The sequence below is a fragment of the Kitasatospora sp. NPDC097691 genome, assembly GCF_040302665.1.
GTDB lineage: Bacteria > Actinomycetota > Actinomycetes > Streptomycetales > Streptomycetaceae > Kitasatospora.
The window spans coordinates 1-56,555 of record NZ_JBEORY010000037.1 but is presented as its reverse complement, the minus strand read 5'-3'; the positions used below and the strand labels follow the sequence as shown (position 1 = coordinate 56,555).

Genomic DNA, 56,555 nt, shown 5'->3' with positions numbered 1-56,555 from the left:
GCGCGCGCCAGGACGTAGCCGCCCTGGACGACGGCGACCACGGCGGCGGCGGTGTCGGCCGGGTCGAGCCCGGGGGCGAACTCGCCGCCCGTCTGGCCTTCGGCCACCAGGTCGGCGATCCGGCCGCGCAGCCAGTCGAAGGTCTCCTCGACGGGGGCACGCAGCTGCGGGTCGGCGACCACGTCCGGGTCCTGGGCCATCCGGCCGATCCGGCAGCCACGCAGCACGTCGCGGTCGCGGCGCAGGTACGAGGCGATGCGGTCGTAGGCGCTGCCGGGGGCGGCGAGGTCGGCCTCGGCGATGCCCCGGATCTCCTCGGCACTGCGGCGCAGGGCTGCGGCGGCGAGGTCGGGCTTGCCGGTGAAATGGTGGTACATGCTGCCCTGGCCGACGCCGGAGCGCTGCTGGATGGCCTTCGGGCTCGTGCCGACGTAGCCGCGCTCCCAGAGGAGGGCCTGGGTGCTCTCGATGAGGCGGTCCTGGGTGCTCATGTGGATCACTGTACATACTGGTAGGTACAAGTGGCTAGTGTTCCTCCGAATCCGGCTTCCGAATCCGGCTTCCGACCCCGGCTTCCGATCCCGGCTTCCGGGACGAGCCTCCGGAGCGGATTCGGCCGAGCTCCATGACCGCTTCCAGGACGGTTTCCAGGACGGTTTCCAGGACCGCTTCCAGGAAGACTTCCGGAAGTCTCGCCGGCCACCGAACGATTGAGGGCCGTGCGCCGCCCCCCGGCGGCCACGGCCCCTCGACCGTTCGTCATCCCCCGCGCCACCGAACGGCATTCCGGCTCGATCGGTGGCGCGCGTCACGTCACGCACGGTTGTCGGTATCACGCCGCGTAGGGGGGTGCACGGCGCGCTGCGCGGGCGGACGGCGGAGCGTCGACCAGGGAGGTTCGCGCCGGATCGCGGGAGCCACCTCGCCTGCGATCGGCTCCAGTTGCTCGCGCCGCGCTCTTCTCGGCGCGCGCCCGCCCCGCGCACCGATGATCCCCCCCCACGCGAGGACGGACACCGGCCGGAATCGGGGCGAGGACTTGATCGGCCGGGGTCGGCTGGCAGGATGTCCGGCATGAACTACCTCGCCGCGGATGACCGCTATGCCTCGATGACCTACCGGAAGGCCGGACGAAGTGGCGTCCAGCTGCCCGCCGTCTCGCTCGGGCTCTGGCACAACTTCGGTGACACCCAACCGCTGGAGGTGCAGCGGGCCGTGCTGCGCCGGGCCTTCGACCGGGGCGTCACGCACTTCGACCTGGCGAACAACTACGGCCCGCCGTACGGCAGCGCCGAGCGCAACTTCGGCTACCTCTTCGCCCAGGACTTCCGGCCGTACCGTGACGAGCTGTTCATCGCGACCAAGGCCGGCTACGACATGTGGCCCGGCCCGTACGGCAACGGCGGCAGCCGCAAGTACCTGCTGGCCAGCCTCGACCAGTCGCTGGAGCGGATGGGGCTGGACTACGTCGACGTCTTCTACTCGCACCGCTACGACCCGGACACCCCGATCGAGGAGACGATGGGGGCGCTGGACAGCGCGGTGCGCTCGGGGAAGGCGCTGTACGCGGCGATCTCCAACTACCCGGCCGAGCAGCACCGGGAGGCGGTGGCGATCCTGCGGGAACTGGGGACGCCGGTGCTGATGAACCAGTCGGCGTACTCGATCCTCAACCGGTCCGTCGAGGAGGGCGGCGTGCTGGACGCGGTGGGCGACACGCAGACCAGCCTGATCGCCTACTCGCCGCTGGCCCAGGGGCTGCTGACCGACCGCTACCTCACCGGCGAGGTGCCGGCGGGCTCGCGGATGTCGGTCGGGAAGTTCCTGACCGAGGAGGCGCTGACCGGGCCGAAGCTGGAGCAGCTGCGGGCGCTGAACAAGATCGCCGAGGGGCGCGGGCAGTCGCTGGCGCAGCTGGCGCTGTGCTGGGTGCTGCGGGACCCGCGGGTGGTGTCGGTGATCATCGGCGCGAGCAGCGTGGCCCAGCTGGACCAGAACCTCGACGCACTGGCCGGTGGGCCGCTGACGGCGGAGGAGCTCGCGGAGATCGACCGACTGAGCCAGTGAGCCGCCCGGCCGCTGCGACGGCGGGGCGACAGGCGGGCGACAGATGACAGCTGACAGATTTCGAAATCTGTCAGCTGTCATCTGTCAGTTGCTACCTGTCATCTGTGCGTCGTGATCTGTGCGTCGTGATCTGTCCGTCGTGATCTGTCCGTCGTGATCTGTCGATCGATCTGTCAGCGGTGGCCGACACCCAGTGCAGGCAGAATCGTTTCTGCAACCCGGTGGGCCTCCTCCAGCAGCGGGTTGCCCGAGAGGATGAAGGTGTCGACACCCAGCTCCTCGAACTCCTGCAAGCGCTCGATCACCTGCGCGGTCGAGCCGACCACCGCCGTTCCCGGGCCGGGCCGGAACAGGCCCATCCCCGGCCAGAGGTTGGGATAGGCCTCCAGCTCCCGGGCCCGCGCCGGCACCCTGCCGCCGTGCTGACGGAACTGCCGCTGCCAGCCGACCCCGTCCTCCCCCTTCACGTCGCCCAGTTGGCGCGCGTACGTGGCCTCGCTCGTGACGTCCAGCAGCCGGTCGGCAGCGGCCCAGGCCTCCTCCTCGGTGTCGCGGACGATCAGGTGCAGCCGCAGTCCGATCCGCAGGCTCCGGCCGTGGGCGGCGGCGCGCTCGCGGACCAGGTCCAGCTTCTCCTTCAGCAGGTGCGGCGGCTCGCCCCAGGTCAGGTAGACGTCCACGTGCCGGGCCGCCATCTCGATGCCGGCCGCCGAACTGCCGCCGAACCAGAGCGGAATGCCACCGGGCTGCACCGGGGTGAGCTCGCGCAGACTCGCGCCCGCGTTCCTCAGGTCGTAGAACTCCCCCTTGTGGTCGAAGACTTCACCCGCCGTGAGGCGCTTGACGATCGACCAGTACTCACCGCTGAGCCGGTACCGGTCGTCGTGCCCGACGTCCAGGCCGAACTCGCGCAGCTGCGCGGTCGAGCCGTTGACCACGTTGAAGCGCAGCCGTCCGCCGTGCAGATGGTCGAAGCTGAGCGCCATCTTGGCCAGCAGGGTCGGCGACACCAGTCCGGGGTGGACGGCCAGCAGCGGTTTGAAGGCCGGGGTGGTGGCGGCCGCCAGCGCACTGCCGAGCGTCCAGACGTCGTAGAGGTCGGTCGCCAGCAGGGCACCGGTGTAGCCCAAACGCTCGACGCTTCCTGCGAGTTGCTGCAGGTAGCACAGGTCGACGGGGCGGCGGCCGGACGGCTCCCAGGGGTAGTGGCCCTCCCGCGGGATGATGTACCAGAGGACTTCGGAGGCCACGGCTCAGACCGCCTTCGCGAGAGCGGCGACGACCGGCGCCTCCAGGGCCGGCAGGTGGGCGTCGGCGAGGGTGAGCGGGCTGTCGATGAATCCCACCCCGTGGAGGATGTCCGCCGCCTCCTGCTGCTCGGCGACGAACTCGACGGTGGCGGGCTCCAGTCGCCACGGCAGCGCCGCCAGCGCGGTCTGCCAGTCGGCGGCCGCACCGCCCAGTTCCCCGGCCGCGATCGCGGCGGCCTCGACCGGGTTGGCGGCAACCCAGGCGTCCGCCCGGCGCAGCGCGGTGACGATCGCGGCAACCACCTCGGGGCGCTCGGTCGCGACGTCGCGACGGGTGAAGAACACCGAACGGTCGGTGATGACGTCGCCGGTGCGGACCGGCTCGCGGAACTCCCCGCTGCGGCGGGCGGCCGCGAGTTCGGCGCCCTGCGCGATCCAGCCGGCGATCTCGCCGGCGCGCAGCCGTCGGGCCTGGTCCTCCCCGGGCACTGGGCGGGCCGGGGTGACGTCCTCGCCGTACGTGAGCCCCTGTGCGTGCAGGGCCTTGGCGAGCAGGTGGGTCTGCCAGGAGCCGACCCCGAGGACGACGGTGCCGCCCTTGAGGTCCACGACCGTCCGGACCGGTCCGGAGTCGAGCACCAGCAGGGCGCCGTGGTCGGGGCGGGGCGCGGAGACCGCCGCGTAGACCAGGTCGTGGCCGGCAGCCTGGGCGGTGATCGGCGGGGTGGAGCCGGTCCCGCCGAAATCGATGGTGCCGTCGGCGAGCAGCGCGCCGGTGCGGGTGCCGTCGGCGTAGTGGTGGAAGGCGCCGGTCTCGCCGAGCGGGGCCAGTTCCTCGTCCAGATAGGGCAGTCGGGCGAGGTAGTACAGCGAGGGGTTGCCGGCGTGGACGCCGAGGGTGATGGTCATCTGTTCAACTCCGGTGGTACGGGGGTGGTTCGGCCGGGGAGGCCGCAGTGGATGGCGAAGACGAGGTGGACGGGGAGGACGGGGACGGCGTAAACGGCGGGGACGGCGCGGACGGCGGGTGGTCAGTGGACGCCGAGATCGGCGAGCAGGCGGCGGCGCAGTTCGGCGAAGGCCGGGTCGGCCGGATCGCGCGGGCGGTCGACCGCCACGGTCTCGTCGCGGGCGAGCAGGCCGTCGCGCAGGACCACGACGCGGTCGGCGAGCCGCACGGCCTCGTCCACGTCGTGGGTCACCAGCAGCACGGCCGGACGGTGGCGGCGGACCAGGTCACCGACGAGGTCCTGCATGCGCAGGCGGGTGAGCGCGTCCAGTGCGGCGAACGGCTCGTCGAGCAACAGGAGTCGGGGCTCGCGGACGAGCGCTCTGGCGAGTGCGACGCGCTGCGCCTCACCGCCCGAGAGGGTGGCCGGCCAGGCGCCGGCGTGACGTTCCAGGCCGACCTCGGCGAGCGCCTTCAGCCCGGTCGCCCGGGTCGCGGCGCCACGCGGCAGACCTATTGTGACATTGGCCAACACCCTTTTGGACGGGACGAGTCGGGGCTCCTGGAACACCACCGTGCGGGCCGGTGGGACGAGCACGGTGCCCTCGTCGGCGTGGTCGAGCGCGCCGAGAATGCGCAGCAGCGTGGTCTTGCCGGTGCCGCTGGCGCCCAGCAGCGCGACGAACTCGCCACGGCCGACGGAGAGGTCGACACCGTCGAGGACCGCCCGGCTGCCGAACACCCGGCGCAGGCCGCGCAGATGGACGGCCGGGACGGCATCCTCGCACGCGCCGACCGTGGGCGTGCTGCCGGGCGCCGTGATGGGTGTGCTGCCGCGCGTGGTGACGGGCACACTGCCGGGCGCGGCGACGGCTGCGGTCGTGGTCATCGGACTGCTCCCTGGACGGCCCGGCGCCACGGCATCAGCACGCGCTCCAGGATTCGGACGATGCCGTCGGCGGTGAGGCCGAGCAGCCCGTAGATCAGGATGCAGACGGCGAGCACGTCGGTACGCGAGTAGTTCTGCGCTTGGGCCATCAAGTACCCGATCCCCTCGGTGGAGTTGATCTCCTCGGCGGCGATCAGGGCGATCACGCTGAGCGTCATGGACAGGCGCAGCCCCGAGAGCAGGGACGGCAGCGCGCCCGGCAGCACGACCGTCCGCACGATCGCCCAGCGGCCGAGCCCGAAGCTGCGCATCGCCTCGACCAGCTTGCGGTCGGTGCTGCGGACCCCGCCGGAGGCGGACACGTACATCGGGAAGCTGGTGGCGACGGCGATCAGGGCGACCTTCGCGGTCTCGGTGATGCCGAACCACACCATGAACAGCGGGACGAGTGCCAGGAACGGGACGGTGCGCAGGACTTGGATCGCGGAGTCGAGCAACTCCTCGCCGAGTCGGGTGAATCCGGTGACGACACCGAGCACCAGGCCGGCAGTGGCACCGAGGAGCAGGCCGAGTCCGGCGCGGGTGAGAGAGACGGCCAAGGCGTCGGTCAGCTGTCCATTGCCCCACAACTCCCGCACCGCTTGCGCGACCTGGGTGGGCGAGGCGAGTACATCCTGGGTGAGCGCGCCGGTGGCGGAGGCGAGCGCCCAGCCTCCGAGCAGGGCCAGCGGACCGAGGGCGCGCAGGATCACGGCGAGCATGCGGGGGCGGGGACGGGTCCGGCTGGTGTGCGGGGTGACCAGGCCCACTTCGAGGGCGGACCGGGTGTCGTCGGGCACGCTCGTGGACGTGCGTCCGGGCGTGAGTTGCGGCGCGGCGGTGGTCACTCGGCACCGACCCCCAGCTTGTCGATGTCGATCAGGTACGGCTTCACGTCCACGAGCTGCTTGGTGACCTTCTGGTCGGCGAAGAACCGGGCGACCGTACCGAAGCGGGCGGTGTCCGCGTCGGAGATGGCGTCGGCCGGGGCGCCCTGCCTGGCGACGTTCACCGCGACGTCCCGCTCGGCGGGGGTGACGGCGGTCGGGCCGGAGTCGGTGAAGACGTTGAGGTAGGCGGCCGGATCCTCCTTCTCCTTCCGGCCGTTCTCGCGCAGGTAGGCGTAGAGGGCCTGGACCACCTCGGGGTGCTTGTCGGCGAAGCCGTTGCGGACCGCCCAGACGGCGTAGTTGTCGGAGCCCACCTCCTGGCCGTTGACCAGGAAGTGCGCGCCGGCGTTGGCGATGGCGGGCGTCGAGAAGGTGTTCCAGGTCGCCCAGGCGTCCACCTGACCGGAGTTGAAGACGCCGGCGGTCTGGTCGGCGCGCAGGTAGACCCGCTCCACCCGGTCCGCCGGGACGCCGTTCTCGGCCAACGCCTTGAGCAGCAGGTACTCGCTGGTGCCGCCCTGGGAGACGGCGACCTTCCGGCCCACCAGGTCCCGGACGGACGTGATGGGCGAGCCGTTCTTCACCAGGATGCCTTCGCCGACGGCGTCGGGAGCGGTTTGGGCGAACAGTTTGAAGCCGGGCTTCTGGGCCAGCGCGGCGACGGCCGAGGTGATCGAGCCCTGGGCGACGTCCAGTTGGTCGGCGGAGAGGGCCTGCGCGGCGGGGGCGAAGGGGCCGGCGCTGCCGGTCCAGGCGACCTTGGCGTGGACGGCCGCCAGGGCACGGTCCAGCGAGCCGTCCTTCTTGCCCCGGGCGAGGAACCCGTTGTTCCCGGGGTCGGGCAGGCGGAGCACCACGTCGGCCGTACCGCCCGCCCCGCCCGCCGCAGAGGCCTTGGCGCCGTCGGCGGACGAGCCGCAGGCGGCCAGGGCGGTGGAGGCGAGCAGCGCGGTGGCGGCGAGGACGAGGCGGGGTGTCTTCACGGGGTCTCCAAGGGGTGACGAATGACAGCTGACAACTTTCGAAATCTGTTCGCTGAAAGTTGAAGGCTGAACGCTGAAAGCTGAAAGCCGTTCGCGGCAGGCCGCCGACTGCGGCAAAGCCGTCGGCTGAGGTCTGTCGGTGGTGATCCGTCGGCCGGGCCGGGCCGGGCTACGGGCTACGGACCCCGACGGGAGCGCGTATGTCGGCTCAACTCCGCACGAGGCCCGCCCGCCGTACGCGCAGCAGCTCCCGGGCGGCGCGCAGCGGCTCGGGGTCCGCCCAGGCCTGGACGTCCACCGACGCGGGGAGGAAGCCCTGCACCCGCAGGAAACGTTCCTGCAGCGCCAGCAGCTTTAGCCGCTCCTCCGACAGGTCCAGGTGCAGGGTTCGGTGGCTGCCCGCCGCGTAGGCCCCGGCGACACCCTCGACACCGGCGCCGGTCTCGGCCCGCAGGATCCGGGCCACCTCCGCCGGACGCTCGGCCGCCCAGTCGGCGGCCTCCACCAGGACGGCGAGGAAGCGGGCGACCAGCTCGGGGTGTTCGTCCAGCAGACGCTGGTGGACGGTGACCGGCCGGGGCGTCCCGTTGTTGACCCGGGTGCGGCGCTCCGGCGCCGCGTCCAGCTCCACGGCCACCTCCGCACCGATCCGGCGGGCCGCCTCGACCGCGAGCGCGCCCTTCGCGTAGACCGCGTCCACCGTGCCGTCCCGCAGCGCGGCCAGTTCGGCCGACCACTGCCCGCCGCCCGAGGCGGCCGGGACGTCGACGAGTTCGGCATCGTCCAAGGTGAGCCCGGCGAGCGCAAGGGCGCCGCGGAACCCGGCCAGGGCCATCGCCCGCCAGAAGTCGATGGCGATTCCATGATGTGGTAGCGCCAGCCGCAGTCCGCGCAGTTGCCCGGGCGCGGCGATGCCGCTGCCGGCCCGGACCAGGACCACCTGACGCTCCTCGATCCAGGTGAGGCCGATCAGCCTGGTCGCCTCACCGCGTGAACGGGCCCACAGCGCGGGCACGTTGCCGCCCTCCCGGAAGAGTCCGGTGAGCGCGTGGGTGTAGTGGTGGTCGGCGGCCACCTGCTGCGGGGCGCCCTGGAGCGAGCGGACGGCGATCCCGTCGGCGGCGAACTCGCGGGCGAGCCACCCCTGGTCGGCCGCGATCCCGGTCGCGGTGGGCACCGGGCAGCGGGTGTACCAGAGGGTGTCGGGAAGGGCGGGAGAAGCCGGGGAACGAAGGGGCACGAGGCTTGGTCCTCTACGGAGGGCGCGGACGGCACGGACGGCACCGAACACGCGGAAGGCACTGAACACACGGAAGGCGCTGAAGGCACCGACGACCGTCGGAAGGGCGCGAAAAGCACGGGATGTGCGCACCGCCGAGTCGGCGGGAGCGGGGCACGGAAAACGCGGGAGACGCGGGAGACGTGGGAGACGCGGGAGACGTGGGAGACGCGGGTCAGCGACAACACGCGCCGGAGGGGCGACACCGGTGGAAGGTCACGGCGCCACTCCTTCCTGCGAATCCAACGGATCGGGACATCCGCGCCGCCCGGCCCGAGGTGCCGTCCGGCGCGATGCCAGGAGCGTTCCACGGCAGTCGAAGCGGAAGCAAGACTTTGCCACATGGCGGGATCAGTTGTTCATCAACGCCATTCCATTGCAACGTCATCGACACATTCCCGAAGCCCTGGCTGCCCTACGCTGAGACTCCCTCCGGCGGTCCGCCGGGGTTCCGAACCGAAACGCGAGGTGTCATGGCCGAGGCCGCCACCGCCGTCCAGAGTCCGCCGGCCGGTGCGCAGGCCGTTCAGCGCGCACTCGGGCTGCTGCACTGCTTCCACGACAACGGCCCCGACCTGAGCGCCTCCGACCTGGCCCGTCGCATGGGCCTCTCGGTCTCCACCGCACACCGGCTGGCCCGCACCCTGGTCAGCGCCGCCTTCCTGGAGCAGAACGAGCAGACCGCCCGCTACCGGCTCGGCCCGGCCGTTGCCGAGCTCGGCCAACTCACCTTCCACCAGCGCGGGTTGCACCTGGCCGCACCGGAGCTGGAGGTGCTCTCCCGGCGCACCGGGGCGACGGCCGACCTCGCAATCCGCAGTGGCCCGCACGCGGTGATCCTGGTCGGCGGGTCCGTCCGCCCGGACACCGGGCTGGGTCTGCGCCGCCCGCTGCACTCCACGGCACTCGGCAAGGTCCTGCTGGCCTGGCCGCGCCCGGGCGAGGCGGCGGCGTCCACGCTCGGCCCGCTGCGGCCCTTCACCGACCGCACGATCACGGAACCGGCGCTCCTGGAGGAGGAGTTGGCGAAGGTCCGGGCGGCGGGGTACGCGCTCAACGACGGTGAGTCGGCCACCGGGGTGCGGACGGTGGCCGTCCCGGTCCTGGACGGCGCGGGGCAGGCCCGCTTCGCGCTCGCGGTCCGCTCGACTCCGGCGCACCTCACCGACGGCCGACTGGGGTGGTTCCTGAGCCACGCCCGTACGTGTGCCGACGCCCTCGCCGTACTCCTGCTGCCACCCGACCAGCGCGCCTGACGCACCGTCACCATGCTCACGGCAGCGGGCCTCCCGTCCGCTTCGGGGGTACGGGCAGCCCGCCGCCGCAGTCGACGGTCAGCGATCAGACGCCGGCCGGGGTGTACTTGTAGCCGACCCGGCGGACCGTGACGATCGTGTCGCGGTAGGCCGGTCCGAGCTTGCGGCGCAGGCGGGCGACGTGCACATCGACCGTCCGGCCGTCCCCGACGTGGCCGTAGCCCCAGACCGCGGAGACCAGATGGTCCCGGGTGTGCACCCGCTGCGGGTGTTCGGTGAGGTGGGCCAGCAGCTCGAACTCCAGATAGGTGAGGTCGAGCAGCCGCCCGTCGACGTAGGCGTTCCGCCGCTCGGTGTCGACGCTGATGCCGTGCCCGGCGGGACGCACCGGGCGGACACCCGCCGAGGCGGGGACCCCGGAAGGCCCGGAAGCCCCGGACGGTCCGGCGGCCCCGGCGACCCCGACGACCACGGGCGCACCGGAAGCCCCGGCCGGGCCCGTCGCCGCCACCGGGCTCTCGGCCGGCACCAGCACCAGGTACCCCACCATCGGGCTCCCGTTCGCGCCGCCGAACTGCGTGCCGTACTGGGCGAGCAGCCCCTGTGGCAGCACGCCCTGCGGCAGGGCGGCGACGACGGCCGCCCCCTCCGGCAGCGCGGCGAGCAGTGCGTGCGGGGCCGGCGGGACGACCGCACCCGGCTGCGGCGCTGCCACCGCCGGAGCCGCCACCGGGCGGGGCGAGCCGGCGTGCGGCGAGCGGGTGGCCGCGCCAGGCCACCGGTCGCCCACCGGAGCCGGGGCGACGGACAGGCCGGCGGACGACTCGGAAGACGGGCCCGCGACCCCGACCGCGCCGGGAAGGGCCGGGGGAACGGACGGAACGGAGGGAACGGACGGCACCGTACGCACCGCCCGCAGATGCGGGGTCGCGGCGGGCAGGGGAAGGGTGGCCGTGGAGGAGGAAGTCATGGTGTGCCGCTCATTTCGCGCGTGACGGACGGGGTGGAGTCGTCTGCGCGTCGACCGGGCGTACTACCGGGGCTGGACCGGACGGAACCGGTTCAGCGGGCGGAGAGCCGGGACGCGCTGGGCGAGCCCGGACACGTCTGATCGAACAGGTGCGGCTGCCGGGACGGCCAGAAGGGCTCCAGGTCGTGGCGCCCCCGCCGGCTGTCCGCGGCGCGGCTCACGCGCCCGATCCACAGTCCGGTCCGTCGACCACCCGCGCACGTCGCGGGGGCCGTCCCGGTCGTTCGGGTACGGCCGACGACGGCGGGGGCAGGTCTGGGGCAGACGATGTTCACTGGTGGTCTCTCCGCTGGGCGGGTCCGGTTGGTCGGCCGCGGCACGCCGGACGGCGGTCCGCTACGGCCTGGTCGACGGGATCGACGGTGCGTCGGGCGGTGGCTGGTGGGCCGGGAGCGCCGGGGACGTACCGGGACGGGACAGGCCGGTCAGCGACAACACGCGCTGCAGATCAGCGCGTGGTCGATGTAGCGGCGGACGGTGAGCACCGGAACGGCAGCGCCCGAGCGGGCGGAGCCGGGCATGAGGGGTCCGGACACGACGGTGACGATGCGTCGTCGGCCGATGGTCGCCATGCTGCCCTCCCCCTCGTTCTGTTCGCGGTGCGCACCGCTGCCGGTGGGCACCGACGGTGCCTCGCCGGATCGTCGAAGGCCGGTCGCCGATCGGCAACGCCCGTTTGAACGGAGCGTTTCCGGGGCTCCCGACGGCATGGCCGGGCGGCCTTCGACCACAGAGCCTTCCACGGCCGGGCGGGTCTAGGCAACCTTCCGCACACCGCTTGTCCGGAATGCGGACAGGGGAATGAGACTGCGGCGGGACTGGGTACCCGCGAACGCCGCCGTCCGAGGCTCCCTCAGAGCCGGTCGGCAGTACGGGTCGACCCCCTCCGGAGAGGCACGGACGGGCCGAGGAGGCACGTCGGGCCGAAGCGTCGCCGGGCGGGGGGATCACCGGGCCGCGGACTCGCCGACGTGAGGAGTCGCCGGGCCGCGGAGTCGCCGGGCCAAGGACTCGCCGACGCGAGGAGTCGCCGGGCCAAGGACTCGCCGGGCTGCGGAGTCGCCGGGCCAAGGACTCGCCGACCCGCGGAGGAAGGTCAGACCCGCGCGGGAGAGCGGCGTCGGCGCGCCGCCACGTGCTCGACCAGCGCGACGAGCAGTTCCTTCCCGTCCTCCCGCAGCCGCGCGTCGCAGAGCACCACCGGGATGTCCGGGTCGAGGTCGAGCGCATCCCGCACCTCGTCCGGCGAGAACCGATCGGTTCCGTCGAAGCAGTTCACCGCGACCACGAACGGGATGCCGCGCTGCTCGAAGAAGTCGACGGACGGGAAGCAGTCGGCCAGCCGCCGGGTGTCCGCGATCACCACGGCGCCGAGCGCGCCGCGCGCCAACTCGTCCCAGACGAACCAGAACCGGTCCTGCCCCGGGGTGCCGAACAGGTAGAGCGCGAGACCGGGGCGCAGGTCGATCCGGCCGAAGTCCATCGCCACCGTGGTGGTGCGCTTCGCCTCCACGCCCGAGGTGTCGTCCACCGGGCGGCCCAGCTCGCTGAGCTCCTCCTCGGTGCGCAGCGGCCGGATCTCGCTGACCGATCCGACCAGGGTGGTCTTGCCCGCGCCGAAGCCGCCCGCGACCAGGATCTTCACCGCGACGGCCGGACCACCGCGCCACCGCGGGTCGTTGGGGCTCACCGGGTGGGACGCGGCACCGTCCGGGCGGAGGTGGTGGTCAGAGCGCACGGAGTCCATTGATCACGTCTCGCAGCAGGCGCTCGTCCGGCAGCTCGGCGAGCGGAACGGGTCGGGTGACGCTGATCAGGTCGGCGTCGTAGAGGTCGCCGAGCAGCACGCGCACCACGCTGACCGGCAGGTCGGTGAAGGAGCCGAGTTCGGCGACGGAGAGCGGCTCGCTGCGGCACAGGGCCAGCAGCGTCTGGTGCTCCGGGTCGAGGACGTGCGCGGGCACGGCCCCCGCGTCCGGCCCGGGCTCGGCGGCGGTGATCAGCGAGATCAGGTCGAACAGCCCCTCCTCGACCGGCCGGGTGCGGCCGCGGGTCATCGAGTAGAGCCGCACCACCGGGCCGGCCTCGTCGTCGAACCAGCGGTCGTCGACCGGGGTGCGCGGACGGAACAGGTCGACCTCGGGTCCGTCCGGGTCCGCCTGCTCCGCGTCCGCCGGAGCATCCGCACTCCGGGGCACCGCTGCAGCCCGAGCCGTGTCAGCACCCGGAGTTGCGTCCGCGCCGGCCGGCCCGTCCGTGCCCACCGGCACCTCGGGGCCGTCCGGCACGTCCGCCTTCGGATCCGCCATCGGCCCGCTCATCTCCCCGGCGGGGCGGTTTCGGTGCGCGGCTCGGCGGCCATGTGCTCGCCGACCCGCTTGACCAGCAGGGCCATCTCGTAGGCGATCTGGCCGATGTCGGCCTCGGCGTCGCTCAGCACGGCAAGGCAGCTGCCGTCGCCCGCGGCCGTGATGAACAGGAACGCCTCGTCCAGCTCGACCATGGTCTGCCGGACGCCGCCGACCTTGAAGTGCCCGCCGGCCCCCTTGGCCAGGCTGTGGAACCCGGCCGCGACGGCGGCCAGGTGCTCGGCGTCCTCGCGGTCGAGCTCCCGGGAGGCGCCGGTGGCCAGGCCGTCGCTGGAGAGGATCACCGCGTGCCGCAGGGCCGCGACGCGCCCCACGAGGTCGTCCAGGAGCCAGTTGAGGTCCCCGGACGGCTGCGTCGAAGTGGTCATGAATCAGTTCCTTCCGCTGGAGCGGGTGGTGCAGGTGATGCGGGTCGTGCTGGTGGTACCGGCTCCACGGGTGGTACCGGCCGTACGACCGGTGCGGGTCGCAGGGGTGGTACCTGCCGTGCCGATGGAGCGGGTGTGCCGGGTTGTGCCGGCGGCACGGGCGATCCGGCGTCCGGGGCGCGACGGACCGGCGGTCCGGACTGCGGCCGGCGGGCGAGCGGGGCGCGCCCGGTGTCCGAGGGGGCGGTCAGCGCCGCCGGGGCGGGTGCCGGGGCGATCGCCCGGCGGGACGGGTCCGGCGGCTGCCAGGGAAGTACGGCCGCGACCCGGTCGCGCGACGATCCCCCGCGGCCCTTCGCCGTGCCGTCTCGGCCCTCCGCCGAGGCGTCGCGGTCCTTGGCGGCCCCGGCACGGTCCACCGGGGCGGTGGCACCGCGCCCGCGGGTGTAGCCGCGCTGGAACGAGGCGAAGGTCGCCCGGGCCTCCTCGGGAGAGCGTTCCCGCACGTCCGGGGCGTCCGGAGCGAATCCGGCGTCCCCGGTCGCGCCCTCCGGCCCGTCGGCACTGCGGAATCGTTCCTTCAACTGCTCCGTGCGCTGCTCCCTGAGCTGTGGCGCCAGGTTCGCCTGCCGGACCCGACGCGGCAGACCGCCCGCCGTCCGGGGCGCCGCGCCAGTCGGCGGAACCTCGGCGACGACAGCGGCACCCGCGGCACCAGTGCTCTCGGCAACCGCAGTCGCCCCGGCCGTCCCGACACCGCCGGTCTCGGCAGCTTCGGCGGCGTCGGCGGCCTCGGCAGCCGCGAAGGCCTCCGCGGCCGCAGCCATCACCACGTCCTCCCGCCGGTGCCGCCCCGTTCCCGGCGCTTCCCCGGCGTCGGCCCCGGGCGCGGAGACCAGGACCGGTCCGCCCTTGGTCCGCGAGGCCCGACGCGGCAGACCGCCCGCCGTACGCCCCGGCTCGGGCGCGGAGGGCCGCGGCCCACCCGTCACCCGGTGCCGACCGCCCGCACCTGCACCGGCATCCGTACCGACACCGGCCGAGGAGCCGGACGCGGCGCCGGCGGAGGAACCGGACGCGGCGCCGGTGGAGGAACCGGACGCGGCGCCGGACGCGGCGCCCGCCGAAGACCTGGCGGACGGACGCCCGGACGGTGTCCCCGCGGGAGCCCCCGCACCCGACCCCGGCACCGCGACCAGGTCCCGCTGCCCGCGACGGCCGGCGCCGCCGACCGGCCGCCGACCGGCCGCGCTCGGCTCCGGCTGCGCGTCCGGCGCCTCCGCGAGCAGTTCGCGCGGGATCAGCACGACCGCCGTCGTCCCGCCGTACGGGGACGGTCGCAGGTGCACCCGGATGCCGTGCCGCCGGGCCAGCCGACTCACCACGAAGAGGCCCAGTCGGTCGGTGTCGGCGAGGTCGAACTCCTGCTCCACGGCCAGGCGTTCGTTGATCTCGGCGAGCAGTTGCTCGCTCAGCCCGAGCCCGCGGTCGTCGATCTCCAGGGCGAAGCCGTGCGCCACCACCTCGCCCTGGACGGTGACCTGGGTGGTCGGCGGGGAGAACACCGCGGCGTTCTCGACGAGTTCGGCGACCAGGTGGGTGACGTCCGCGACGGCGCTGCCGAGCAGTCCGGTGCCGGGGAACGGCCGGACGGTCACCCGGGCGTAGTCCTCGACCTCGCCGACCGCCGCCCGGACCACGTCCACCATCCGGACCGGCTTGCGCCAGGCACGTCCGGGCGAGCCGCCGGCCAGGATGATCAGGCCCTCGGCGTGCCGACGCATGCGGGTGGTGAGGTGGTCGACCTTGAAGAGGTCCGCCAGCTCCGCCGGGTCCTCGGTGCGGCGCTCCATGGTGTCGAGCAGGGTCAGCTGCCGGTGCAGCAGCACCTGGCTGCGCCGGGCCAGGTTGACGAACACGGCCGAGACGCCGCGCCGCAGCTCGGCCTGTTCGACGGCGGCCTCGACGGCGGCGCGCTGCACCGCGTTGAAGGCCTGGCCGACCTGGCCGATCTCGGCGTCGCCGAAGTGCAGTTCGGGCGCCTCCGTGGCCACGTCCACCGGCTCGCCGCGGCGCAGCCGCAGCATGACGGAGGGCAGCCGGGTGCCGGCCAGCTCGTTGGCCGCGTTGCGCAGTCCGATCAGCTCGCGGGCCAGGCCCCGGCCGATCCGGAACGAGATCAGGATCGTCAGCACGACCGCGACGAGGCCGATCGCACCGGCGATGCCGCCGCGCCAGAGCATCCCGATGGCCGCGGACCGGGCGCGATCGTCCAGTCCGGCGGCGATCCGGGTGTTGATCTGGGAGAGGTCGCCGAGCGCCCGGTCGGCGGTCACCCGCCAGGAGTCGCTGTTGAGCGCCTGGACCACCCGGTCGGGGCCGCCGGCACCGACGAAGTCCGCCTCGGCCCGGGCCAGGGCGTTCCAGGCCTCGCCGCCGCGGAGGGCGGCGTAGTCGGACTGGTCGGCGGGTTCGAGCTCGGCGATGTAGACGGTGAACAGCGCCTGCTGGTTGTGCAGGGCGTCCAGCGCGGTCTGGTACTGCTCGGCGGTGGGCTTGGTGGCGCTCGTGCGCAGCCCCTCCATCGCCGCGTCCTCCTGCGCCAGGTACTCGCGGGCACGCGACAGCTCGATCAGGATGGTCCCCTGGCGCGGGAGTTGACCGCTCTGCCGGGCGACGTACGCGGAGCGGAAGCCGAACACCGGCTTGACCAGGTCGCTGTACTGGTCCAGCGCGAACTCCCAGTTGAGCGCCAGACGGCCGACCTGGGAGCGCAGCGGCCCCATCTGGTCGGCGGCCGCGATGATCTGCACGAAGCGGCCGCGCTGGGCGGTGGAGAGCTTGTTGTCGGAGCCGTCCTTCTTCTGCCGCAGCACGGTGAGGCTGCGGTCGGTGGCGGCCTTGGCGTGCTCGTAGGCGTCCCGGGCGACGGGCGAGCGCGGGTCGGCCAGTTGCTGGACCGCGGCACGGCGCTCGTTCTGCAGGTCGGCGGCGTACTGGTCGACCGGACCCGAGAACTCCTTGTACGTACGACTGTTCCTCAGCTGGCTCCAGACGTCCCCGGTGGTGGCGAGGGTGGCGTACACCCACAGGGCGGTGAGCGCCACGATGGGCACCAGGAGCAGCGCGATGATCTTCGCGCGGATCGAGCTGCTGCGCAGACGCATGGAGTCCTCGGTCGGGAAGTGCCAGGCGCGGACGGGGAGGGTGGGAGCCGTGGAAGCGGTGGGCGCGGCGGGAGGTGAGCGGCACGGTGGGGAACAGTGGGGAACAGTGGGGAACAGCACGGGGAACGATGAGGAGGGTTGCGGAAGGGGCTCCCGGCCACGGGTCTGCGCGACTCTACTACGCCCTGACCACTCGTTCGAGGGGCGAACCACTCCGCTTCTCCACCTTGCCCCGCACACGTCAGAAACCGGTCCCAATCGCCTGCACTTCGCGCCCGGATCATCCGCAGACGTCCGATTTTCCCGACCGGCCCGCACTCCGCTCCCCCACCGCACACCCCCACCGACTCCTCCCCGAGTCCTTCCTGGGTCCTTCCTGAATCTTCCCTGAGTCCTCCGCCGCGCCTCCTCCGTTCCTCCCCCCGGCCTCCCCGATCGCGACACCATCCGAGCGGACCCGTGCCGATCTCGTCGCGTCACCGGCGCAACCCTGGGCAGTGACGGAGCGATCCGATAGTTTCGCTCCACCCGCGCAACCGGGCGCCGCCGCCCAGGCGGCCGCAGGACGGGCGGGCCGGGCCGGCAGGAGGCGCCGGGAGACGCGGAACCGGGGAGGACTGTGCGCGAGTTCACCAGCCCCGCCCCGGCCGTTCCCGAGGCCGTCGGAGGACTCGCCGACTCCCTGTACGACACCGCCGAGCGCACCCCCGACCTGGTCCAACTGTCGTGGCGGACCACCGACGGGCAGTGGCAGGACGTCACCGCCCGGGAGTTCCGGGACCAGGTGCTCGCCCTGGCCAAGGGATTACTCACGCATGGCGTGCGCTACGGCGACCGGGTCGCCCTGATGTCCCGCACCCGCTACGAGTGGACGCTCTTCGACTACGCGCTCTGGTCGATCGGCGCGATCACCGTCCCGGTCTACCCCACCGCCTCCCCCGAGCAGGTCCGCTGGATCCTCGCCGAGACCCAGGCGGTGGCCTGCCTGGTCGAGGACGAGGACGCCGCGATGACCGTCGGCGCGGTCTGCGACGCACTGCCCGACCTCACCGGCATCTGGCAGCTGGACCGCGACTGCGTCGCGGCGATCACCCAGGACGGCCGTGGCGTGCCCGACTCCCTGGTGCACCGCCAGCGCCTCGGCGTCGCCGGCGAGAACATCGCCACCGTCGTCTACACCTCGGGCACCACCGGCCGACCCAAGGGCTGCCTGATCACCCACGCCAACCTGGCCGCCGAGGCCGACGCGCTGCTCGCCGGCTGGGGGGACGCCCTGCGCGACACCGGCGGCAACCAGCCCGGCACGCTGCTGTTCCTGCCGCTCGCCCACGTCTACGGGCGGGCCGTGCAGATCGCCGCGCTCCGCGGCGGCTTCCGGATCGGCCACGTCCCCGAGGTCTCCACCAACGCGCTGCTGCCCGCCCTGCAGACCTTCCGGCCGACCTTCCTGCACGCCGTCCCGTACGTCTTCGAGAAGATCTTCCAGCAGGCCCGGCGCACCGCCGAGGACTCCGGGCGCGGCGAACTCTTCGAGCAGGCCCGGCAGGTGGCCGTCGACTGGGCCGCCGCCCGGGAGCAGAAGGCCTTCGGGCGCGGCCCCGGGCCGAGCGCCGCGCTGCGGCTGCGCCACCTCGCCTACGAGCGGACCGTCTACCCGAGGCTGCGCGCGGTGCTCGGCGGCCGGGTGCGCAGCGTGATGTGCGGCGGCTCCTCGCTGCGGCGCGAGCTGGGCCTGTTCTTCACCGGCGCCGGCCTCCAGCTGTACGAGGGGTACGGTCTGACCGAGACCTCCGCGGCGATCACCGCCAACCCCGCCGGGCGGCAGAAGCTCGGCACCGTCGGGCAGCCGGTGCCGGGGGCCTCGGTGGCGATCGCCGACGACGGCGAGGTGTGGGTGCGCGGCGGATCGGTCTTCGGCGGCTACCTCAACCACCCGCAGTGCACCGCCGAGTCACTGGTCGACGGCTGGTTCGCCACCGGCGACCTGGGCCGGCTGGACGAGGACGGCTACCTCACCATCACCGGCCGCAAGAAGGACCTGATCGTCACCAGTAGCGGCAAGAACCTCGCACCCTCGGGCCTGGAGGAGCGGGTCGAGGCGCATCCACTGGTCTCCCAGTGCCTGGTGGTGGGCGACGACCGCCCGTACGTGGCCGCGCTGATCACGCTCGACCCGGCGGCCCTGGCGCACTGGCTGAAGTCCCACGGGCGGGAGCAGCTGGACGCCTGGGCGGTGCTCGCGGACGAGGAGCTGCACCTCGAGGTCCAGCGCGCGGTGGCGGCGGCCAACACGGCGGTGTCGCGGGCCGAGTCGATCCGCGCGTTCCGGCTGCTGCCAAGGGAGTTCAGCCAGGAGCAGGGGCTGCTGACGCCCTCGCTCAAGCTGCGCAGAGGCGCCATCGCGGAGTACTACGCGGAGGACATAGCGGAGCTGTACCTCTCCTGACGGCATGTCCGGTCCGTGGTCTGACACCCCGTCTTGTCCCGTGCGGCGCGGGCACGATGGCCGACCGGTTCACCTGCCGTTCCCTTGACGGGCCGATTGGTCCAGTCCATTGTTCTCTTCGGTCCGAGTGCGGCGTGCCACCACCCCCTTTGCCCATGCCCGCTTTCTGCTCACGCCCACTTCTGCTCACGCCCTCCCCACGGGCGTCCCCCACATGCTGGAGTCCTCACGTGTCGATGTCCACGCGCCTGTCCGCGCTGGCCGCCTCCGTCGCGCTGCTCACCGCCTTCGCCGTACCGGCGGCCTCCGCCGACGGGGCAGCGGCCGCACCGGGTGCAACGTCCGCACCGTCCGCACCGGCTGCGGCGGCTGCAACGTCCGCCCCGGCTGCGGCGGCTGCGGCGGCTGCGGCGGCTGCCGCAACGGTCAACCTGGCGACCAACCCCGGGTTCGAGGTGCCCGCCCCGAACCTCGCCGACTGGGGCAGCATCCCCGGCTGGAGCTGCACCGGTGGCCCGGCCGAAGCGGCCGTCACCACCACCGCCCCGCACTCCGGCGCCTCCGCGCTGACCGTCACCCCGGCGGACGCCGACTCCACCGGCGAGTGCGTCCAGACCGTCGCCGTCCGGCCCGACACCACCTACACCGCCTCCGCCTGGGTCCGCGGCAATTTCGTCCACCTGGGCGCCACCGGCACCGGCAGGGACCTCCCGCCCGCGTGGACGCAGAGCACCGGCGGCGGCTGGCAGCGGCTGACCACGCGCTTCACCACCGGCCCCGACGCGCGCAGCATCCGGCTGTACGTGCACGGCTGGTACCAGCAGGGCCCCTTCTCGGTGGACGACGTCCGGGTGGACGGCCCCGCGCCCGCCCCGGCGGTGGCGGCGGACTCGGTCCCGACCACCGACAAGGTCGTCTTCTTCACCGTGGACGACGGCTGGCAGCGCACCCCCGAGGCTGAGCAGTTCATCGCCGACCACCGGCTGCCGATCACCGCCTTCCCGCTGCCGATGCCGGCCGGCACCGACCCGGCCTTCTTCAAGCGGGTCACCGCCGTACCCGGCTCCTCGGTCCAGGACCACACGGTCTCCCACTCCGACCTCAGCAAGCTCACCCTGGACCAGCAGCAGGTCGAGATCTGCGACGCCCGCGACACCATGACCCGCCTCTTCGGCACCGCGCCAGCCGTCTTCCGCCCGCCCTTCTTCGCCTGGAACGCCGACACCCTGCAGGCCGCCGCCAACTGCGGCATCCGCACCGTGCTCACCGCCGACGCCGACTTCAGCTGGGGCGCCGCCAACATCTGGCACCCGGGCCCGCTCCAGCCGGGCGACGTCATCATCATGCACTGGAGCGACACCCTGGCCACCGACCTGCAGCGCGCCCTCGCCGCCGCCGACGCCGCCGGCCTCAAGCCGGCCGGCCTGGTCGACTACCTGCGCTGACCGGCCACGCCCACGGTACGTCCGGGCGGAGGGGCTGCTCCTGGTCGTGACCTCGGCCGCCGGTGCGCCGGACTACCGGAGCACCGGAGCACCGGAGCACCCACAGTGGGTACCGCAACCTGGTGACCCACCCCGTGGTCCGGGTCGAGCTCGGCACCGACGCCTTCGACGCGATCGCCGTACCCGCCGAGGGCGACCGGCGGGAGCGACTGTTCGCCGCCGCCGTCCGGAAGACGCCGGGATACGGCGACTACCAGGCGCACACCGAGCGGGAGTTGCCGGTCGTCGCCCTGGAACGGGACCGACCCGGACCCGTTCCCGCCGGCGAGGCACCGGTCGTACGCACCCTCGCCCGCAGCCACCGGAGCCGGCTCACGTGCTCGCGCGGCTCGACGAGCAGCACCGGGCGATCGGGCGGATCAAGGACGAGCTGGCTGGTGACGCCGCCGGCCGGGATCGAGGTCAGCGAACCGGAGCGGCTCCGCGCCGAACCGGACCGGATGTCGGCCGAGCTGGAGGCGTACCTCCACCACGAGGAGGCGGAGTTGTTGCCGGTCCTCGCCGGCATCCCCTTCCTGCCGATCGGGCCCGCCTCCGCCGGGAGCGCGCCGAACCGGGTCCCCGAAGCGCCGCTGCCGCCGTCCCCTCCCCGTGCCTCTGGAGGGGGCGGCGGCACCCGCTGCGCTGCGGTGTCGGACGGCTTCCGACGAGCCGTTACGACTGCGAGAAGACCGGCAGGTAGCCACCGGCCTGGCCGGCGGCCTTCGGGTGGTAGCTCTCGTCGATCGGCAGGGTGGTGCTGTTCAGCCAGGTGGTCAGGCTGCCGCAGATCTCGTGGTTGCTGAAGATGTTGCGGACGTCACCGAACGCGAAGCCGGCGTTGGCGGCGCGCTTGGCGAGGACGCCGTCCAGGGTGTCGGCGGCGCCGTTGATGGCGGCCCGCTTCGTGTCGCCGATGCCGAAGACGCAGTCGCCGCCGACCTTGTAGATGTGCGGGTAGCCCATCACCACGACGTGGGCGTTCGGCGCCTTGGCCTTGATCGCGGAGTACACGTTGTCCAGCTGGCCCGGCAGGGTGTTGAGGGCGTAGTTCTTCGCTGTGTTGACGGCGTTGAGGCAGGCGCTGTCGGAGCCCAGGACACAGGTCTGCATGGTGTCCGCGAAACCGGCGTCGTTGCCGCCCACGGAGATGCTGACCAGCGTGGTGCCGGCATCCAGGGCCGAGATCTGGCTGTTGAGGATGTCGCCGGTCCTGGCGCCCGAGCAGGCGACGAACTTGAAGGAGGACGGCGAGTGCGCGTTCTTCCAGAGGTACGCGTACGCGTTGGTGCTGCGCTTGCAGCTACCGCTGTCGCTCAGGTAGCTCCCGGCACCGACACCGGAGGAGTACGAGTCACCGAGGGCCACGTAGTTGACGCCGGCCGCATTGGCGGACGAGGCGGCGAAGAGCGTCGTCATGGTGAGGCCTGCCGCAATCGCGGCGATGGACAGGGCACGGGCAGGGCGGGGCATGACACCTCCAGGGTGGGGGGTGGGGGCGTGGCGTGGGTCACAGAAGTGATACCAGGCAGTAGGGGAACCCGGAAGCGCTCATGCCAAGGATATTGACGGACCGTCTGATAGCTCAGCGGTGAACTGCCGCCAACAGTCCGTGAGTTCACACTGGTCAGTGCGGGTGCGTTTTGACGCGCGTAGCGTTTTGCGCGTGGACCGGCAACTTGCGGAAGTTCAGTGCGCGGTAAACCTGGAGTCGATGTCCGACCACCGTTGAGTCAGTTTCGACCCGGCCGGCAGTCGGGGCGAGAGCGCGCCGACAGGCGTGCGGGGACCATGGCGGGCGCGGGAAGGCCACGGCGGGCGCGAGCGGACGAACGGACGTCGTCGGGCGCGAGCGGACCCCGATGAACGCCGCCGTGAGCCGACTTCAGACCCGGGCGCCGGGCAGGACCCTCAGGACAGCGGACACCGCTCGGGCCCCGGGCGCGCCGGTCTAGCGGCCACCGCCCGGGTACACGGTGCCCGGCGAGACCGTGCAGCCCCCGACCGGCAGCTCCTCGATCGTCTCGTTCGCGGCGGCGGGCACGCCGAGCCAGCGGACGGCGGTGGCGACCGCCGCCCGGGCCTGGCGCAGCCCGGGCGCGCCCCAGCCCAGCAGCTCGACGGCGAGCCCGGGCGCGACCAGCAGCCGCCGGTAGTGCCGGCCCGAGGCCGGGTCGGCGACGCTCGGCCCGACCGCCCTCAACGCCGCCGCCATCCGGACCCGCGCACACTCGTGCCCGCCGTTCGCCGAACCGACCCGGTCGTAGAGGTACCCGAGGTAGTACGGCCGGCCGATCACCGCCTGCGCCTCCTCGGCCGCCTCCCTGGCCAGGGCGGCAGCAGGGTCCCCGGAGTCCTCCGGCTCCAGTGAACCGCCGGGCAGCGAGCAGATCCCGTCCCTGGGGTTCACCAGGGTCAGCACCCGCCCGTCCGGGGCGAACAGCCACCCCCAGGACTGCTTGACCGGCAGCCCGTCCGGCACCTGCTCGCCCGGTCGCCACGGCCAGCCCGCCGTGGGGCGACGCCGGACCTTCCCGAGCAGATCGGCGATCTCCGCGCTGTACTCGATCGGGCTCATGCTCTCGCCTCGCGGCGCTCGACGGGGACGTCGGGCCACCGGGTGGGGGCCCCGGCCCGGCCCTTGCCCGAGGTCTCGACCCCACCCGAGGCATCGACCTCGCCGAAGGCATCGACCTCGCCGGAGCCGACGGCGGAGGCGTGCGGCTGCGCGCGTCCTCCGGAGCCGAGTTCGCTCCGCTCGCTCATGCGTCCCCCTCTCGCTGTCGGGCTCGCCGGACCGGCGGTGCGCGGAGAGGACCTGCAGGGCGCGGTACGGAGCGGAGCGGCCGGAGCGGCGGTGCGGGGTACCGCACGCTCCTGCTGTTGATCTTCTCCGAATCTTCCCCGAACAGGCGGTCGATGAACAGTCCCCAGCGCCGCATGGTGGACGCGGCGATGGTGAACGCCCTGATCATCCCAGCGGCCCACCCCCTCGCCGGGGACCGGGAACGCCGGGGAATCCGGGCAGCGGGAACCCAGGCCGCGGGTCCACACCCGGCGGGAACGGCAGCCCGCGGGCGGCGTCGTCCGCGAGCTCGTCGAACACCTCGTGCGTGGTCATCGGCCGCAGCCGGCCGTCGGCCAGCGCCCAGCCGCGCACCGGCGGCCGGATCCCGGCATCACCGGTCGAGGGACGCGCCGGGCCCCCGGTCGGCGGGCCCGGCGGGTCCCCGGGCGGCGGATCGGCCCGGCGGCCCGACGACGGATCGCCGTGCAGCAGCAGCGCCCCCTCGCCGCCGGAGGCCACGCCCGCCGCCAGCGTGACGCAGAACGCCTCGGTGTCCCGCCCGGCGGGGTACAGCCGCCCCTCCTCGACGCAGACGTCCACCGCCGAGGTGAGCTCCTCACCGTCCTCGGGGCCGTGGCAGCGCAGCGTCAGCAGGTGGCAGCCCTCCCCGGCGCCCTCGGCCAGCGCCAGGTACACCGACGTCACGTACCGCATGACCGCCGCCATCCGGCGCTGCCCATCCGGGTCGTCGCCGACGGCGTCCAGCAGCGCCATGCAGGCCACGGACATCCGCACCCGCGCCCGGTGGTCGTCCATCAGCACCGGCAGCAGCTCGGCCAGCCGCTCCCCCGCGTAGACGAACGGCTCCCCGGCCAGCTCGGGATCGCCCGCGTAGGCGACCCGGGCCGCGGGCATCCGGGGGTCGAGGCCGAGCGCCTCGCAGTAGTCCTCGAAGTCGTCCGCCTCCAGGACCCGCAGGTGCACCTCCAGACCCTGCCGGTACAGGGCCGTCAGCTGCTCCTCCGCCCGCCGCAGGTAACCCTGGTGGTCGAGCCCGCCGAACAGCCCGTACCGCGCGAGCCCGGCGAAGTCCCCGGCCTCGACGGCCAGCGCCAGCGCGACCGGCTGCGGCGGCGCGCCCCGGGCCCGGCCGCCGCGCCGTCCTCGCGCGCCACCCCCTCCCGCACGCCCGCCCGGCGGCCTCCCGCCCCCGGGCGGGGCCGCCCCACCGGGCCCACCGCCCGGCGCCCCTCCGGCCGGCGCACCACCGGCACCGCTCCCCGGCTTCGGCCCCGCCAGCACCAGCACCCGACGGCGCCCCCGCGACGTCCGCCCGCCCGCGGCACCCACCACGTCACGCAGCAACTCCCGCACAGCAGCCATGGCTCCTCCTGTTCCTCACCTGTTCGACATCCGACAGCGCCGACCGCCCCGAACGACGGAGCCGCCGACGTCGAGGAACATACACACAGCCACTGACAACTCACCCCGAGTAATCGAACAGAGGGCGGGAGACGGCACCGCGGCGCCCCGGCGACACCCCCGCACGACAGCACCCCCGGTGCTCGTGAGACGCACGCCTCCACGGATCCGGGTGGGATTGTCAGTGCCGACGGTTAGGGTCGGGGACCATGCGACTGCTGCATACCTCCGACTGGCATCTCGGGCGTTCGTTCCACCGGGAGAGCCTGCACGACGCCCAACGGGCCTTCCTGGACCACCTGGTGGACGTGGTCCGGGCCGAGGGTGTGGACGCCGTACTGGTCGCGGGCGACGTCTACGACCGGGCGCTGCCCGGGCTGGAGGCGGTCGCGATGTTCGACGACGTCCTGCACCGGCTGGCGGATCTCGGCGTGCCCACGGTGTTCATCAGCGGCAACCACGACTCGGCCCGTCGGCTGGGAGTCGGCGCGGGGCTGATCGGGCGGGCCGGGATCCACCTGCGGACGGATCCGGGCGAGTGCGCCACGCCCGTGGTGCTGGCGGACGACCACGGGCCGGTGGCCGTGTACGGACTGCCGTACCTGGAGCCCACGCTGGTGCGCGAGCGCTTCGGGCTGGCGAAGGGCGGGCACGCCGCGGTGCTCGGGGCCGCGATGGACGAGGTGCGGGCCGATCTGGCGGCGCGCCCGGCCGGTACCCGCGCGGTGGTGCTGGCGCACGCCTTCGTCACCGGCGGCGCGCCGAGCGACAGCGAGCGGGACATCGCGGTCGGCGGTGTCGCCTCGGTGCCCGCCTCGGTGTTCGAGGGGGTGCACTACGTCGCGCTCGGCCACCTGCACGGCTGCCAGACGCTCGCCCCGCACCTGCGCTACAGCGGCTCCCCGCTCGCCTACTCCTTCTCCGAGGTGCACCAGCGCAAGAGCATGTGGCTGGTCGACCTCGCGGCCGACGGCTCGGTGGCCGCCGCGCGCGTGCCCTGCCCCGAGCCGCGCCGCCTCGCCACCCTGCGCGACACCCTCGACGCGCTGCTCACCGACGAGAGGTACGCCGAGCACGAGCAGTCCTGGGTGCAGGCCACGCTCACCGACGCCGTCCGCCCGAGCGAGCCGATGGAGCGACTGCGCCACCGCTTCCCGCACACCCTGCAACTGCTCTTCGACCCGGACGAAGCCGAGGCCTCGGCCTCCCCGTCGTACGCGGCGCGGGTGAGCGGCCGGGACGACCTGGAGATCGCCGAGGGCTTCCTGCGGCACGTCCGCCCCGGGGCCGAGCCTGCGCCCGACGAGCTCGGCTGGCTGCGCGAGGGCTTCGAGCGCGTCCGGCAGACCACCGACCGGAAGGCGGACCTGCCCCGATGAGGCTGCACCGGCTCACCGTCACCGCCTTCGGCCCGTTCGCCGGCACCGAGACGGTCGACTTCGACGCGCTCGCCGCCGGTGGGCTGTTCCTGCTGCGCGGCGCGACGGGCGCGGGCAAGAGCAGCGTGCTGGACGCGGTCTGCTTCGCGCTGTACGGCGAGACTCCGGGCGCCCGCCGCGCCAACCGGCTGCGCAGCGACCACGCCGACCCCAAGCGGCTGACCGAGGTGCAGCTGGAGCTGACCCTCGGCGGTCGGCGTCTGCAGATCACCCGGCTGCCGGAGCAGCAACGGCCGAAGAAGGTCGGCACCGGCACCACCGTCGAACGGGCGCAGACGCTGCTGCGCGAGTGGGTCGCCGACACGGGCGACGGCACGCCGGGCTGGCGGGGGCTCAGCAAGTCGCACCAGGAGGTCGGGGAGGAGGTCCTGCAGCTCGTCGGCCTCAACCGGGAGCAGTTCTGCCAGGTGGTGCTGCTGCCGCAGGGCGACTTCGCGCGCTTCCTCAAGGCCGACTCGGAGGAGCGCGGCAAGCTGCTGCGGCGGCTGTTCGACACCGAGCGGTACCGGCTCGTCGAGGACTGGCTGGCCGAACAACGGCGCGCCCAGGAGGCGGCAGTCCAGGCCGGGCGGCGCCGGCTGCGCGACCTCTCCAGCAAGGCCGAGCAGGCGGCGGGCCCGGGCGCCGAGCCCGCGGAGGGGTGGGTCCCGGCCGAGGACGGCGACACCGGGCTCACCGCCGGGGTGCTCGGCTGGGCGGCGGTCCTGCGCAGCGGCGCGGCCGAGCAGCTCGCCGTCGCGGAGTCGGCGCTCGCGGGCGCCGGGCTGGCACAGCGCACCGCCCAGCGGCACCGCGAGGCCGCCGAGGAGCTGGCCGGGCGGCAGCGCCGGCACCGGGAGGCGCTGGAGCGGGCCGCACGGCTGGCCGGGTTCGAGCCCGCCGCCGCACAGGACCGGCAGCGGCTGGCCGCGGCGCAGGAGGCCGTCGGGGTGGAGTCCGCGCTGCGGCTGCGGGAGAGCGCGGCCGAGGCGCTGCGGCGCGCGCAGGCCGCGGAGCGCCGACACCGCGAAGCGCTGGCCGCCGCACCGGGCGGGGAGGGTCGGCGGCTCGACGGGGCCGGCGCCGCCGAGCTGGCCGAGGCCGAGCTACGGCTGCGGGCCGAGGTGGTCCGTCTGGAGGCGGCCCGGGCGGACGAGCTGCGCTGCGCCGAAATCGCCCGTGAGCAGGGAACGTTGACGGCGGACCGGACCACCGCCGAGGCGCTGGCCGAGGAGGCCGAGGACTGGCTGGCCGAGTTCGAGGGCGAGCTGAAGCGCCTGGAGGACGAGCACGCCCGGGCTCGGGAGGCGACCGCCCGGGTCGAGCAACTGGACGGACAGCGCGCCGAGCTTGCCATCCGACTGGACGCGGCCCGGGAACGCGACGGCCTGCGGGCCGAGATCACGGCGGCCGAACCGCGGGTCGTCGAGCTGCGCACCGCCGCACTGGACGCCCGCGAGCACAGCCTGGACCTGCGGGACCGCCGGCTGACGGGCATGGCCGCCGAGCTCGCCGAGCAGCTGCGCACCGGCGAGGCCTGCCGGGTCTGCGGCTCGCCCGAGCATCCGGCGCCCGCCGAGGCGGCGCCCGGCAGCCGGGTCGCCGCCGAGGACGAGGAGCGGGCCCGCCGCGCCCAGGCCGTCGCCGAGCAGGCCTGGACGGAGGCGGACCAGGCGCTCACCGCCCTGCGGGTGCGCGAGGCCAGCGCCGCCGGAGCGGCCGGGCCGGAGGGTGCGGACGCGCTCGCACGGGCCCTCGCCGGGCTGGAGTGCGAGCACCGCGAGGCGCGGCACACGGCGGAGGCGCTCGGCCGGGTCGAGCAGCAGATCGCCCGGCTGTCCCAGGACCGCGCCCGCCGTGACGACGAGCTGCACGAGGCCAAGGAGCGCACTGCCGTCCTCAGCGACCGGCTGCTGAAGCTCGCCACCGAACGGGACGCGCTGACCGCCCGAGTGGCGGCCGCCCGCGGCGAGGCGGCCTCGGTCGCCGACCGGGCCGCGGCCCTGACCCGGACCACCGAGCAGGTCGCCGCCACGGCCACCGCCGCCCGCGCCCGTACGGAGGCGGTGGCCCGGCTCGACGAGGCCGAGGGCGAGCTGGGCGAGGCCGCCGCCGCAGCGGGCTTCCCGGACGCCCGGGCGGCACTGGCCGTGCTGCTGCCGCGGGACGAGCGTGAGCGGCTGGAGGCCCGGCTGGAGCGGCACCGCGCGGAGACCGCCGCCGTCCGGCGTGAGCTGGACCTGCCGGAGCTCACCGAGGCCGCGGCCCGTCCCCCGGTCGACCTGCCCGCCGTCGCGGCCGGGCTGCGCGCCGCCACCGACCGGCTCGGACAGGCGCACGCCGCCCGCGCGGCGGCCCACGAACGGTGCGAGGCGCTGGCCGCGATCGGCCGACAGCTGGCCGGGCTCGCCGCCGAGCTGGCCCCGGCCCTGGACGGGTACGGGCGGATCAACCGGCTCGCCACGCTGACCGCCGGCACCTCCGGCGAGAACCGGCTGCGGATGCGCCTGGAGTCGTACGTGCTGGCGGCCCGGCTGGAGCAGGTCGCGGCGGCGGCCAGCGACCGGCTGGTCCGGATGTCCGGCGGTCGCTACACCCTGGTGCACAACGACGGCCGGGGCGCCGGCACCAAGCGCTCGGGCCTGGCACTGCGGGTGGTGGACGCCTGGACGGGCACCGAGCGGGACACCGCGACCCTCTCCGGCGGCGAGAGCTTCTTCGCCTCGCTCTCCCTCGCCCTGGGCCTGGCCGACGTGGTGACCGACGAGGCCGGCGGCATGCCGCTGGACACCCTGTTCATCGACGAGGGCTTCGGCACGCTCGACGAGCAGTCCCTGGAGGAGGTGATGGACGTCCTCGACGGCCTGCGCGAGCGGGACCGGGCGGTCGGCATCGTCAGCCACGTCGCCGACCTGCGCAGCCGTGTCCCGGCCCAGCTGCTGGTCCGTAAGGGCCGGCGCGGCTCGACCCTGGCCCTGGCCGGGCGGGAGGACGCGTAGGGAAGCCGTTACGCGGCCGCGGACGGGCCTCGGATCGACCGTCGGGCGGGCGTCGGACCGGGCGGGATCAGCCCGAGCAGGCGATGCGCTGCGCCTGCTGCCAGGCGCACACCGGGCAGAGCGTGCTGCCCGGCTGGTCGGCGGGCAGCTCGGTCGGTTCGCCGCACAGCACGCAGTCGGCGCGCGGCCCGGACGCCGTCGGGTCGTGCCCGAGCGCCGCCTCGGCCCTGCCGCCGTCGGAGGCGAGTTCGCAGACCGCCGTGGACTCGTTCGTCGCGCTGTCGCTGTCGCTCATGCCGCCTTCCTACTCCGCCGCTCCGCCCCGAGGCAAGACCGCCCCGGTCCGCTCCCCGCTGTTCGGGGTCGGGGTCGGGGTCGAGGCCGGCGTCGAGGCCGAGGCCGGGGTCGGGGTCGACTCGATCATGGCGGCGACGCCGTCCAGCAGCGGCTTCAGCCCGAAGGCGAACAACGCGTCCAGGTCCAGGTCGTAGCCGTTGCCGAGGCTGCCGGTCGTCCGCGCGAACACCGGGTGGCGCTCGCCGGTGACGATCGCCGCCAGGAGCGGGCTCTGACGGTCCATCCACTGGTCCTCGGTGAGGCCGGTGGTGGCCTCGGCCTGGGCCTCCCGCTCCAGGTGGACGGCGATCCCCTGGACGTAGCTGTAGAGCAGGACGTGCAGGTCGAGCATGGTCGCGGCGTCGAGGCCGTGACCGTCGAGCGCGGCGAGCGCCCACTCGGCGTGGTCCAGCAGGGCGGGCAGCATCAGTGGGCGGGTGAGCACGCCGACCTGGGCGAGCCACGGGTGGCGCCGGTAGATCCGCCACAGCGTGTGGGCACCGATCTCCAGCCGCGCCCGCCACTCCCCCGGTGGGTCCAACGGGTAGGACTCCTCCCCGAACGCCGCGTCCGCCATCAGCAGCACCAGGTCGTCCTTGCTCTGGACGTAGCGGTAGGGCGACATCGCGGCGACGCCGAGCCGGGCCGCGACGCTGCGCATGGAGAGCGCGGTGAGTCCCTCACGGTCGGCGATCTCCATGGCAGCACGGACGATCCGTTCCGCACTGAGCTCCACGGACGGGCCCGCGCCCGACGGTGCCCGGTCCCGCGGCGCGCTGGCGGCAGGCGTGACGGGTGCGGGCACGGACGGCGCGGGCACGGCGGGCGCGGGCAGGGCAGGCGCGGGCACGGCACGCGCGGCCGGTGCAGGCGCAGCCACCACGGTGCCGACCCGGGGCCGGGCCTCGACCAACCCCTCCAGCCTCAGCGTGGTGAGCGCCTTGGTGGCCGTGGCCAGCGCGACGTTCCACTCGCGGACGATCCGCCGCGTCGAGGGCACCCGATCGCCCGGCGCGAGCGTGCCGTCGACGATCCGCCCGGCGATCTCGTCGGCGATGCGCCGGTACGGCGGGACGGACTCTGGTGTGCCGGACATGCGACCTGCCCCCTCGTGTGATGTGGATCCCAATCCGCGACAGCCGGAACTGTACTAGCGCAGACGCTACCAGGGGCGCCGTGCCGGAATCTCCGTCTGCACTAGATCAGTTGGCACAGAACAGCAGTTGGCCCGGCTGCGCGTACGCCGTACATTCAGCTCGCGTACAGCGTACGAGCCGACGCGCGGCACCGCGCGTCGACGGACACCGAGGAGCGACCAATGAAGACCGTGCTCATCTCAGGCGGCGGCATCGCGGGCACCGCGCTCGCCGCACTGCTGAGCCACCGCGGCTACGCCCCCACGGTGGTGGAGCGCGCCTCCGGGCCGCGCGGCGGCGGGCAGGCCGTGGACGTCCGGGGCGTCGCGCTGGAGGTGGTCGAGCGACTGGGCGTGCTGGAGCAGATCCGCGCCCACCGCACCCGGATGCGGGGCATGTCCGTCCTGGACGGCGACGGCCGGGAGCTCCACCGCTCCACCGAGAACACGTTCAGCAGCGGGCGGCTCGACAGCGGCGACCTTGAGCTGCTGCGCGACGACCTCGTCCGGATCCTGCACGACCGGGCGAAAGAGGAAGGATGCGCGCGATTCGTCTTCGGGGACGGCGTGACCGCGCTCGACCCGGACGAGGACGACGTCCTCGTCTCCTTCGAGCACGCCGAGCCCCGCCGCTTCGACCTGGTCGTGGGTGCCGACGGCCTGCACTCGGCCGTCCGCCGACTGACCTTCGGGCCCGAGGAGCGCTTCGCACGCCACCTCGGCATGCATCTGGCGATCTTCAGCTCGGACAACTTCCTCGGCCTGGAGGACTGGCAGCTCTGGCTTCGCGACGGCGAAGCCGGCTACGGCATCTACCCGGTGCGCGGCAACAGCGAGTTGCGGATCAGCTTCGGCTACGCGGGCGAGCCACTGCCGGAGGGCCGGCGCGATCCGCAGGCACAGCGGGCGGTCGTCGCCGAGCGGATGGCGGCGCTGCGCTGGGAGACCCCGAGGCTGTTGAAGGCGCTGGCCGACGCACCCGACCTCTACTGCGACACGATGACGCAGATCCGGATGGACCGCTGGTCGCAGGGCCGCATCGTCCTGCTCGGGGACGCGGGCTACTGCGCCTCCCCGTTGTCGGGCCAGGGCACCAGCCTCGCCCTGGTCGGCGCCCACGTCCTGGCCGACGCCCTCGCCCGCTCCGACGGCGACCACCGCACCGCCTTCGCCTCGTACGAGGAGCGGATGCGCCCGTTCGTCGCGCTCAACCAGGACCTGGCGACCGAGAACCCGGGCGGTCCGGCCGCCGAGGAGTCGGTGGAACGTGCGAAGAACGCGATCTCGCTGGACGGCTGACCGAGGCGGGCGGCGGCGACGGCCTGCAGGGCGCTCACCACGGATGGCGGCGAACAGATCACAGCGGGCCGATGACAGCGAACGGAGTTCAGCGAACGTTTTCTGAAATCTGTCTGCTGTCATCTGTTCGCTGAACCCCGTCCGCCGAAACCTGTTCGCGGATGCCCTCTGCAGGCGCCGGCCCGCCGGCCGGCCGCTCCCGGCCGGCGGTTACCGTGTCCGGCATGGCCACCGATCTCCGCCGACGCCTGCTCGCCGCCCACGCCACCGCCCCGACGTACGCCGAGGTGGGGGCCACCCGGGGCGGGCGGCTGCCGGACGGGTACGCGCACCTGCGGCGCCGGGTGCACCTCGGGCACGGACCGGAGGTGCTGCAGCGGGCCGGGCGGTACGTGCTCGGCTGGGGCACCCAGTTGGGCACCGGCTTCGCGGTCCACCCGGGCGGGCCGGCCCGGCCCGGGGCGACGGTGCTGCTGCGGTTGAGTCTGCCCGGCAGCCGGTGGCCGCGGCTGGTGATCCCCTGCCGGGTGGTGTGGACGGTGGACGAGCCGGACCGGGTCGGATTCGCGTACGGCACGCTCCCCGGGCACCCGGAGTGCGGCGAGGAGGCCTTCCTGGTGTCGATGGACGCCGACGGCGAGGTGTGGTTCGAGGTCACCGCGTTCTCCCGGCTCTCCGCCTGGTACGCCCGCCTGGGCCGCCCGGTCGCGCTGCTCTGCCAGCACCTGGCGATCGAGCGCTACCTCACGGCCGTGGCCGCACACGTCGACCGCTAGTCAGGAAGCCACCAGGCCCCGACCCCGCCAGGTCCGACCCCGTACGAGCCCCGACCCCGCACGAGCCGGCCGGGCTCAGCCCAGGAAGGACAGCCGGACGGTCCGGCGCGGATTGTCCCCATTGGTGTCGATCAGCACCACCGACTGCCAGACGCCGAGCGCCAGTTGGCCGCCGAGCACCGGCAGGGTGGCGTGCGGGGCGACCAGTCCGGGCACCACGTGGTCCCGGCCGTGGCCGGGGCTGCCGTGCCGGTGGCGCCAGCGGTCGTCGGCCGGAAGCAGCTCGCGCAGGGTGGCGAGGAAGTCGTCGTCGCTGCCGGAACCGGTCTCCAGGACGGCGATCCCCGCGGTGGCGTGCGGTACGAAGACGTTGAGCAGGCCGTCGCGCCCGGCGGCACGCTCGTCGAGGAACGCGACGCAGCGGTCGGTGATGTCGAGGGCGACCTCGCGGCTGCCGGTGGTGATCTCGAAGGTGGTGGTCTGGAACCCGCCGGTCGGGGTGGAGTGGTTGTTGTCCGCCATGGCGCCATCCTGGCCCAGGTCAGGTGGCCGGGCGTACTGCCTCGCCGACTCGGCTTGCCAGGGAGGCAAACTCGCGTAGGGTGAAAGGTTCAGACCACCTCGAGGTCCCGCCGAGGACCCGGCGCAGACTCACCGAGGACCCGCCACGGCCCCGCCAGGAGCCCGGCGAGGACCCCTCAGGAACCCGCCGCGGACCCCGAGATCCCCCGGCCCGCGGCACACCCGCGAGCGGCTGTACCAGCCCCGGACACGCCGAAGACCCGACGGACCGAAGGTCCACCGGGCCTGTTCCCGCCCAGGACGGGACGACGACTGACGCGACGACGACTGACGCGACGGCCGGGGACGAACCCCTAGCCGCGCCCGCCGAAGAGGCTGCGCCGCAGCCGACGCAGTGGCGTCAGCAGCGAGATCCTGGTGTGGCGACGACGGGTCGTCGGAGCCTCGGCGCCGCGCGGCGTCAGCTCCCTTATCAGCCCGAGAGCCTCGGCGGTGTCCACCGCCGAGAGTGCGGGCGCGCCGAGCACGGCCAGGTGTCGCTCGATCCGGCGGCCGGTCGTGCCGACACCGCACTGGATCGCCGGCACACGGGGCCGAGTCCGCACTTGCATGTGTTCCATCAGTTTTCCCACCCCTACGAGGCGCCAGGGCCGTGAGGCGAAGACTATCCGTGACGGACGGCCTTCGCGCAACCGTCCTTGGCGTTGTGCCACCGTATCGTGCGGCGTCAACTGACGATGCACCAGGGGCCACCCGGCCGGTCACGACTAGGCATCAATGATGGTGCACGACCCGCCGTTCGTCAGCAGGGCCAAGAGGTGCGGTCCGGCGCCCGTGTGCGCGGCACGCGCCCGGCGCACGGGGGCGCTGTGGTGACGTCCGACACAGCCCCGGTCGAGGCGCCCGCGCACACCCCCGGGGAGCCCACATGTGGGCTCCCCATATAGGGGACAGCCGTCAGATCGACAAAGTGATCTTCAGGGCACCGTCCATCACCGTCCATTCACCGTCCACCACCGAGCGCGACGCCCGCCGCCGCCCGCGATCACCCAGCGCTACCCTTGCCCACCGGCACCCACGGCCCGTCGTACGCCCGGCGTCATGAAGTGGCCGACATGAACTGGCCGACATGAACCGGCCGACTTCATGAAGTGAACACATTCGAGGGATTGACTCCCGCCGAACCTCCAAGCAATATCTGTTGCACACGCCAGTGCCCGCACCGCACCCAGGCGTGTGTTCGAGTGATGAAGAACTCCGGCTCCCGCGAGCCACTGCCCGGCCGCCTCGACGCTGCGGTGGCCAGGCTCGCGCGGTGCCCGGACCGGCGGCCGGCCGTAGAGGGTCGGCCGGGCCGCCACCTGACTGCCGGTGCCGCCCCGTGAGGGGCCCGGCACCGGCGGTCCCGGGTCCCCAGCCCGCGGATCCCGTCGACAAATCCCCCCAGCCCCATGGCACGCCCCCGCTCCCCGGCAACGGCAGTCACCCGGGGCAGAGACCCGAACCCCGGGCGAGGCCTCCCGGATCCCGGGCACGGCCCCCGGCCCCGGATCCCGGGCGAGCCCCCGGACCGGACGTCCACGCAGGTCGCGCCCGGTGGATCGGTAGACTCGGCCAGCGTGTCCCTCCTCCTCAGCATCGTGCTCCCGGTCCACGGCGTGGAGCGGTATCTGCCGCGCTGCCTCGACTCGATCCTCGGCGACACCCCCGCCCTGGAATCCCGCTTCGAGGTCATCGCGGTCGACGACCTCTCCCCCGACGGCTCCGGCGCGATCCTGGACGCCTACGCGGCCCGCGACCGCAGGCTGCGGGTGCTGCACCTCTCGGAGAACCAGGGCCTCGGCGGCGCCCGCACCGCCGCCCTGCCGCAGGCACGCGGCCAGTACGTCTGGTTCCTGGACAGCGACGACTGGGTGCCCGAGCGGACGGTCAGCGTGATCCTCGACGAGCTGGCGCAGGAGCGCCGCCGCGAGACCCCCGCCGATGTGCTGATCACCGACTTCACCCACGTCTACCCGGACGGCGGGACGGAGTCCAACCCCTGGCGCCACGTGCTGACCGGCTCCCCCCTGGTCGAGGGCTGCACCCTGGCCGAGCACCCGGCGCTGTTCCAGACCGTGATGTCGGTCTGGAACAAGGTGTTCCGCCGCGAGTTCCTGGACGGCCTCGGCGTCTCCTTCGGCCGCGGCTACTACGAGGACATCTCGGTCACCTACCCCGCGCTGCTCGCCGCCGGACGGCTGCGCTACCTCGACCGCCCCTGCTACAACTACCGGCGCGGCCGGGACGGCGCGATCACCGCCACCGCCTCCCCCAAGCACGCCGACGTCTTCGCCCAGTACGACGCGATCTTCGCCTTCCTGGACCGCCCGGACCGCCCCGGCCGGCCCGTCCCGGACTCGCTGCGCACCCTGGTCTTCGACCGGACCGTCCGCCAGGCACTCAACGTCTACGACACCCCCGGGCTGGTCCCCACCGGCCTGCGCAAGGAGTTCTTCCAGCGGATCGCCCGGCACTTCGACCGCCACCGCCCGGCCGGCTACCACTACCCCGGCGGGGTGCGCGGCGTGCAGTACCGGCTGGCCGCGCGCGGCGCCCGGATCGCCTACGCCGAGCTGCGCCGCACCGGCCGGCTGCCGCGCGAACTCAAGCGCGGGGCGCGGGCGGTGGCTCCCGCGGTGAAGAAGGGGGTGCGCAGCGGCGCCCGGTTCACCGCGTACAACGCCTTCCGCCGGCTGCCGCTGGACGAGCACCTGGCGGTCTACGCCGCGTACTGGCACCGGGGTTACGCGTGCAGTCCGGCGGCGATCTACGAGAAGGCGAAGGAACTCGCGCCGCGGATCCGGGGCGTGTGGGTGGTGGAGAACCGTCGGCAGGCCGCGGCGCTGCCGCCGGGGGTGCCGTACGTGATCGTCAACACCCCGGCCTACCTCAAGACGATGGCGACCGCCAAGTACTTCGTCAACAACGTCAACTTCCCGCGCACGATGGTCAAGCGGCCGGGCTCGGTGCACGTGCAGACCCAGCACGGCACCCCGCTCAAGACCATGGGCATGGACCTGCGCGACCGCCCGGCGGCGGCGGAGGGGATGGACTTCGACCTGCTCCAGGAGGCCGTCGACCGCTGGGACTTCCTGGTCTCCCCCAACCCGCACACCAGCGAGCACTTCGCCCGCGCCTTCCCCGGCCGGTACGAGATGCTGGACACCGGCTACCCGCGCAACGACCGGCTGGCCGACGCCGCCCCCGACGAGGTGCGCGCGATGCGCGAGCGGCTGGGGCTGCGGCCGGGCACCAGGGCCGTGCTGTACGCGCCGACCCACCGCGGCGGCAAGGGCGGCTACGTGCCGCTGCTCGACGTGGCCGAGCTGGCCCGCCGGCTGGGCCCGGACTTCACGCTGCTGGTGCGCACGCACTACTTCCACACCGGAGGGCCGGGCGACCTGACGGCCGGCGGGCAGGCGGCGGAGATCGTGGACGTCTCGTCGCACCCGGCCGTCGAGGACCTCTACCTCGCGGCGGACGTGCTGGTGACGGACTACTCGTCGATGATGTTCGACTACGCGGTGCTGGACCGGCCGGTGGTGATCTTCGCCCCGGACTGGGCGGAGTACCAGAGTGAGCGCGGCGTCTACTTCGACCTGTTCGCCGAGCCGCCGGGCGCGGTCACGGAGACCGCGGACGAGCTGGTGCGGGCGCTGCTGGCGGGCGATCCGGCGCCGGGGGCGCGGGCGCGGTTCCGCGCGAAGTTCTGCGTCTGGGACGACGGCGGCGCGGCGGAGCGGGTGGTGCGCCGGGTGTTCCCGGTGGACGGCGGGCGGTAACCGGGCGGTACGGCCCGCAGCGGGAAAGCGGGAAGCGGTAGGGCCCGCAGCTCGCGAAGCGGCGGATCCGCCGACCGGGGCCGGGCGCCGCCGGTACGGCGTCCGGCCCCGGTCGGTGCGGGCTCAGCGCTGGCGGGCGGCCAGGAACTCTTCGAAGGTCAGGACGCCGTCGTGGTTGGTGTCCATGCTGTGGATCAGGGCCTCGGCCATCGAGAGGGTGACGTCGTGGTCGCCCATCTCGTTCGCGGCCAGCGCGTACTCGGCCGCCGTGATCTTGCCGTCGCCGTCCTTGTCGAAGCGGTCGAAAAAGGCCTTGATCGCCTCGGTGGTCTCCATCGTGCCCTCCTGGGTACTGCGGGGTGTTGCTCTGTTCGGACGGCCGTACCCTACCCGGCCGTGGTGTGCACCACGGTCGGCGGGAGTGGACGGGCGCGGGGGTGCGTGTCGTAGTCTGCGGATCTGATTGCGGGCCCGGGCACCTCCCGGGCGGTAGTTCGTCCAGGGAGGGAATCGTGCTCGACCTCGTCACCAAGCTGGTGCTGAAACCGGTTTCGCGGGGAATCTGGCGGCCGGTCATCGAGGGGGTCGAGAACGTTCCGCGCAAGGGCGGGGTGATCCTGGCCAGCAACCACCTGTCGTTCATCGACAGCGTGGTGATCCCGCTGACCTCCCCGCGCCGGGTCCACTTCCTCGCCAAGGCCGAGTACTTCACCGGCACCGGGCTCAAGGGCAGGCTCTCCAAGGGCTTCTTCGAGGCGATCGGCGCGGTGCCGGTCGAGCGCGGCACCTACCGTTCCGCTCAGGCCTCGCTGGAGTCGGCGCTGGAGATCCTGGAGGACGGCAAGGCCTTCGGCATCTACCCCGAGGGCACCCGCTCCCTGGACGGCCGCCTCTACCGGGGGAAGACGGGCGTCGCCTGGCTCGCGCTCACCGCGGGCGTCCCGGTCGTGCCGGTGGCGCTGGAGGGGCCGGAGCAGATCCTGCCGGTGGGCAAGCGGGTGCCGCGGCTGAAGAAGGTGACGGTCCGCTTCGGCGAGCCGCTGCACTTCGACGAGCTGCACGGGCAGGCCCGCTCGTTGAAGGCCCGTCGGCAGGTGACCGACGAGGTGATGGCGGCGATCCAGCGGCTGTCCGGCCAGGAGGTCGCGGAGAACTACAACGAGGTCCCGAAGGCGGCCTGACCGGCGTCGGGCTCGACGGGCCCGCCCGGCCGGCGGGTCCGACCGGCGGGTTCAGGCGTGACGGAGGGCGGCCTCCGACAGGAGGGCCCCCTCCGGCAGGGCGTCCTCCGACAGGGCGTCCTCCGCCGGACCGGACCTCTCCCGCAGAACGGCCTCCGGCGCTTCCCGGCGCAGCAGGGCCGCGTACCGGCCGTCCAGCTCCACCAGTTCCTCGTGGGTGCCGAGTTCCACCACCACGCCGCGGTCCAGGACGGCGATCTGGTCGGCGGCGCGGACGGTGGAGAGCCGGTGCGCGATGGTGATGGTGGTGCGGCCGGCAGCCAGGGTGTCCACGGCCTGCTGGACGGCGCGCTCGGTGCGGTTGTCGAGCGCGCTGGTGGCCTCGTCGAGGATGAGGACGGGCGGGTTGCGCAGGATCGTCCGGGCGAGTGCGAGGCGCTGCTTCTCGCCGCCGGAGAAGCGGTAGCCGCGCTCGCCGACCAGGGTGTCGTAGCCGTCCGGCAGGGCGGCGATGGTGTCGTGGACCTGTGCGGCCCGGGCGGCCTCGACCAGTTCGGCGTCGGTGGCGCCGGGCTTGGCGAAGCGCAGGTTATCGGCGACCGAGGCGTGGAAGAGGTAGGTCTCCTGGGAGACCACGCCGACCGCGCGCGCCAGGGTGTCGAAGGAGAGTTCGCGGACGTCGACGCCGTCGAGGGTGACCCGGCCGCCGGTGACGTCGTACAGCCGCGGGACGAGGTAGCTGAGGGTGGTCTTGCCCGAGCCGGTCTCGCCGACCACGGCCAGTGAGCTCCCGGCGGGGACCCTGAGGTCGATGCCGGAGAGCGTCGGGCGCTCCTGCGCGGGGTCGTACCGGAAGTCGACGCCCTCGAAGCGGACCTCGCCGCGGGGGGCGGTGAGCGTGACCGGGTCGGCCGGTTCGGCGATCTCCACCGGCAGGTCGAGGTACTCGAAGATGCGCTGGAAGAGCGCGAGCGAGGTCTGCACGTCCACGCCGGTGGACAGCAGGCTGACGGTGGGGCGGAAGAGGCCCTGCTGGAGGGTGACGAAGGCGACCAGGGTGCCGACCGAGACGATCGGTGCGCCGGCGGCGGAGGTCAGCCCGGCCGCCCAGTAGATCAGCGCGGGCATCGCGGCCATCACGATCTGGATGGTGTTCATCCGCCAGCGCCCGGCCATGCTGGCCCGGACCTCCAGGTCGGCGAGCTGGTCGGACTGCTGGGTGAACTCACGGGCGAGCGAGCCGGAGCGGCCCATCGTGCGGCCGAGCAGGATGCCGCTGACCGAGAGCGACTCCTGGACGGCCGAACTCATCGCGGCCAGCTGCTTCTGCCGCTCGGTGGTGATCTTCTTCCGCTCCTGGCCGACCCGGCGGCTGATCCAGACGAACAGCGGGAGCAGAAGGAGGGAGACGACGGTGAGCCGCCAGTCGAGGGCGACCATGGCGACGATCGAGGCGACCACCGCGGTGAGGTTGGAGACCAGGCTGGTCGCGGTGGACGTCACCGTGGACTGCATGCCACCGATGTCGTTGGCGATCCGGGACTGCACCTCGCCGGTGCGGGTGCGGGTGAAGAAGGCCAGTGACTGCCGCTGCAGGTGCCCGTAGACGGCGGTGCGCAGGTCGTGCATGACGCGCTGGCCGACGGTGGTGGAGATCAGCGTCTGCAGGACGTTGAAGATGCTGTTCACCACGGCGGTGAGGATCATCCCGAGCGCGAGCAGGCTGAGCAGCCCGGTGCGGCCCTGCGGGATGGCGGTGTCCAGGACGGCCCTCAGCAGGAACGGCGAGACGACCGACACCACGGCGGAGGCCGCGACCAGCAGCCCGACCGTGGCGAGACGGCCCCGGTAGGGGCGGAAGAGCGCGAGGATGCGCCGCCACGGGGCCGGCGGGCGGGATTCGCCCTCGGCGCGCTCGGGCGGGGTCCAGTCGGTGGCGGCTTGCCTCAAGGGCGGGCCTCCCTGGGTCGGTCGGACGGGCGGTCGGACGCGTAGTCGGACACGCAGTCGGACGGGTGGACGGAGTGGACATAGCGAGGATAGCTCATAGTTAGACAAGCTAATAGTGAGATTCCCTCTATTCCCGTCGGACCCGAGCCACGCGGCCGACCGCCCGAGCCACGCGGCCGACCGCCCGAGCCGCGCGACCGACCGCCCGGGACATCGGCGTCAGTCGGTGCGGTAGGTGCGCGCCGCCTTCGAGGAGAGGCCGCCCAGCCCGCCCGGCGGCAGCATCCGGGCGATCGCCACCGCGACCTTGTAGCGCTTGCCCGGCACCGACAACGACCGGCCGCGGGCCAGGTCGCGCATCGCCTCGTCCACCACCCGCTCGGCGGAGAGCCAGGACCAGGACGGGATGTTGCCGGTGCCCATGCCGGCCCGCTCGTGGAACTCCGTCCGGGTGAAGCCCGGGCACAGCGCCATCATCCGCACGCCCGTGCCGCCCAGGTCGCGCAGCACGCCCTGGGTGAAGCTGACCACCCAGGCCTTGCTCGCCCCGTAGGTGCCGCGCGGCAGGAAGGCCGCCACCGAGGCGACGTTGACGACGGCGCCCCGGCGGCGCTCGCGCATCCCGGGCAGGGCGGCCGTGGTCAGCCTCAGGATCGCCTCGATGTGCACCTTCACCATGTCCAGCTCGTCCTGCAGCGGGACGGCCCCGAACGCGCCCTTGTTGCCGAAGCCGGCGTTGTTGACCAGAAGGTCCACCGGGCGGGCGGAGTCGGCGAGCCGCGCCTCGACGGCACCGATCCCCTCGTCGGTCGCGAGGTCGGCGGTCAGCACCTCCACCTCGATGCCGTACGTCCCGTGCAGGTCGGCGGCGGCACGCTCCAGGCGCCCGGTGTCGCGCGCCACCAGGACGAGCTGGTAGCCGCTACGGGCGAGCCGGCGCGCGAACGCGGCTCCGATGCCGGCGGTCGCGCCGGTGATCAAGGCTGTGGTCATGCCCCCGACCGTACCGACTCGCCGCAGTCGAGCCCACACCGAGTGCAACATCCCAGCTCACAGGGTTGCGCATGCAGCTGTCCGATCGTGCACGTAGTGTCGGAAAGGGCACCGCCCGACCGGACGGTGAAAGCCAGACGAGGAGGCACATCTGATGCTTACTCAGTTCCGGACCGAAACCGCCTCGGCGTCACGCAGCGCGACGTCGTCCGAGGCCGACACCCTAGCCAGCCTGATGGTGGAGGACGAGGCCGTCGTGTCCGACGCGCCCACGTACCTGCCCGAGGCCGCTGGTGCCGCCCTGCTGCTCGGTCTCCTGCTGCTCTCGCCGAAGGGCCCCAAGGAGAAGCCGACCCGGTAGCCCGGCAACCCGGGCCCCGTGCCCACACCCAGCCTCTTGAGGAGGACACCTTCACCATGCCGTTCGCCGAGACCTCACTCCGTGACGAGTACGCCGCGGCGGTCGAGCGAGTGGCGGGTCGCACCCTCGACGCCCTCCGGGACGGCGGGGGTGCGGCCGCGCTCACGGACCCCGACACCGCCGCACCCCGCCCCCTGCTGGCCGCCGTACGGATCCTGGGCGCCGACCTGTTCGCCCCGCAACTGTTCGCCGGGGCCGAACCCGACCCCGCCACCGCCGCACTCCTGGCCGAGGCGCGACGCGCGCTCCCGGCGCCGGTACCCGCCTCCGAGGACACCGCACTGGTGATCGCGTGGCAGGACTGGGCGGCCGGCCGGCTGCTCGCCCGCACGCCGTACGGCGACGGTGCACAGCCGACCTCCCCGCACTCTTCGGCCTCGCCCTCCGCTCCCTCCTCGACGCCGCTGCTCGACTCGACCCCGCCCTCGGCCTCGCCCTCCCCGCTGCCCGACCGCGCTGAGCTCGGCTGGCGGGTCTGGGCGGGGCGGATGGCGCAGCTGTCCGTCCTCACGCTGCCCGGGCTGGACAGCCCGGTGCACGACGCCGCCCGCGCGGGCACCCTGGACCTCGCCCGCGGCACCGTCCGTGCCATGCTGCGGCGCGACCCCGCCACCGCCGTCCGGCTCGTCCGCTGGCTCGCCTGGGCCCACGCCGACGGCCGACCGGTGCGGCTGGAGATCGAACCGATCCTGGACCGGATCCGACTGGTCACCGACGACACCTCCCGTGCCGGCCTCGAACTCGCCATCGCCCACGCCTTGTCGAACGGGGCTCCGAGATGACCGACACCCAGGTGCTCGCCACCGCCCAACAGCTCGGCTCCCGCGCGCTGGCCTGGCTGCACGCCGGCTACCAGGGCGGCTACGGCAGGCTGGCCGACAACACCGTCATCGACCTCGCCGAACCGAACGACGTCTACAAGCCGCTCTGCGAAGTCGCCCTGGCCTCCTCCCTGGTGCTGCGCGACGGCGTCACCGGCCCGCACGACGCCGCGCTCGCACGCGAACTCCTCGACGCCGCCTGGTCCCAGCTGCGCGACGGCGACCTGCTGTACGAGCGCCAGCTCCGGCACGTCACCGTCATCGACCCGCTGGAGACCTACGGCCACTTCGCCCGCGTCGGCTACCGTCACGCCCCGCTGGAGGAACTGCTCAACTCCATCGGGCGGCTTCGCGCCGTCCACGCCGTCGAGATCCCGGGCAACCGCCGGCTCGCCCTGGCCAACGCCCGACGGATCGCCGGGCTCGAACACCAGCCGGACTGGACCGCACTCGCCGGGAACACCTGGCTCGGCGCCCTCCCCGAGCCCTGGACGATCGCCTGGGTGATCGGGTACCACGTCACCCACACCGTCTTCCACCTCACCGACTGGGGCGCCCGCCCCGACTGCCTCCCCGAGCCGATGCGCGACTACCTGCACGACTGGCTACCGGTCTGGCTCGACATCTGGCTGGAGATCGAGCAGTGGGACCTCGCCGGCGAGCTGCTCATCGTCGACTCGTGCATCGGCGAGCCGGTCACCGGCCGGGCCGGCTGGGAGGCACTGGCCGCGGCCCAGCAGCCGGACGGCCTGATCCCCTGCGAGGGATCGATGCCCGACTACGACGACCCGGAGGACGCCTTCCGCGACCACGGACACACCGCCGTGGTCGGGGTGGTCGCCGCCACCGTCGCCCTCTCCCGCGCCCTCGGCGGCACACCGGTGACCGCGTGAGCGGACTGGAGCCCGCGATCGCCGCGGCGGTCCGGGCCGCCGCGCCGTACGCGACCGCCATCACGGTCGCCGTCACACGTGGGGACCGGGAGGAGGTCCGGTGCCACGGCCGCCTGGCTCGGGAGGCCGACGCGCCGCCGTGCACACCGGATACCGTCTTCGAACTCGGCTCCGTCAGCAAGACGTTCACCGCGCTGCTGCTCGCCGGGATGGCCGCGTCCGGCGAACTCGCCCTGGCCGACCCGGTGGAGAGACACCTGCCGGCCGGCTGGCGTCCGGCGACGGTGCGTTCGCATTCGCGTTCGCGTTCGCGTTCAGGGTCGCGGCCCCAGTCGCAGTCGTGGTCGCAGTCGCAGTCGTGGTCGCAGTCGCAGTCGTGGTCGCGGTCGGGGTCGCCTGAAACCATCCGGTTGCTCCACCTGGCCACCCACACCTCGGGCCTGCCCCGGCTGCCGCCGGGACTTCTCGCCGGCGCGGTACCGACCTGGCTCAGCAATCCGTACGCCGCCTTCGGCGACCAGCAGTTGAGGGACGGCCTGGCCCGAACGACGGTTCGCTGCGAGCCCGGTAGCCGTTACGGGTACTCCAACTACGGGGTCGGTCTGCTCGGCAGGCTGCTCGCCGAGGCGGGCGGGCTGCCGTACGAGGAGCTGCTCGCCGATCGGGTCTGCAAGCCACTGGGTCTGCGCGCCACGACCTGCGCCCCGGACGCCCTGCACCCGGCCATCGGCTACCACCGCGGACGGGCGCTCCCGCCGTGGCGCATCCCCGGGCTGCCGGGCGCAGGCGCCGTACGGTCCTCCGGGGCCGACCTGTTGCACTACCTGCGATGCCATCTCCCCGGCAGGGACGGCAGTTTGAATGCCGCCCTGCGGGACGTCCAGCAGCTCCGACTGCGGCTGCCACATTCGGATGACCGGCTCGGCCTGGTCTGGACGAACCGCCGCTCGGGCGGCCGGGACCTCTACTTCCACTCCGGTGGCACCCGAGGCTTCACCGCGTTCGTGGGGTTCGCGCCGGCGGACTCGGCCGCCGTCGCCGTCCTGGCCAACACCGCACCGGCGCTTGACGGGCGCCTCGTTCAGGCGGCGTACGAGGTGCTGCGGACGGCGGCCGGCTGCCGGACGGGGCACTGACGAACCACCGACCCGGGACCGCGACCGGTCGGCGTCCCTAGACCGCCACCGCCTTGGCGCGGTCGGCGGCGATGCGCACGGCCAGGCCGGCGAGAACGGTGCCCATCACGTAGCGCTGGACCCGCAGCCAGGCCGGGCGACGGTTGAGGAAGGTCGCGATGCTGCCCGCGCTCATCGCGATCAGGCCGTTGACGGTGATCGCGATCGCGATCTGGATCAGGCCCAGCAACAGGGACTGCAGGGCGACGTGACCCCGCTCCGGCGCCACGAACTGGGGCAGCAGCGAGATGTACATGATGGCGATCTTGGGGTTGAGCAGGCAGGTCAGGAAGCCCATCGTGAAGAGGCGGCGCGGCGGGTCCGGCGGCAGCTGCTGCGGGGCGAAGACCGCCGTGCCGCCGGGCTTGACCGCCTTCCAGGCCAGCCAGAGCAGGTAGCCGGCGCCGGCCAGCTTGATCGCGGTGTAGAGGGCGGGCACCACCGAGAACACCGCGGCCACCCCCGCCGTCACCGCGATGAGGTAGACCAGGAAGCCGGCGCCGACCCCCACCAGCGAGATCAGCCCGGCGCGGCGGCCCTGCGCTATCGAGCGTGAGACCAGGTAGATCATGTTCGGCCCCGGCGACAGCACCATGCCCAGCGCCACGGCGGCGATCCCGAGCACGGCGTGGCCGTCCACGGCGGTTGTCAACGCGTCCATGCAGGGAGGCTAGGACGGGTGGTCGGCTCGATGCAATGATGACTTTGCGCTCGGTGCAATGCGCCCGGGGCGGGCACGGCACACGGGTACGGCCGCCCACTGGCACGGCACACGGGTCACGGCCCAGGGGGTACGGCACGCAGGCACAGCTACACGGGCGCAGCACACGGGCACGGCACACGGGAGGCCAGCCACCGATGGACGACTACCGCCTGATCGCCGACCGGGTCGCCGCCGACATCGCCGACGGGCGGCTGCGGCCGGGACAGCAGCTGCCCACCCAGCGTGCCTTCGCCCGCAGCCGGGGCATCGCCGCCTCGACGGCGGGGCGGGTCTACCGGGAACTGGCCCGACGCGGGCTGACCGTCGGGGAGGTCGGACGAGGAACATTCGTGCGGGCCGGGCGGGGGACGGACGGCGGACGGGTCGCGCTCGCCGAGCCCGCCACCGGCCCCCTGGACCTGGAGCTCAACTACCCCGTCGTCCCCGGACAGGCCGAGCTGCTGGCGGGCGGACTCGCGCCGCTGCTCCGCGCGGACGCGCTCGGGGACGCCTTGCGGCCGATCGGCGCGGCCGGGACGGGCGCAGCCCGGCGGGCCCTCGCCGGCCTGCTGTCGACCGGTTCCTGGGAGGTCGACCCCGCGGACCTGCTGTTCGCGGGCAACGGGCGGCAGGCCATCGCGGGGGCGCTCTCCGCGCTGGTGCCGCCCGGGCAGCGCCTGGGGGTGGAGGCGCTCACGTATCCGGTGGTCAAGGCGGTGGCGGAGCGGCTGGGCATCAGGCTGGTGCCGCTGGCCATGGACGAGGACGGACTGCTGCCGGACGCGGTCGCGGCCGCCCACCGGGCCGCGCCGCTGCGTGCCGTCTACGTGCAGCCCCGGTTGCAGAACCCGCTCGGCACGAGCCTGCCGCGCGAGCGGGCGACGGCGCTCGCGGAGGAGCTGCGACGGCTCGACCTGCCGGTGGTCGAGGACGCCATCTGGTCGTTCCTGCGGCCCGAACTGACACCGCTGGCCGCGCTGGTGCCCGAGCGCACCGTTCTGGTGGACAGTCTCTCCAAGCGGCTGGCCCCCGGGCTGACCTGCGGGTTCGCGGTCGTCCCCGCCGTGCTGCGGGATCGGGTGGCGGGCGCGCTGCGCTCGGGCGGGTGGACGCCGAGCGGGTTCGCGCTGGAGGCGGCGGTGCGCTGGATCGGGGACGGCGCACTGGCCGCGGTCGAGGCGGCGAAGCGGGCCGACGCGACGGCCCGGCAGCTGCTGGCGCGCGAGGTGCTGACGGGGCAGCGGCTGCGGGCCGACCCGTGCTCGTACTACCTGTGGTGGGAGCTGCCGGGGGCCTGGCGAGCGGAGGCCTTCGTCGCGGCGGCGGCGCGCGCCGGGATCTCGGTCACGCCCGCGACGGCGTTCGCCGTGGATCCGCGGCGCTCTCCGTCCGCCGTCAGGGTCGGACTCGCCTCGCCGCCGCTGCCGGTCCTGGCGCGGGCGCTGGAGACGCTGGTGCGGATCGCGGCGGAGGGCGGGGGGACGGGTGACGGTGTGACGGCCTGGCGGGGTGACGGTGTAGCGGCCCGGCGGGGTGACGGGTGACAGCGAACAGCTGACAGATTTCGAAATCTGTCGTCTGTCAGCTGTCGCCTGTCAGCTGTTACCCGTCACCAGCCGCCCGTCACCCGGCAGGCGTCAGCCGTCAGCTGCCCGAGCCGCTGTGGTTCCCCCGGGCCGCCGTGTCCGCCGCACCCCCGGCGCCGACGGCACGCCGGCGGCTCGCGGCGGTGGCGGCGAGCTGAGGGGCGAGCCGGGCGACGTCGCGGGAGCCGACCACCGCGATCAGGCTCGGCAGCAGCCAGCGGACCGGTTGCATCCCGCGCAGCCAGGCCTGGGCGTAGACGTGGGCGGACCGGCGGGCGATCCCGGCGACGATCCGGTCCACCGCGGGCTCCAGCGGGTACGTCTTGTTCGCCGGCCACGGCAGGCGTGTCCGCATCTGCTTCAGCACGGTGTCCTCGTCGGCCCCGCGCACCATGTCGGTGTCGGTCCAGCTCAGGTACCCGACGCCGACCTTCACCCCCTGATAGGCGACCTCGCCGCGGATCGAGTGGGCGAAGGCCTCCACCCCGGACTTGCTGGCGCAGTACGCGCTCATCAGCGGCGCCGGCGTCAGCGCGGCGAGCGAGGCGATCTGCAGCAGGTAGCCGTGGCTCTCGATGAGCGCCGGCAGGAACGCCCGCGCGGTGGCGACACTGCCGAGCAGGTTCACCTCGATGACCCGGCTGAACGCCCGGTGGTCGCTGTCCGTCAGCGGTCCGCCGATGGCGATCCCGGCGTTGGCGACGACGGTGTCGATCCGCCCGTAGTGCTCCTTGATCCGACGGGCGGTGTCGTCGAGGGCGTCGAGGTCGGTGACGTCCACGTCCCAGCTGGTCGCGTGCGGCCCGCACTGGGCGGCGACGGCCTTCAGCTCCTCCGGCTCCAGCCCCAGCAGGGCGACCTTGGCCCCGCGCCGGGCGAGCTTGCGGGCCAGCGACGCACCGACCCCGCGGGCGGCCCCGGTCACGACGACGACCTGCGCGGACAACGGCGGGATGGCGTTCATGCGACGGTGGTCCTCTCGTCGGTGGGGTCAGCGGTGGCGACAACGGCCGAAGCGGGCGTGCTGTCGGCGGGCGTGGTGTCGGCGGGCGCGCCGACCAGGTACTCGGCGGCCAGGTACTCGGCGGCCATCCGGTGGATCTCGGCGGCGACCTCTGCCGGGCGTTCCAGCGGCGACATGTGTCCGACTCCGGGAAGCAGCAACAGCCCCTGCGGATCCTTGAGTTCGACGATCATCCGGTGCGCGTGCACCGGCGGAGTCAGCCGGTCGTTCGTACCGACCACGACCGCGGTGGGCGCGGTGAGCCGGGCGAGCCCGGAGCGGACGTCCAGCCGGTCGAGCACCGCGGCCCAGTTGGCGCGGACCGCGGTCGGGCAGGCGTGCACGATCCGGGCCGTCGCCTCGACCTGACCGGCGGGCGAACTCGGGCCCATGGTCGCGTACTTGAGCGCCACCCGGCTGACCGGCGAGACCGGTCCGAGCGGCATCCGGGAGCGCAGCAGTTGCCGGTGCAGGAAGCGGCGCAGGCCCGGGGAGCGTACGCCCGGGGGAAGGACGGTGAGTTCGGCCACCAGCTCGCTCGGCCCGGTGGAGATCAGGACGGCGGCGGCGGTGCGCTCGGCGACCCCGGGGCGACCGCCGGCGGCCATGATGGTCATGCCGCCCATGCTGTGCCCGGCCAGGACGGCCCGCTCCCCCGCGGGGACGGTCCGGGCCAGCACGGCGGACAGGTCCTCGGCGAGCGCCCGGGTCGAGTAGCGGGCCCGGCTCGGCGGGATCTCGCTGTTCCCGTGGCCGCGCTGGTCGTAGGCCACCACCCGGTAGCGGTCCGAGAGTTCACGGATCACCGGGGCCCAGAAGGCGGTCGAGCAGGTCCAGCCGTGTGCCAGCACCACGGTGGGCGCGCCGGGTTGGCCGTGCACCTCGACGTGCAGCCGGATGCCGTCGGCCGAGCGGACGGTCAACTCCTCAACCGGCATGGGGTGTTCGTACTCAGCTGGCAGGACGACGGCGCTCACGCGGAGACCTCCTGCACGGTACGGGCGGCGGCCGGCGCCGCGCGCATGATCAGCTCGTACTCGCCGAGGTCCACCTTGCGGGTGGCGCGACGGAAGGAGGCGGTGGAGCCGGGCCAGAGCACGGTGTTCCTGCCGCTCGGGTCGAGGTACCAGCTGCGACAGCCGCCGGTGGTCCAGACCGTGCGGTCCATCCGGTGCTGCAGTTCGAGGTTCCACTGGCGCTGGGCGCGCACGGTCGGCTGCATCGCGGCGGCGCCGATCGAGCCGAGCGTGGTCAACGCGTCGATCATGTAGTTCAGTTGGGACTCGATCATGAGGATCATCGAGCTGTTGCCGAGGCCGGTGTTGGGCCCGATGACGAAGAAGAGGTTCGGGAAGCCGCGCACGGTCGAGCCGCGCAGCGCCTCCATGCCGTCCTTCCACTCCTCGGCCAGGCTGGTGCCGTCGACGCCGAACACTCGGGCGCCGATGGGCATGTCGGTGACGTGGAAGCCGGTGCCGAAGACGATGGCGTCCACCTCGTGCTCACTGCCGTCGGCCGCGACCAGCGTGGAGCCGCGCACCTCGCGCAGGCCGGAGGCGACGACCTCGGTGTTGGCGGCGGCGAGCGCCGGGTAGTAGGTGTTGCTGAGCAGGATGCGCTTGCAGCCGATCCGGTAGTCCGGGGTGAGCTTGGCGCGCAGGGACGGGTCCGGGACACCCTGCGCGATGTGGCGTTCGGCGAGCTGCTGGACCATGCGCAGCAGTCCGGGGCGGCGGACGAAGGCGTCGACCTGGAGCTCGCGGAGGGCGAACAGGGTGCCGCGGCGGATCTTCGCGGTGACCGGCAGGCGGCCGTGCAGCCACTTCTCCAGCTGGGTGATCTCGCGGTCGCGGCGCGGCAGGACCCAGGCCGGGGTGCGCTGGAAGACGGTCAGCTTGCCGACCTCGGGCTGGATCGACGGGATGATCTGGGCGGCGGAGGCGCCGGTGCCGACCATGGCGACGCGCTTGCCGGCCAGGTCGAAGTCGTGGTCCCAGCGGGATGAGTGGAACACCTTGCCGGTGAAGCCGCTCAGTCCGGGCAGATCGGGGATCTGCGGGTCGGCGAGCGGTCCGGCGGCGGAGACGACGGCGTCGGCGGTCCACTGCCCGGCCGAGGTGGTGATCCGCCAGCGGGTCTCGTCGTTCTCCCAACGCGCCTCCAGCACCTCGGTGTTGAACCGCAGGTGGGGCCGGAGCCCGAAGACGGTGGCGACCTTCTCCAGGTAGGCGCGGATGTCCGGCTGTCCGGAGAAGCTGCGCGGCCAGTCGGGGTTGGGGGCGAAGGAGAAGGAGTAGAGGTGCGAGGGCACGTCGCATGCGCAGCCGGGGTAGCTGTTGTCGCGCCACGTGCCGCCGACGGAGTCCGCGCGCTCCAGGACCACGAAGTCGGTGATCCCGGCGCGGCGCAGCCGGACCGCGGCACCGAGGCCGCCGAAGCCTGAGCCGATCACCGCCACCCGGACGTGCGGTACGGCCTCCTCCGCCGCGCGGGCCTCGGTCGCGGACGACGCTTCGGGCGTGCGGGGCGCGCCGGGCGCTCCGTCGACGCCGGACGCGCCGGAGCGGGGGCGCTTGCTGCTGGATGCCATGCGGCCTCCTCCTGAGGGTGGGGCGGTGATCGTCGCGCTCTCCGGGGGCCTGCCCCGGAACCCTGTCAATCGCGCCAGTAATCACTGGCATGATGGGCAGGGTAGCCCTTGCTGACACCGGATGGAAGAAGCGCGACGACACCGATCCCGGGAGCCTTCCGAGCCGACGGACCTATGCTGATCGCCGTGGACAAGGTCAGAGCTGCTGCGGGCGACAGAAAACGCGAGTACCGGGTGGAGGAACTGGCCGAAGCGGCCGGCATCACCACCCGCACCCTGCGCTTCTACCGTGAGCGCAAACTGCTCCAGGCACCCCGCAAGGAGGGCCGGATCGCCTGGTACGGCGAAGAGCACCTGGCCCGGCTGCGGATGATCGGCGAACTGCTGGAACGCGGCCACACCCTCGGCGGGATCGCCGAACTGATCGGCGCCGGCGAGAGCGGGCGGGACGTCGCGGACCTGATCGGCCTGGAAGCGGCGATCGTCGCGCCGTGGTCGGACGAGACCCCGGTGCGCCTCGACTGGGAGGAACTCAAGGCCGCCTTCGGGGACCAGCTCACCGAGGAGAACACCGCCGAGTCGATCGAGCAGGGCTACATCACCGTCGAGGAGGACGGGATCACCCACGTCAGCCGTCGACTGATGGACGCCACCACCGAGCTGGTAGCGGAGGGCGTGCCGCTCTCGGCGGTACTGGAGGCCAGCCGACGCACCCGGGAGCACGTGGACGCCATCGCCGAGATCTTCATCGAGGTGGTCACCGAGCACCTGCTCAGCGCACTGGCCGCCGACACCCCGCTGCCGCCCGGAGAGGCCGTCCGGCTCACCGAGCGCATCCTGCGGGTGCGGCCGCTGGCCCGCACCGTCGCCGATGCCCAGTTCGCCCTCGCGATGGACCGCCGGGTGCACGCCGAGTACGACGAACTCCTGCGCCAACGCCGGGAGAACGGCTCCGAGACGTGACAGGACGCTGCGTCTCCGGGACGTGCCGGGCGCTGCGGCTCCGGGGCGTGACAGGCCGCTGCGACTCCGGGGCGTGACCGGACCGCTGCGGTCGGAGGCGTAAGCGGGTGGCCGCGCGGGCAGGGATTCCCGCGCCCCGCCCGCCTGTTGGAGGTGCCACAATGCCCAGACCCCTCAGCCGCCGCGCCGTGCTCGGCCTCGCCGCCGGGCTCGCCCCGGGCCTGGCGCTCACCGCCTGCGGACCCGACTCCCCCACCCCGAAGGCCGCTTCCCCCGGCAGCGGCGGCACCCGGACCGTCCGGCACGCGCGCGGCGAGAGCACCGTGCCCGCACGGGCCGAGCGGGTCGTGGTGCTGGACACGGACGCCCTGGACTCGGCGGTCACCCTCGGCCTCGCCCCGGTCGGCGCCACCACCGTCAGCGCGGGCGCGCCGTTCCCGAGCTACCTCCCCGCCGATCGGCTGGCCGGGACGAAGGCCGTCGGCACGATCGGCCAGCCGAGCCTGGAGGCGATCGCGGCGCTGCGGCCGGACCTCATCCTCAGCAACCAGGTCCGCGACGACAAGCGGTACGACGAACTGTCCAAGATCGCGCCGACCGTCCTCTCCAAGACCACCGGCCCGACCTGGAAGGAGAACGTCCGGCTGCACGCCGACGCGTTGGGCCGCCAGGCCGAGGCCGCGGCGGCGGACGCGGCCTACCAGGCGAAGCTGCGGGACCTGGTGACCGCACTCGGCGGGCCGGCCGGAGCCGGAGCCACCCGGGTCGAGATGGCCCGCTTCCTGGCGGGCGCGCCGACCAGGCTGTACCTCAACGACACCTTCGTCGGCTCGCTGTTCAAGGACCTCGGGCTCGGCCGACCCGCCAACCAGGACAAGCCCGGCTTCTCGATGGAGATCAGCCCCGAACAGGTGGACCAGGCGGCGGCCGACGCCATCTTCTACTCGGTGTACGGGGACGCGACCAAGTCCGATCAGGGGAAGATCACCGAGGGCGCGCTGTGGAAGAACCTGGACGCCGTCCGCAAAGGGCGGGTGTTCCGGGTGGACGACAACCTGTGGATGCTCGGGATCGGGTACACCGGGGCCGGTCTGATCCTGGACGAGATCCGCAAGGACCTGGCACCGGCGGGCGGGTGACGGGCTCCGGGTCCCGCCGGGCGGCCACCGGACGACGGCGAACAGCTGACGGATGACAGATGACGGATAACAGATGACAGATGTTGAAATCTGTCATCCGTCCGCTGTGATCTGTCACCCGCCCGCAGTCATCTGTCCCCGCCCTCGTCGTCGTCCGTCACGCCCGGTGCCAGAGCCGGCGACGGGAAGACCCGGCGCGCCTCGCCGCCGGACCACCAGACACCGATCGCGAAGACGGCCGTCGCCTCCAGCAGACCGGCTCGGTCGAGGCCGCCGCAGTGCACGGGCACGCAGTCCATCGAGACCACCAGGTCGGCGACCAGTGCGGCGGCGGCCGGGTCGTCTGCGCAGTACGGGACGCCGAGCGGCGCGCCGCCCTCGAAGGCCGGCCGCGACAGGGTCCAGATGCTCTCGTGGCAGATCCCGAACGCCTTGGCCACCCGGGCCGCCGGAGCCGTGGCGGCGAGCCGCGCGGCAACGGAGTCCGCGGTGCCCGCCGTGGTCAGGTGGGGGCCTCCCGCGCCCGGGGCCATCGGTACGGTGCAGTCCAGGAGGGTCCGCCCGGCCAGGTCGGCCGCCAGCGGCCCGACCACCGGCACCGCCGCATCGGCCGGCACCGCGAGCAGCACGGCCTCGCCGAACCGTGCCGCCTGCGCCAGGTCGCCGCCCTCCGACGCGCCCATCCCGGCGGCCAGTTGGCGAGCCGCCTCCGGGTCGCGCCCGCCCACGAGCACCTCGTGCCCGGCCCGCACCCAGGCCCCGCCGAGGGCCGCCGCCATGGCGCCCGTCCCGAGAATGCCGATCCTCATGTCAACTCCTCACCGTCGTCGCCGGACCACAGCCGGCGCGAACTGCCTTGCCGGCACGCTAGACGGGCCGATGCACACCGCCCGGTAGGCATCGGTTCGGGCAGGATGGCCGCATGGACACCACGAGCCGCCGCAGCGACGGGATCGACGAGCGGGAGAGCGACGAGGACGACGAGGTCACGGGCGGTGTGGAGGTCACGGGTGGCGAGGACGGCGACGACCTGGGCGGGGCCGTCTTCGCCGCCGACTGCCGTGCCCGGCTGGCCTTCGAGGTGATCGCCAACCGCTGGGACAGCGTGGTGGTCCACGTCCTCGGCGAGCGGGGCCCGATGCGCCCGCGGGCGCTGCTCGACCGGATCGGCGGGATCAGCCCGAAGGTGCTCAACGAGGCATTGCGGCGGCTCGAGTACAACGGCCTGGTGGAGCACCGCCGTTACGCCGAGGCGCCGCCGCGGGTCGACTACGCCCTCACCCGGGCGGGCACGGCCCTGCTCGGCCCGATCCGCGCACTCGGCGCCTGGGCCGCCGAACACGGCGACGCCGTCCTCGCCTCCCAGGAGTCGCACGGCGCACGCCGTGTCTGACGTGGCGCCATCAGGAGTCGTACGACGCACGCAGCAGCTGACGTCACGTCACATCACGTGAACGCGGCGGGGGCGACGGTGGTCCGCACACCGTCGCCCCCGCCGCCTACGACCCGACCGGCCGGCACCCACGGCCCGGCAGGGCCTCGTGCGGACGCGTCCTCGGGCTCGGGCCGGCCGACTCGGGCCCGAGGACGGTTCGGTCGCCCCGGGTCAGTTGACGTTGACCGCGGTCCAGGTGGCGGCGACCGCGTTGTACTCCGTGCCGCCCGAGCCGTACAGGTCCGCCGCCGCGCTGAGGGTGGCCGCACGGGCGCCCGCGTAGTCGGTGGTGGACGTGAAGTACGTGGTCAGCGCCTTGTACCAGATCTGCGCCGCCTTGTCCCGGCCGATGCCGGCGAGCGTCGAGTTGTCGTACGTCGGGCTGTTGTAGTCGAACCCGTTGATGCTCTTCGCGCCACTGCCCTCGGACAGCAGGTAGAAGAAGTGGTTCGCCACGCCGGACGAGAAGTGCACGTCCAGGTTGCCCACGTCGGCCGACCAGTAGTCGGCGGAGCTCCCGTCCTTGCTCGGCTGGTCCATGTAGCGCAGCGGCTTTCCGTCACCGTTGATGTTGATCAGCTCGCCGATCCAGTAGTTCGGCGGGTTCGAGGGCAGGTTGGCGGACCACTCGACCATCGTGCCCATGATGTCCGAGGTGGCCTCGTTGAGGCCGCCGGACTCTCCCGAGTAGTTCAGGTTGGCGGTGGCCGAGGTGACACCGTGGGTCATCTCGTGGCCGGCCACGTCCAGCTCGGTCAGCGGGGCGGAGTTGTTGTTGCCGTCACCGTACGACATGCAGAAGCAGTCGTCGTCCCAGTACGCGTTCACGTAGTTGGAGCCGTAGTGCACCCGGCTGAGGGCGCCGACACCGTCGTTCTTGATGCCGCTGCGGCCGAAGGTGTTCTTGTAGAAGTCCCAGGTGGTGGCGGCACCGAACTGGGCGTCCACGGCGGCGGATTCGCGGTTTCCGGCGGTGCCGTCACCGAAGCTGTTGCTGGTGTTGGCGAACAACGAGCCGCTGCCCGAGGTGCCGTTGCCCATGTCGGTGGTGGACTGGCCGCCGCGGGTCTCGTCCTTGAGCTGGTACTGCCCGCCGCTCTCCGCGGTGGTCAGCGGGACCTGGCCGACGAACACGCCCTTGCCGGTGCCGGCGGCGGTCTGGACCTTCTCGTGGGTGGAGAGCACCCGACCGCTCGCCGCGTCGGTGACCAGGACCTGCCTGCTCGGCGTACCGTCGGCGCGCACGCCCTCGACGGTGGTGCGGTAGGCGAGGCGGGGGCTTCCGTCAGTGGCCCAGACCACCAGCTGGGGCTGGCCCGTCTGGTGGACGTCGGCCAGCGGGGACTGGTCGGCGTCGAGGGTCGCCCCGACGGTGGCCTTGACCGCACCGGTGGCCTGCGCGGCGGCCTGGTCGGCCGGGACCTCCGGGGTCACGCTCGGCAGGTCGATCCTGGCGGCGACCGCCTTGGAGACCGACTTCACGACACCGTCGGCCTTCTGGTGGACGACCAGGTCGCCGCCGATCACCGGCAGGCCGGCGTAGGTGCGCTCGAAGCGCAGGTGGCGGGTGCCGTTCTTGTCCACCACGGCGTCCTTGGCGACCAGTTGCTCCTTGGCGCCGAGGCCGAGCGCCTTGGCGAGCGGGCCGGCCTGGCTGCTCGCCACCGCGAGCACGGTGGCCTGCTGCCGGGCGGCCTGGGCCTGCGGCGGGTCGGCGGGGACGGCCTGGGCGGCGGTGCTCGTCTGGATCACACCGGTCAGCAGGGCGGTGGCCGAGAGTACGGCGACAGCCGCGAGCTTTCGCTTCACGTACGAGTCCTTCCGGGATACCGCGTCTGGGCGCGGTCGCACCACGTCCCGGGGGCCGGGGTCGGCACCTGTGGGGCGGAACGGGCGCTGACGTGCTGAGATCCCGTGCAGTCGAGCGGCTCGCCACCAAGGGGTGGGGGTGGGGGCTACCGCTGGGGGATGACCAGAAGCATGACAACCCATCAGACGAAATGACAGGTCCACTTCAAGGGTTGGCCAGGTCCCGCCATCGGGTGAAGAGAGTTCAGTCGACGGTCGAACCGGGGCATTCCACCGCAACGCGCATGCCGTTCCCGTCCGAACCATGTCCGACCGTCAGCGCCGACGGCCGTCCGCCCGCCGAACCGACGTTCGGCGAGCGAATCCGGTCGACCGGCAATCGACTTTTACATCTGTGTAGAAGTTTCCACAAGCCCCGCGGCGCCGAGCTGGCGAGGTTCCGCCACCCCTCACCCTTGCCCGACCCGCCCGGGGCTGCTAGTGCGCCCCCTTCGCCGCTACTGGAAGCGCCACTCCTGCGCGGTGTTGCCGGGCGTGCAGGCCACCATGGTGATCGCGTTGCCCAGGCCGTTGTCCGTCATGCAGACCGAGTTCATGTAGTCGGCCAGCGTGTACGAGCCCGCGGTGGAGCCGTTGCGGACGGTCCAGTTGGTGAGGAAGCTGAACCCGCTGCTCAACACCACCCTCCCGTCCGTGGTCTGGACGAGCTGCGGGCCGCCGTTGTTGCAGGCGTTGAAGAGGATCCACGAACCGGGGTTGGTCGAGCGCACCCAGCCGAACTGCGTGGCGCCGCCGAGCACGATCGGGTTGTCGCCGTTCAGGTTGTCGTTGCTCATCCCGATCGGGCGCTGGTGCTTCACGCTGACGATGGTGCTCCAGCTGTTGCCGCCGCAGGACGCGGGGCGGCT

General features: G+C 73.4%; 49 protein-coding genes and 1 pseudogene (1 of these 50 running past the window's edge). 19 read left to right on the top strand and 31 right to left on the bottom strand.

All coding sequences use genetic code 11. From position 1 onward, the window contains the following. On the bottom strand, nt 1-491 hold the 5' portion of the coding sequence (locus ABTY56_RS24345; RefSeq protein WP_350631163.1) for a TetR/AcrR family transcriptional regulator. It extends 76 nt beyond the left edge of the window; only the first 491 of its 567 coding nucleotides appear in the window; the start codon lies at nt 489-491; its stop codon lies off the left edge, out of view. Nucleotides 492-1,074: 583 nt separating this feature from the next. Here ABTY56_RS24345 and ABTY56_RS24340 point away from each other — a divergent pair. Continuing rightward, on the top strand, nt 1,075-2,067 hold the full coding sequence (locus ABTY56_RS24340) for an aldo/keto reductase (protein WP_350631162.1): 993 nt from the start codon (nt 1,075-1,077) through the stop codon (nt 2,065-2,067). A 173-nt stretch (nt 2,068-2,240) separates the two neighbouring features. Here ABTY56_RS24340 and ABTY56_RS24335 read toward each other — a convergent pair whose 3' ends face one another. The 6 genes from ABTY56_RS24335 to ABTY56_RS24310 form a co-directional block, all read right to left on the bottom strand. Next, nucleotides 2,241-3,317 carry an LLM class flavin-dependent oxidoreductase gene (locus tag ABTY56_RS24335; RefSeq protein ID WP_350631161.1) on the bottom strand — a complete coding sequence of 359 codons (1,077 nt, stop codon included), beginning with the start codon at nt 3,315-3,317 and terminating at the stop codon, nt 2,241-2,243. 3 nt (nt 3,318-3,320) lie between these two features. Then, entirely contained in the window at nt 3,321-4,226 is a 906-nt protein-coding gene (locus ABTY56_RS24330; protein WP_350631159.1) for an ABC transporter substrate-binding protein, read from the bottom strand. A gap of 122 nt (nt 4,227-4,348) precedes the next feature. Further along, nucleotides 4,349-5,155 (bottom strand): ABC transporter ATP-binding protein, encoded by an 807-nt coding sequence (locus ABTY56_RS24325; protein WP_350631158.1) that lies wholly within the window; start codon nt 5,153-5,155, stop codon nt 4,349-4,351. Next, nucleotides 5,152-5,994, bottom strand: coding sequence for an ABC transporter permease (locus tag ABTY56_RS24320; protein WP_502893177.1), 843 nt, complete (start codon nt 5,992-5,994; stop codon nt 5,152-5,154). The genes ABTY56_RS24325 and ABTY56_RS24320 overlap by 4 nt, the downstream gene beginning before the upstream one ends. A gap of 44 nt (nt 5,995-6,038) precedes the next feature. Next, entirely contained in the window at nt 6,039-7,067 is a 1,029-nt protein-coding gene (locus ABTY56_RS24315) for an NrtA/SsuA/CpmA family ABC transporter substrate-binding protein (RefSeq protein ID WP_350631157.1), read from the bottom strand. A gap of 208 nt (nt 7,068-7,275) precedes the next feature. After that, nucleotides 7,276-8,307 carry an ABC transporter substrate-binding protein gene (locus ABTY56_RS24310; protein ID WP_350631156.1) on the bottom strand — a complete coding sequence of 344 codons (1,032 nt, stop codon included), beginning with the start codon at nt 8,305-8,307 and terminating at the stop codon, nt 7,276-7,278. Between the two features lie 512 nt (nt 8,308-8,819). Here ABTY56_RS24310 and ABTY56_RS24305 point away from each other — a divergent pair. Then, the gene (locus ABTY56_RS24305; RefSeq protein WP_350631154.1) at nt 8,820-9,602 is read left to right on the top strand and encodes an IclR family transcriptional regulator; all 783 of its coding nucleotides are present in this window, start codon (nt 8,820-8,822) and stop codon (nt 9,600-9,602) included. A gap of 85 nt (nt 9,603-9,687) precedes the next feature. Here ABTY56_RS24305 and ABTY56_RS24300 read toward each other — a convergent pair whose 3' ends face one another. The 6 genes from ABTY56_RS24300 to ABTY56_RS24275 form a co-directional block, all read right to left on the bottom strand. Then, complete coding sequence (locus ABTY56_RS24300; protein ID WP_502893176.1) at nt 9,688-10,572, bottom strand: winged helix-turn-helix domain-containing protein; 885 nt, start codon at nt 10,570-10,572, stop codon at nt 9,688-9,690. Between the two features lie 485 nt (nt 10,573-11,057). Then, nucleotides 11,058-11,255, bottom strand: a complete 198-nt coding sequence (locus ABTY56_RS24295) for a hypothetical protein (protein WP_350631152.1) — start codon at nt 11,253-11,255, stop codon at nt 11,058-11,060. Between the two features lie 473 nt (nt 11,256-11,728). After that, nucleotides 11,729-12,322 (bottom strand): GTP-binding protein, encoded by a 594-nt coding sequence (locus tag ABTY56_RS24290; protein ID WP_350631188.1) that lies wholly within the window; start codon nt 12,320-12,322, stop codon nt 11,729-11,731. Between the two features lie 37 nt (nt 12,323-12,359). Continuing rightward, a complete protein-coding gene (locus ABTY56_RS24285) occupies nt 12,360-12,764 on the bottom strand; it encodes a DUF742 domain-containing protein (RefSeq protein WP_350631187.1) in 405 nt (134 codons plus the stop codon). 185 nt (nt 12,765-12,949) lie between these two features. Beyond that, on the bottom strand, nt 12,950-13,369 hold the full coding sequence (locus ABTY56_RS24280) for a roadblock/LC7 domain-containing protein (protein WP_350526220.1): 420 nt from the start codon (nt 13,367-13,369) through the stop codon (nt 12,950-12,952). After that, complete coding sequence (locus ABTY56_RS24275) at nt 13,366-16,536, bottom strand: sensor histidine kinase (protein WP_350631150.1); 3,171 nt, start codon at nt 16,534-16,536, stop codon at nt 13,366-13,368. The genes ABTY56_RS24280 and ABTY56_RS24275 overlap by 4 nt, the downstream gene beginning before the upstream one ends. 619 nt (nt 16,537-17,155) lie before the next feature. Here ABTY56_RS24275 and ABTY56_RS24270 point away from each other — a divergent pair. The 3 genes and pseudogenes from ABTY56_RS24270 to ABTY56_RS24260 all read left to right on the top strand — a co-directional run. Next, entirely contained in the window at nt 17,156-18,982 is a 1,827-nt protein-coding gene (locus tag ABTY56_RS24270; RefSeq protein WP_350631149.1) for an AMP-dependent synthetase/ligase, read from the top strand. Nucleotides 18,983-19,218: 236 nt separating this feature from the next. Then, the gene (locus ABTY56_RS24265) at nt 19,219-20,427 is read left to right on the top strand and encodes a polysaccharide deacetylase family protein (RefSeq protein WP_350631186.1); all 1,209 of its coding nucleotides are present in this window, start codon (nt 19,219-19,221) and stop codon (nt 20,425-20,427) included. 62 nt (nt 20,428-20,489) lie between these two features. Then, nucleotides 20,490-20,663, top strand: a pseudogene (locus tag ABTY56_RS24260) (nitroreductase/quinone reductase family protein); the annotation flags it as partial. A 478-nt stretch (nt 20,664-21,141) separates the two neighbouring features. Here the strand turns inward: ABTY56_RS24260 and ABTY56_RS24255 are convergent. The 4 genes from ABTY56_RS24255 to ABTY56_RS24240 all read right to left on the bottom strand — a co-directional run bounded on the left by ABTY56_RS24255 (nt 21,142) and on the right by ABTY56_RS24240 (nt 24,637). Continuing rightward, entirely contained in the window at nt 21,142-21,939 is a 798-nt protein-coding gene (locus ABTY56_RS24255) for an SGNH/GDSL hydrolase family protein (protein ID WP_350631147.1), read from the bottom strand. A 478-nt stretch (nt 21,940-22,417) separates the two neighbouring features. Next, nucleotides 22,418-23,044: an NUDIX domain-containing protein gene (locus tag ABTY56_RS24250; RefSeq protein ID WP_350631146.1), complete on the bottom strand. Its 627-nt coding sequence runs from the start codon at nt 23,042-23,044 to the stop codon at nt 22,418-22,420. After that, nucleotides 23,041-23,232: a hypothetical protein gene (locus tag ABTY56_RS24245; protein ID WP_350631145.1), complete on the bottom strand. Its 192-nt coding sequence runs from the start codon at nt 23,230-23,232 to the stop codon at nt 23,041-23,043. The genes ABTY56_RS24250 and ABTY56_RS24245 overlap by 4 nt, the downstream gene beginning before the upstream one ends. Nucleotides 23,233-23,437: 205 nt before the next feature. Then, nucleotides 23,438-24,637 (bottom strand): DUF8829 domain-containing protein, encoded by a 1,200-nt coding sequence (locus ABTY56_RS24240; protein WP_350631144.1) that lies wholly within the window; start codon nt 24,635-24,637, stop codon nt 23,438-23,440. 248 nt (nt 24,638-24,885) lie between these two features. Here ABTY56_RS24240 and ABTY56_RS24235 point away from each other — a divergent pair, with 248 nt between their 5' ends. Beyond that, complete coding sequence (locus ABTY56_RS24235; protein WP_350631143.1) at nt 24,886-26,055, top strand: exonuclease SbcCD subunit D; 1,170 nt, start codon at nt 24,886-24,888, stop codon at nt 26,053-26,055. Further along, on the top strand, nt 26,052-29,093 hold the full coding sequence (locus tag ABTY56_RS24230) for an AAA family ATPase (RefSeq protein WP_350631142.1): 3,042 nt from the start codon (nt 26,052-26,054) through the stop codon (nt 29,091-29,093). The genes ABTY56_RS24235 and ABTY56_RS24230 overlap by 4 nt, the downstream gene beginning before the upstream one ends. 67 nt (nt 29,094-29,160) lie before the next feature. Here ABTY56_RS24230 and ABTY56_RS24225 read toward each other — a convergent pair whose 3' ends face one another. Then, nucleotides 29,161-29,388, bottom strand: a complete 228-nt coding sequence (locus tag ABTY56_RS24225; protein ID WP_350631141.1) for a hypothetical protein — start codon at nt 29,386-29,388, stop codon at nt 29,161-29,163. A gap of 9 nt (nt 29,389-29,397) precedes the next feature. Continuing rightward, a complete protein-coding gene (locus ABTY56_RS24220; protein WP_350631140.1) occupies nt 29,398-30,525 on the bottom strand; it encodes a TetR/AcrR family transcriptional regulator C-terminal domain-containing protein in 1,128 nt (375 codons plus the stop codon). A 222-nt stretch (nt 30,526-30,747) separates the two neighbouring features. Here ABTY56_RS24220 and ABTY56_RS24215 point away from each other — a divergent pair, with 222 nt between their 5' ends. Next, entirely contained in the window at nt 30,748-31,863 is a 1,116-nt protein-coding gene (locus tag ABTY56_RS24215) for an FAD-dependent monooxygenase (protein WP_350631139.1), read from the top strand. Nucleotides 31,864-32,087: 224 nt separating this feature from the next. Continuing rightward, entirely contained in the window at nt 32,088-32,639 is a 552-nt protein-coding gene (locus ABTY56_RS24210) for a DUF1990 domain-containing protein (RefSeq protein ID WP_350631138.1), read from the top strand. Between the two features lie 75 nt (nt 32,640-32,714). Here the strand turns inward: ABTY56_RS24210 and ABTY56_RS24205 are convergent, their stop codons facing one another. Then, nucleotides 32,715-33,161 (bottom strand): YjbQ family protein, encoded by a 447-nt coding sequence (locus ABTY56_RS24205; protein ID WP_350631137.1) that lies wholly within the window; start codon nt 33,159-33,161, stop codon nt 32,715-32,717. A 353-nt stretch (nt 33,162-33,514) separates the two neighbouring features. Beyond that, nucleotides 33,515-33,781 carry a hypothetical protein gene (locus ABTY56_RS24200; protein WP_350631136.1) on the bottom strand — a complete coding sequence of 89 codons (267 nt, stop codon included), beginning with the start codon at nt 33,779-33,781 and terminating at the stop codon, nt 33,515-33,517. Nucleotides 33,782-34,780: 999 nt separating this feature from the next. Between ABTY56_RS24200 and ABTY56_RS24195 the strand changes: the two genes are divergently transcribed. Beyond that, a complete protein-coding gene (locus ABTY56_RS24195) occupies nt 34,781-36,985 on the top strand; it encodes a bifunctional glycosyltransferase/CDP-glycerol:glycerophosphate glycerophosphotransferase (RefSeq protein WP_350631135.1) in 2,205 nt (734 codons plus the stop codon). 123 nt (nt 36,986-37,108) lie between these two features. On the opposite strand, the gene ABTY56_RS24190 is transcribed toward ABTY56_RS24195, so the two are convergent. After that, a complete protein-coding gene (locus ABTY56_RS24190) occupies nt 37,109-37,321 on the bottom strand; it encodes an EF-hand domain-containing protein (RefSeq protein WP_224282188.1) in 213 nt (70 codons plus the stop codon). A 176-nt stretch (nt 37,322-37,497) separates the two neighbouring features. Between ABTY56_RS24190 and ABTY56_RS24185 the strand changes: the two genes are divergently transcribed. Then, the gene (locus ABTY56_RS24185; RefSeq protein ID WP_350631134.1) at nt 37,498-38,166 is read left to right on the top strand and encodes a lysophospholipid acyltransferase family protein; all 669 of its coding nucleotides are present in this window, start codon (nt 37,498-37,500) and stop codon (nt 38,164-38,166) included. A 51-nt stretch (nt 38,167-38,217) separates the two neighbouring features. Here ABTY56_RS24185 and ABTY56_RS24180 read toward each other — a convergent pair whose 3' ends face one another. Together ABTY56_RS24180 and ABTY56_RS24175 are read right to left on the bottom strand one after the other, a co-directional pair. Next, nucleotides 38,218-40,116, bottom strand: coding sequence for an ABC transporter ATP-binding protein (locus ABTY56_RS24180; protein ID WP_350631133.1), 1,899 nt, complete (start codon nt 40,114-40,116; stop codon nt 38,218-38,220). Between the two features lie 219 nt (nt 40,117-40,335). Next, nucleotides 40,336-41,109: an SDR family NAD(P)-dependent oxidoreductase gene (locus ABTY56_RS24175; protein ID WP_350631132.1), complete on the bottom strand. Its 774-nt coding sequence runs from the start codon at nt 41,107-41,109 to the stop codon at nt 40,336-40,338. A gap of 154 nt (nt 41,110-41,263) precedes the next feature. Here ABTY56_RS24175 and ABTY56_RS24170 point away from each other — a divergent pair, with 154 nt between their 5' ends. From ABTY56_RS24170 to ABTY56_RS24155, 4 genes are read left to right on the top strand one after another with little or no spacing between them, the layout of a single operon-like run. After that, nucleotides 41,264-41,470, top strand: a complete 207-nt coding sequence (locus tag ABTY56_RS24170) for a hypothetical protein (protein WP_350631130.1) — start codon at nt 41,264-41,266, stop codon at nt 41,468-41,470. A gap of 56 nt (nt 41,471-41,526) precedes the next feature. Next, entirely contained in the window at nt 41,527-42,312 is a 786-nt protein-coding gene (locus tag ABTY56_RS24165; RefSeq protein ID WP_350631129.1) for a hypothetical protein, read from the top strand. After that, the gene (locus tag ABTY56_RS24160) at nt 42,309-43,244 is read left to right on the top strand and encodes a DUF6895 family protein (protein ID WP_350631128.1); all 936 of its coding nucleotides are present in this window, start codon (nt 42,309-42,311) and stop codon (nt 43,242-43,244) included. Before ABTY56_RS24165 ends, ABTY56_RS24160 begins: the two co-directional genes overlap by 4 nt. Then, nucleotides 43,241-44,380 (top strand): serine hydrolase domain-containing protein, encoded by a 1,140-nt coding sequence (locus ABTY56_RS24155; protein ID WP_350631127.1) that lies wholly within the window; start codon nt 43,241-43,243, stop codon nt 44,378-44,380. Before ABTY56_RS24160 ends, ABTY56_RS24155 begins: the two co-directional genes overlap by 4 nt. Nucleotides 44,381-44,417: 37 nt before the next feature. On the opposite strand, the gene ABTY56_RS24150 is transcribed toward ABTY56_RS24155, so the two are convergent. Continuing rightward, nucleotides 44,418-45,080, bottom strand: coding sequence for a LysE family translocator (locus tag ABTY56_RS24150; RefSeq protein WP_350631125.1), 663 nt, complete (start codon nt 45,078-45,080; stop codon nt 44,418-44,420). Nucleotides 45,081-45,277: 197 nt separating this feature from the next. Between ABTY56_RS24150 and ABTY56_RS24145 the strand changes: the two genes are divergently transcribed. Continuing rightward, a complete protein-coding gene (locus ABTY56_RS24145; RefSeq protein ID WP_350631123.1) occupies nt 45,278-46,666 on the top strand; it encodes an aminotransferase-like domain-containing protein in 1,389 nt (462 codons plus the stop codon). A 100-nt stretch (nt 46,667-46,766) separates the two neighbouring features. Here the strand turns inward: ABTY56_RS24145 and ABTY56_RS24140 are convergent, their stop codons facing one another. Genes ABTY56_RS24140 through ABTY56_RS24130 form a run of 3 tightly spaced genes read right to left on the bottom strand, consistent with a single transcriptional unit; the run spans nt 46,767 to nt 50,301 of the window. Then, nucleotides 46,767-47,672 (bottom strand): SDR family oxidoreductase, encoded by a 906-nt coding sequence (locus ABTY56_RS24140; protein WP_350631122.1) that lies wholly within the window; start codon nt 47,670-47,672, stop codon nt 46,767-46,769. Then, nucleotides 47,669-48,649 (bottom strand): alpha/beta fold hydrolase, encoded by a 981-nt coding sequence (locus ABTY56_RS24135; protein WP_350631120.1) that lies wholly within the window; start codon nt 48,647-48,649, stop codon nt 47,669-47,671. Before ABTY56_RS24135 ends, ABTY56_RS24140 begins: the two co-directional genes overlap by 4 nt. Nucleotides 48,650-48,684: 35 nt before the next feature. Further along, the gene (locus tag ABTY56_RS24130) at nt 48,685-50,301 is read right to left on the bottom strand and encodes a flavin-containing monooxygenase (protein ID WP_350631119.1); all 1,617 of its coding nucleotides are present in this window, start codon (nt 50,299-50,301) and stop codon (nt 48,685-48,687) included. Between the two features lie 174 nt (nt 50,302-50,475). On the opposite strand from ABTY56_RS24130, the gene ABTY56_RS24125 reads away from it, so the two are divergent. Beyond that, nucleotides 50,476-51,264, top strand: a complete 789-nt coding sequence (locus ABTY56_RS24125; protein ID WP_502893175.1) for a MerR family transcriptional regulator — start codon at nt 50,476-50,478, stop codon at nt 51,262-51,264. Nucleotides 51,265-51,425: 161 nt separating this feature from the next. Continuing rightward, nucleotides 51,426-52,403 (top strand): ABC transporter substrate-binding protein, encoded by a 978-nt coding sequence (locus tag ABTY56_RS24120; protein WP_350631115.1) that lies wholly within the window; start codon nt 51,426-51,428, stop codon nt 52,401-52,403. 128 nt (nt 52,404-52,531) lie between these two features. Here the strand turns inward: ABTY56_RS24120 and ABTY56_RS24115 are convergent, their stop codons facing one another. Further along, nucleotides 52,532-53,212: an NADPH-dependent F420 reductase gene (locus tag ABTY56_RS24115; RefSeq protein ID WP_350631113.1), complete on the bottom strand. Its 681-nt coding sequence runs from the start codon at nt 53,210-53,212 to the stop codon at nt 52,532-52,534. Between the two features lie 221 nt (nt 53,213-53,433). Here ABTY56_RS24115 and ABTY56_RS24110 point away from each other — a divergent pair, with 221 nt between their 5' ends. Continuing rightward, nucleotides 53,434-53,796 (top strand): winged helix-turn-helix transcriptional regulator, encoded by a 363-nt coding sequence (locus tag ABTY56_RS24110; protein ID WP_350631185.1) that lies wholly within the window; start codon nt 53,434-53,436, stop codon nt 53,794-53,796. A gap of 213 nt (nt 53,797-54,009) precedes the next feature. On the opposite strand, the gene ABTY56_RS24105 is transcribed toward ABTY56_RS24110, so the two are convergent. Beyond that, complete coding sequence (locus ABTY56_RS24105) at nt 54,010-55,647, bottom strand: M4 family metallopeptidase (RefSeq protein ID WP_350631111.1); 1,638 nt, start codon at nt 55,645-55,647, stop codon at nt 54,010-54,012. Between the two features lie 497 nt (nt 55,648-56,144). Next, nucleotides 56,145-56,555 (bottom strand): hypothetical protein (locus ABTY56_RS24100; RefSeq protein ID WP_350631109.1); only part of this gene is annotated, 411 nt, incomplete at its 5' end.

Bases quoted from the DNA above. Each gene is read 5' to 3' on its own strand.
- ABTY56_RS24250 (WP_350631146.1), bottom strand. From the start codon at position 23,044: ATGAGCCCGATCGAGTACAGCGCGGAGATCGCCGATCTGCTCGGGAAG.
- ABTY56_RS24200 (WP_350631136.1), bottom strand. From the start codon at position 33,781: ATGGAACACATGCAAGTGCGGACTCGGCCCCGTGTGCCGGCGATCCAG.
- ABTY56_RS24300 (WP_502893176.1), bottom strand. From the start codon at position 10,572: ATGACTTCCTCCTCCACGGCCACCCTTCCCCTGCCCGCCGCGACCCCG.
- ABTY56_RS24280 (WP_350526220.1), bottom strand. From the start codon at position 13,369: ATGACCACTTCGACGCAGCCGTCCGGGGACCTCAACTGGCTCCTGGAC.
- ABTY56_RS24150 (WP_350631125.1), bottom strand. From the start codon at position 45,080: ATGGACGCGTTGACAACCGCCGTGGACGGCCACGCCGTGCTCGGGATC.
- ABTY56_RS24220 (WP_350631140.1), bottom strand. From the start codon at position 30,525: ATGTCCGGCACACCAGAGTCCGTCCCGCCGTACCGGCGCATCGCCGAC.
- ABTY56_RS24245 (WP_350631145.1), bottom strand. From the start codon at position 23,232: ATGAGCGAGCGGAGCGAACTCGGCTCCGGAGGACGCGCGCAGCCGCAC.
- ABTY56_RS24205 (WP_350631137.1), bottom strand. From the start codon at position 33,161: ATGGCGGACAACAACCACTCCACCCCGACCGGCGGGTTCCAGACCACC.
- ABTY56_RS24225 (WP_350631141.1), bottom strand. From the start codon at position 29,388: ATGAGCGACAGCGACAGCGCGACGAACGAGTCCACGGCGGTCTGCGAA.
- ABTY56_RS24210 (WP_350631138.1), top strand. From the start codon at position 32,088: ATGGCCACCGATCTCCGCCGACGCCTGCTCGCCGCCCACGCCACCGCC.
- ABTY56_RS24340 (WP_350631162.1), top strand. From the start codon at position 1,075: ATGAACTACCTCGCCGCGGATGACCGCTATGCCTCGATGACCTACCGG.
- ABTY56_RS24120 (WP_350631115.1), top strand. From the start codon at position 51,426: ATGCCCAGACCCCTCAGCCGCCGCGCCGTGCTCGGCCTCGCCGCCGGG.
- ABTY56_RS24305 (WP_350631154.1), top strand. From the start codon at position 8,820: ATGGCCGAGGCCGCCACCGCCGTCCAGAGTCCGCCGGCCGGTGCGCAG.
- ABTY56_RS24265 (WP_350631186.1), top strand. From the start codon at position 19,219: ATGTCCACGCGCCTGTCCGCGCTGGCCGCCTCCGTCGCGCTGCTCACC.
- ABTY56_RS24255 (WP_350631147.1), bottom strand. From the start codon at position 21,939: ATGCCCCGCCCTGCCCGTGCCCTGTCCATCGCCGCGATTGCGGCAGGC.
- ABTY56_RS24215 (WP_350631139.1), top strand. From the start codon at position 30,748: ATGAAGACCGTGCTCATCTCAGGCGGCGGCATCGCGGGCACCGCGCTC.
- ABTY56_RS24125 (WP_502893175.1), top strand. From the start codon at position 50,476: ATGCTGATCGCCGTGGACAAGGTCAGAGCTGCTGCGGGCGACAGAAAA.
- ABTY56_RS24130 (WP_350631119.1), bottom strand. From the start codon at position 50,301: ATGGCATCCAGCAGCAAGCGCCCCCGCTCCGGCGCGTCCGGCGTCGAC.
- ABTY56_RS24135 (WP_350631120.1), bottom strand. From the start codon at position 48,649: ATGCCGGTTGAGGAGTTGACCGTCCGCTCGGCCGACGGCATCCGGCTG.
- ABTY56_RS24140 (WP_350631122.1), bottom strand. From the start codon at position 47,672: ATGAACGCCATCCCGCCGTTGTCCGCGCAGGTCGTCGTCGTGACCGGG.
- ABTY56_RS24230 (WP_350631142.1), top strand. From the start codon at position 26,052: ATGAGGCTGCACCGGCTCACCGTCACCGCCTTCGGCCCGTTCGCCGGC.
- ABTY56_RS24170 (WP_350631130.1), top strand. From the start codon at position 41,264: ATGCTTACTCAGTTCCGGACCGAAACCGCCTCGGCGTCACGCAGCGCG.
- ABTY56_RS24330 (WP_350631159.1), bottom strand. From the start codon at position 4,226: ATGACCATCACCCTCGGCGTCCACGCCGGCAACCCCTCGCTGTACTAC.
- ABTY56_RS24325 (WP_350631158.1), bottom strand. From the start codon at position 5,155: ATGACCACGACCGCAGCCGTCGCCGCGCCCGGCAGTGTGCCCGTCACC.
- ABTY56_RS24160 (WP_350631128.1), top strand. From the start codon at position 42,309: ATGACCGACACCCAGGTGCTCGCCACCGCCCAACAGCTCGGCTCCCGC.
- ABTY56_RS24115 (WP_350631113.1), bottom strand. From the start codon at position 53,212: ATGAGGATCGGCATTCTCGGGACGGGCGCCATGGCGGCGGCCCTCGGC.
- ABTY56_RS24240 (WP_350631144.1), bottom strand. From the start codon at position 24,637: ATGGCTGCTGTGCGGGAGTTGCTGCGTGACGTGGTGGGTGCCGCGGGC.
- ABTY56_RS24190 (WP_224282188.1), bottom strand. From the start codon at position 37,321: ATGGAGACCACCGAGGCGATCAAGGCCTTTTTCGACCGCTTCGACAAG.
- ABTY56_RS24145 (WP_350631123.1), top strand. From the start codon at position 45,278: ATGGACGACTACCGCCTGATCGCCGACCGGGTCGCCGCCGACATCGCC.
- ABTY56_RS24175 (WP_350631132.1), bottom strand. From the start codon at position 41,109: ATGACCACAGCCTTGATCACCGGCGCGACCGCCGGCATCGGAGCCGCG.
- ABTY56_RS24235 (WP_350631143.1), top strand. From the start codon at position 24,886: ATGCGACTGCTGCATACCTCCGACTGGCATCTCGGGCGTTCGTTCCAC.
- ABTY56_RS24275 (WP_350631150.1), bottom strand. From the start codon at position 16,536: ATGCGTCTGCGCAGCAGCTCGATCCGCGCGAAGATCATCGCGCTGCTC.
- ABTY56_RS24165 (WP_350631129.1), top strand. From the start codon at position 41,527: ATGCCGTTCGCCGAGACCTCACTCCGTGACGAGTACGCCGCGGCGGTC.